The following is a 44,641-nucleotide window of genomic DNA, read 5'->3' as shown; positions in this document are numbered from 1 at the left end:
CGTAGTGACGAGTCGGGGTGTCATACTCAACGTGGGAGGTGTTGATGGTGATACCACGAGCTTTTTCTTCTGGCGCGTTATCGATCTGGTCGAAAGCACGTGCAGAACCGCCGTAGGTTTTAGCCAGAACGGTGGTGATCGCTGCAGTCAGGGTAGTTTTACCGTGGTCAACGTGGCCGATAGTACCAACGTTAACGTGCGGTTTTGTACGTTCAAATTTTTCTTTAGACACGGCTATATTCCTTACTATAGCGCTCTCCCCTTCTGGAGAGAGCACGGGACTTTGGTTTTAACCCTGCGGCTTATTTGCCACGGGCTTCGATTACGGCCTGAGCGACGTTGTTCGGTGCATCATCATACTTCAGGAATTCCATGGTGTATGATGCGCGACCTTTAGTCAGAGAACGCAGCTGAGTTGCGTAGCCGAACATTTCGGACAACGGTACTTCAGCGTGGATCTTAACGCCAGTCACTTCAGATTCCTGACCGCGCAGCATGCCGCGACGACGGCTCAAGTCACCGATAACGTCACCGGTGTTCTCTTCTGGAGTCTCAACTTCAACCTTCATGATAGGCTCAAGCAGAACTGGTTTCGCTTTCTTAAAGCCTTCTTTAAAGGCGATAGACGCGGCCAGTTTAAACGCCAGTTCAGAGGAGTCAACGTCGTGGTAAGAACCGAAGTGCAGACGAATACCCATGTCTACTACCGGGTAACCAGCCAACGGACCAGACTTCAGCTGCTCCTGGATGCCTTTATCAACGGCAGGGATGTATTCGCCAGGAATTACGCCGCCTTTGATGTCGTTGATGAACTCGTAACCTTTCGGGTTAGAGCCCGGCTCCAGTGGGTACATGTCGATCACAACGTGACCGTACTGACCGCGACCACCAGACTGCTTGGCGTGCTTACCTTCAACATCGGTAATCTTCGCGCGAATCGCTTCGCGGTAAGCTACCTGAGGTTTGCCCACGTTAGCTTCAACGTTGAATTCACGCTTCATGCGGTCAACGATGATGTCGAGGTGCAGTTCACCCATACCGGCGATGATGGTCTGGTTAGACTCTTCGTCAGTCCATACGCGGAATGACGGGTCTTCTTTAGCCAGACGGCCCAGAGCCAGACCCATTTTTTCTTGGTCAGCTTTGGTTTTTGGTTCAACGGCGATAGAGATTACCGGCTCAGGGAATTCCATACGCTCCAGGATGATTGGAGAGTCTGGATCACACAGGGTGTCCCCGGTGGTCACGTCTTTCAGACCGATCGCAGCGGCGATGTCGCCTGCGCGAACTTCTTTGATCTCTTCACGCTTGTTGGCGTGCATCTGAACGATACGGCCGAAACGCTCGCGCGCAGCCTTAACGGAGTTCAGCACGGTGTCGCCGGAGTTAACAACGCCGGAGTACACGCGGAAGAAGGTCAGGTTACCCACGAACGGGTCGGTAGCGATTTTGAACGCCAGCGCAGAGAACGGCTCGTCATCACTTGCGTGACGCTCAGCCGGAGTATCTTTGCCATCGTCCAGGATACCGTTGATCGCAGGAACGTCAGTTGGTGCCGGCAGGTATTCGATTACCGCATCCAGCATCGCCTGTACGCCTTTGTTCTTGAACGCAGAACCACAGGTAACCAGGATGATTTCGTTGTTCAGCACGCGCTGACGCAGAGCGGATTTGATTTCTTCCTCGGTCAGCTCTTCGCCGCCCAGGTATTTTTCCATCAGCTCTTCGGAAGCTTCCGCAGCGGACTCGATCAGGTTCTGGCGCCATTCTTCAGCCAGATCCATCATGTCAGCCGGCACGTCTTCGTATTCGAAGGTTACGCCTGCGTCTTCTTCGTTCCAGTTGATCGCCTTCATCTTCACCAGGTCGATAACGCCGGTGAATTTGTCTTCTGCGCCGATAGCCAGCTGCAGAGGAACAGGGTTGGCGCCCAGACGAGTTTTGATCTGGCCTACAACTTTCAGGAAGTTAGCGCCCATACGGTCCATTTTGTTAACGAACGCGATACGTGGCACTTTGTATTTGTTAGCCTGACGCCATACGGTTTCAGACTGTGGCTGAACACCACCAACAGCACAGTAAACCATTACCGCGCCATCCAGCACACGCATGGAACGTTCTACTTCGATGGTGAAGTCAACGTGCCCTGGGGTGTCGATGATGTTTACGCGATGCGGTTCGAACTGCTTGGCCATACCAGACCAGAAGGCAGTAGTCGCTGCAGAAGTGATGGTAATACCACGCTCCTGCTCCTGTTCCATCCAGTCCATGGTGGCAGCGCCGTCATGAACTTCACCGATTTTGTGGTTTACACCGGTGTAGAACAGAATACGTTCGGTAGTGGTGGTTTTACCGGCGTCGATGTGAGCACTGATACCGATGTTACGGTAGCGTGCAATGGGTGTTGTACGAGCCATTTGATTCCTCTATTCCTAGGGCGTTCAAGTTCAGTTAACCCAAGCGGGCCGATTTGACGCGCCCGCTTGGTTAGCATGACTACAGCCGGATGATTACCAGCGGTAGTGGGCGAACGCCTTGTTGGCTTCGGCCATACGGTGAACGTCTTCACGCTTCTTAACAGCAGAACCTTTGTTCTCTGCTGCGTCAGACAGCTCGTTCGCCAGGCGCAGAGCCATGGATTTATCACCGCGTTTACGTGCAGCATCAACGATCCAACGCATTGCCAGAGCATTACGACGAACCGGGCGGACTTCAACTGGTACCTGATAAGTAGAACCGCCAACGCGACGCGACTTAACTTCTACAGTCGGGCGAACGTTGTCGAGAGCGACTTCGAAAGCTTCCAGGTGATCTTTACCAGAACGCTGAGCCAGGGTCTCCAGCGCGGTATAGACGATTGCTTCTGCAGTAGATTTTTTACCGTCTACCATCAGGATATTTACAAATTTGGCCAGCAGCTCAGATCCGAACTTAGGATCTGGCAGGATTTTACGTTGGCCGATTACGCGACGACGTGGCATGGAAATACTCCGTTGTTAATTCAGGATTGTCCAAAACTCTACGAGTTTATTTTGACATTAAAGTTAAAACGTTTGGCCTTACTTAACGGAGAACCATTAAGCCTTTGGCTTCTTCACGCCGTACTTGGAACGAGCTTGCTTACGGTCTTTAACACCGGAGCAGTCAAGTGCACCACGGACGGTGTGGTAACGCACACCTGGCAAGTCTTTTACACGACCGCCACGGATCAGGATTACGGAGTGTTCCTGCAGGTTGTGGCCTTCGCCACCGATGTAGGAAGTCACTTCGAAACCGTTGGTCAAACGCACACGGCAAACTTTACGCAGTGCGGAGTTTGGTTTTTTCGGGGTAGTGGTATATACGCGGGTGCATACGCCACGTTTCTGCGGGCAGGCTTCCAGCGCTGGAACGTTGCTTTTAGCAGCCTTCACAGAGCGTGGTTTGCGAACCAGCTGGTTAATTGTTGCCATTAAAAAAGCTCCTGGTTTTTGCTTCGTACTAGCTTCGTAAACATGTGATAAATCCCCTCGTATGCACTACTGGCAAAGTACGAGGACGCAGAATTTTATGGCTGACCAGTATGGGTGTCAAGAAATATACAACATCACTCTCATCACCAGGCCATTTGGCTGCGGTGTTGTTCGGTTAATTCAACGAAGTGATTATAGCCGACGACAGTGATTTTGTGCGAAAAATGACCAACCAATCCCCGAGCTTCCAGGTCGTCCTGCAGCGCATAAAGGGATATGGGGGCGGCGAGCAGCAATTCAAGATGAGCGCTGCCGGCAAGGCCTGCCAGCACGCCGTCCTGCAGCAGCAACAGCGCGTCGCCCTGCGCCGTCAGGCGCAGCAGCGCAGGCAGGTCACATTGGTTTGGCGAATGGCTCAGGGTATACAGCATCAGAGGATCCTAAAACGTCATCACGGCGTCGTAGCCGTCCAGTTCGCGGCGCAGCTCGTCCGGCGCCAGCACCTCGGCGTCCAGCACCCAATCGGTCACCTGGCTCAGTCCGCGTTCCTGCAGTGAAGCCTGGCACAGATAGCACCGCTCCACGTCATACAGCGGCAGCACGCCAAAGGTGGCAATGTAATTGCGCGCCAAAATCTTTTCCGGCTGTTGGCCCGGCAACAGCTGCAATACGCCATCGCCGACAAAAAACACCCCCACATCTTCACTGAGCGCCGACGTGGCGAGCAGCGCATCCAGCCCTTCCCTGCCGCTGGCGCCGCCGTGCGGCCCATGGGTGAAAACAAAAGCGACTCGTTTCATCCTATCCTCAGAACTGCACCAGACGGTCGCAACTTAGCGACGCTTCGGCCAGGGAACCCAACCCGCTCAGGGTAAAACCGGGCTGCAGGTTGGCGCTTGCCAGCCCCTGCTGCGCCGCCTCCTGCTCGTCGGTGACGCCGCGGCGCAACGCGGCGGCCACGCAGACGTTGAGCGCCACGCCGTGTTGCTGAGCCAGCTGCGCCCAAGCGCGCACCAGGTCGAACTCATCGCTGGCGGGCGCGGTCAGCTGGTTGGCGTTCAACACCCCTTCACGGTAGAAAAAGACGCTGGAAAGCCGGTGTCCTTTCGCCAGCAGGGCCTGAGCGAACTGATAGGCGCTGCTGGCCTGCTGCGTGCCGTAAGCCGGACCGGTGACCAACAGACAATAATCGAGCATCAACGGTCGCTTCCCAACAGATCGCCGCTCTTGAACTGGCGGATGTACAAATACACGGTGTGTTTGGAGATATTCAGGCGATCCGCCACCTGATTGATCGCATCCTTGATGTCGAAGATGCCTTTCTCATAGAGGTTTAGCACTACCTGGCGGTTCTTGGCGTTATTGGATACCGAGCGATCGGCATTCACCTCTTCGATGGTGAACTCCAGCGTCTGCGCCACCAGATCGTCGACTGAAGACGCGAAATTCACCGACGACGGCACGTCCTGCGTGGCCGGCGGCATAAAGGTCTGCATGATCTGCGAGAACGGCACATCGAGGTTCATGTTGATGCACAGCAGGCCGATTACCCGCTGTTCGCGATTGCGAATGGCGATGGTCACCGACTTCATCAGCACGCCGCTCTTGGCGCGGGTGAAGTAGGCTTTCGACACGCTGCTGTCGTCGCCGGCCATGTCGTGCAGCATGCGCAGCGCCAGGTCGGTGATCGGCGAACCGATTTTACGCCCGGTATGTTCCCCGTTGGCGATGCGCACCGCCGAACTGTTCAGGTCTTCCAGCGCGTGCAATACGATCTCGCAGTGGCCGCCGATCAACATCGCCAGCCCATCGACCACCGCTTCATAGGATTTCAGGATTTCATGATCCGTTTGAGTAAACGGACGTTCATTCAGCAAATCAAGTTCGCTGGCTTCGCTGGATAAAAGCGAATTCGACATCGAAGATACCACCCTCATAGATCGCCTGTGCCAGGGGGCGCAGCTAAAACCGCTCGGACCGGATCGCTGCCGTCGTCGGCACGCCGCAGCGCGGCTGGCTGAGAGCAGCATAAACGGCACGATGACATCCGCGGGCGAGGCGGCCGGGAACAATTTTAGGTACACGCCCTAAGGGGCAGACGCATGACTGATAAGTCAGAATTATTAGTCTAGCAAAGCGGCCGGAGCAAAGTCCTTGCGTTTGCGCGTGGTATTGACGTTAAGCCCGATGCCCGGCAGGCGTCAAGCGTTCAATGGAGAGAGAAGCGGCGGCGGTCGAAATGAAAACCGCCGCGGAGGGCATCCGCGGCGGTGGCAAACAGAGCGACGAGATTATTTCGCTTTAGCGTCTGCTTTCGCGTCAGCCGATTTTTCGGCTTTAGCGTCGGCTTTCGGCGCCGCTTTCACGTCCAGCAGCTCAACGTCGAACACCAGCGTGGAGTTAGCCGGGATGCCCGGAACGCCGGTTTTGCCGTAGGCCAATGCCGGCGGGATCACCAGCTTGATTTTGCCGCCTTTCTTGATGTGCTTCAGGCCTTCGGTCCAGCCCGGGATCACGCCATCCAGACGGAACGACAGCGGCTCGCCGCGGGTGTAGGAGTTATCGAACTCAGTACCGTCGGTCAGGGTGCCTTTGTAGTTTACTACCACGGTGTCGCTGTCTTTCGGCGCTTCACCCGCGCCCGGTTTCTCTACCTGGTACAGCAGGCCGGATTCGGTTTTCTTCACGCCTTTTTCTTTCGCGAAGCTGTCGCGGTACTTGGCGCCTTTGGTTTCGTTGTCCTTGGCGTCCTGTTCCATCTTCGCCTGAGCGGAAGCCTTCACGCGCGCTTCGAAGCCCTGAAGGGTCTTCTCGATGTCGGCGTCGTTCAGCTTGCTCTTGTTGGCGAACGCGTCCTGAACGCCGGCGATCAGCTGATCTTTGTCCAGCTTGATGCCCAGCTTCTCTTGCTCTTTCAGAGAGTTGTCCATGTAACGGCCGAGAGAGGCGCCCAGTGCGTAAGCGGCTTGCTCGTCGTCGTTTTTGAACTTGCCGGTGCTCGGTGCTGCCGCCGCGTCCGCTGGTTTAGCGGCTTCTGCCGGTTTGGCGGCATCGGCTGCCATGACCTGGGTCGCATTCAGAGCAAAAGCCATGGTGGTTGCCAGAAGCGTGACTTTAAACAAAGATTTCATCCATTTCTCCAGTGTCTGAAGCAATGCCCCAAACAATCATTAGGTAAGATAACCGGGCTACTATAGCTGCCTGAAACAAAACAAAACAGTCGCACAGGTAACCAATCGAGTCAAAGTGTGACTCCCGCTTTGCCAAGAAGTTTCCCTCTGTGTGCTACTCGCATGATAAATCAGATTTTTCTTGCAGAATATTCGGCGAGGTTAGCAAAAAACGGCGTATCGGGCGTGCAACTTTTCAGCACTTTACACTGCCGATCGCAACGTTGCGCGCCACCTGGAGAAATAGCGCGAGCAAACCCGGCATCAGCTGTTACCATAGCGCCGAATCAGGATTTTATCGCGTCAGAGGTAGCCTCATGCACAACGCCGACATTCAACGCCTGCTACAGCGGCTTGAAGAACTGGAGAGCCGCCAGGCCTTCCAAGAGCTCACCATCGAAGAGCTCAACCAGACCGTCATCCAGCATCAAATGGAAATGCTGAAGATGCGCGAACACCTGCGCATGTTGACCGACAAGCTGCGCTCGACCCAAACCTCAATGATCGCCTCGCAATCGGAAGAAACCCCTCCGCCGCACTATTGAGGGCCCGCTGCGCGGTTATTTCAGGCGTGCCAGCCCGTCGACGGCACGCTCGAGATAGCGGCGCGGGCACCCCAGGTTGATGCGGATAAAACCGCTCCCCTGCGGGCCGAAACCGCTGCCCATCGACGGCGCCAGCTTCGCCACCGCCACCAGCGCCTGCTGTAAGTCAGCATCGTTCAAACCCAGTGCACGGCAATCCAGCCAGGCGAGATAAGTCCCTTCAGCCTGGGTCATCGTGCACCAGGGCGCGGCGGCCGCCAGCGCCTGCTCAAACCAGCGCCGATTCTCCGCCAGGTAGTCGAGCAGCTCATCAAGCCAGGCAGCGCCCCGTTGATAGGCCGCGGTCGCCGCCATCATCGACAGCGCGTTGAATACATCCAGCCCGTGGGCGTTCAGCCGATCGACAAACGCCTGCCGCAGCCGGGCATTGGGGATCAGGAAATTCGAAATGCGCAGCGAAGAGAGTCCGAAGGTTTTGCTGGCGGACGTCGCCGCAATCACCCGCTCGCGATATTCCTCGTCCAGATGCAACACCGATGTAAACGTCTCGCCGGGCAGCAGCAGATCGGCCCAAATTTCATCGGAGATCACCGTGACATCGTGGGCGTGGCAGATCGCCATGAGCCGCTCCAGTTCCTCGCGGCGCCAGCAACGGCCGGTCGGATTGTGCGGATTGCACAGCAACAACAGCGGCGGTTTGCGCTGCGCCAGGCAGGCGGCCAGCCGGTCGAAATCGATCCGGTATCCCTGCGGGGTTTCCAGCAGCGGATTTTCAATCACCTCTCTGCCGTTCATGGTGACTATCTTGGCGAACGAGCCATAGTACGGCCCCTGCACTACCACGCCGTCCCCCGGCTTGCTGAGCAGTTGGATCAGCATCGCCAACCCCGGCACCACCCCTTCAATCGACGTGAACCACTCGCGCCGCAGCGGCAGGTCGTGCCGCTTGGCAAACCAGTCGATCGCCGCCTGGTAGTAGGCGTCGTCGCGTTCGCTGTAGCCAAAGACGCCGTGGTCCACCCGCTGATGCAGCGCCTGTTGCACCTCCGGCGGACATGGAAAGTCGAAATCGGACACCCACATCGGCAACAATTCGCTGCCGTCCAGTTGCAGATAGCGGTCGATGAAGTCCCACTTCACGGAGCCGGTATTGTGGCGATCGATGATGGCGTTGAAATGACTCGTCATGTCAGGCTTCCTTACGCTGCAAGTCGTTCTGAGGTTGGAGTTTGGCGATACCGAAGCCGGTGAAGCCATAAATCAGGGCGAACACCACTGCGACATAACATTGGATCGCCCACGGCAGCAGATCGAGCGTGCTCACTCCCAGCGTGGTCGCCATGTAAATACCGGCGGCCGTCCACGGGATCAGCGGCTCGATGACGGTGCCCGCATCTTCGACGGTGCGCGACAGGTTTTTGTTGTCCAGCCCCATGCGTCGATAGGCCCCTTTGAACAGCTCCGCCGGGATCAGCAGCGCCAGCTTGCCGTCGCTGGTCGCGCCGGTCACCAGGATGGTGGTGGCAACGGTAGCGGCGATCAGCTGGCCGGTGGTGTGCACCACTTTCAGCAGCCGGCTGATGATCACCGTCAGCGCGCCGGTCAGCGTCAAGGCGCCGGCGAAGGAAAAGGCGCAGAACACCAGCAGGATCGTACTCATCATCGAGAACATGCCGCCGCGGTTCAGCAGGCGCGGCACATCGGCGACGATCCCTTCAACGTTATGGCCCTGGCTGGCGAACATCGACAGATTGAAACCGTCCATCAACGCATTCAGCCCCTGTTGCAGGCTAAAACCCTGCAGCGCGACGCCGATGGCGATCGCCAGCGCGCAGGCGGCCAGCATGACGGGGATCACCGGCCGTTTGGTCACCGCGCCCCACAGCACCAGCACCGGCGGCAGGATCAACAGCAGATTGAAATGGTACAACCCCTCAAGCGCGCTGACGATTTCGGTCACTTTTTCCGGCGTTGCCACGCTGCCCACCGCGCCGGTGTGGCCGGCGATCAGGTACACCACGGCGGCCAGGATGAAACTCGGCAGCGTCGTGTACATCAGATGCTGGATATGGCTGTAGAGATCGGTATCCGCGACGATAGCCGCGAAGTTCGTCGAATCGGACAACGGGGAAATTTTGTCGCCGAAGTAGGCGCCGGACACCACCGCCCCGGCCGCGGCGGCCAGCGGCACGTCCAGACCGGCGGCCACGCCCATCAGCGCCACGCCCACGGTGCCGGCCGCCCCCCACGAGGTACCGGTGCACACCGAGATCACGCTGGTGATGAAGAACGCGGCGATCAGAATGTATTGCGGGCTAATCAGCTTCAGCCCCCAATACACCATGTAAGGGATTGTGCCGCTGATCATCCAGGTGCCGATCAGCCCGCCCACGCAGATCAGGATCATGATCACCGGCATTGCCTTAGCCAGCTTGGCCACGATGGCCCCGATGATGTCATCCCAGCGGTAGCCTTGCCACCAGGCCAACGCGGCGGCGATGGCGGCGGAAGCCAGCAGCAGCGGTTCAATGCGCAGGCCAAACTGGCCATAGCCGATGATGAGCAGCAACAGCATGGCCACAATCGGCAGCGTCGCCAGCCCAAGGTTGAGCGTTTTCTTATTATCCATATACGGCTCCTGTTGAAGAGGGGGTACTGCAACAGCGTAATGGCTTCGGTAATCGGAGGATGTGAGCGCAGGCCACTGGCCATGTAATCGGTTTCATGAGATGGCGTTATGTGAGCCGCCTCTCATTCGCCGCGCTTGCTTTGCTCAGTCCTCTCACCATCGGCGACGGAGTCTCGCAGGATAAGTTCGGCCGAAAAGCGGTTGTTCTGCGGCGCGACGTCGCTGCCGCTGTGGATTTGTAGCGCCAGACGCGCGGCGCGGCGGGCCATTTTTTCGATGGGGTAATGCACGGTGGTCAACGCGGGGTGGAGATATTTCGCCAGGGCAATGTCGTCAAAACCGACGATTGACAGCGCTTCAGGCAACTGAACTTGCCGTTGGTGGCAGGTGCGCATCATGCCGGCGGCCATCACGTCGTTGAACGTCACTGCGGCGGTGAAGCGTTGGTCGCTGGCCAGAACGCGCTCGGCCGCCAGTTCGCCCCCTCTTTCATTGAAGGGCACGCTGATGATCCAGCTGCCGGGCACCTCAATGCCGCCGGCGGCCATGGCCTGGCGGTAACCCGCTAACCGCTGCGCGCGGTCGTCGATCGGCAGATCCGTCGTCACGCAGGCGATTCTCCGATGCCCCTGACGAATGAGCAGCTTGGTCGCCGTCTGCGCCGCATTGGCGTTGTCGAGCCAGATGCAACGGTTGGCGATGGCGGGCAGGTAACGGTTGATCAGCACCAGCGCGGGCGTGTGGGCGGCGTAGCGCAGCAGCTCCTCCTCCCCCATGCGCGTGACGTGCGCCACGATGGCTTCGCATCCCTGATTGATGAGAAAGTCGAGGCCGCTTTTTTCCAGTTCGGCCTGATGCCCGCCGCTGCACAACATCAAACGCACGCCGGCCTGTCGCGTGATGTCTTCCACGCCCCGCGCCAGGCGTGAAAAAAACGGATCGTCGAGGTTGCCGGTCAGCAACCCCAGCATATTGCCGCTTCTTTTCGCCAGCGCCAGCGCGGCGGCGTTGCGGTGGTAGTTAAACTCGCGCATCGCCTTCTCGACGCGTTCGCGGGTCACCGGTTCAACGTAGGCGGTATTATTGATCACCCGGCTGACGGTGGCCGTGGAAACGCCGGCGCGCCGCGCAACGTCTTTCATGGTGGCCATGGCATGTCCTGTTGTGCCGTTCGGCGCCCGGTGCGCCGCGCATAAAAAAGGGCAGCCGATGGCCGCCCTCTTGTCTCGTGATCGCGTTCTGCTTAGTGGCAGCCGCAACCGCCGTTACCGCAACCGCCTTTACCGTGGTCGTGACCATGGTCGTGATCGTGGCTGTGGCCGTGACCGCCGCAGCAGCCTTCACCGTGTTCGTGGTGATGGTCGTGCTCGCCGTGTACGTGACCGTGCGCCAGTTCTTCTGCGGTCGCTTCGCGGATCGCGACAACTTCCACGTTGAAGTTCAGGTTTTGGCCGGCCAGCATGTGGTTGCCGTCAACCACCACGTGGTCGCCGTCAACTTCGGTGATTTCAACCGGTACCGGGCCCTGATCGGTGTCAGCCAGGAAACGCATGCCGACCTGCAGTTCGTCAACGCCCATGAAGACGTCTTTCGGTACGCGCTGCACCAGGTTTTCGTCGTAGTTGCCGTACGCGTCGTTCGCGCCGACGTGAACGTCAAAACGATCGCCAACGTCGTGGCCTTCGAGCGCTTTTTCCAGACCTGCGATCAGAGAACCATGCCCGTGCAGATAGTCCAGCGGTGCGCTCACCGGAGACTCATCAACCAAAACACCGTCTTCTGTACGTACTTGGTAAGCCAGGCTGACCACCAAGTCTTTTGCTACTTTCATGATATCTCCTACCGTTGGCTACTAGGACGCGCACCGTTATCGGGATGCGCGCCTTTTCCGGACAGATTGTAACGGAAATCTGCCTCGCTGTACCCTCCGGGATAAAAAAACGCTACTTCGGCTGAAAAATGCCGATCACCTGCTCTTGCGGGCGAACGTGTTTTTCCACCTGTTGCTCGGTCTGGCGCTGGTGATGGCCGCACTTGACGCACTCCACCACTTCCACCTGATCCTCCCGCCACACCGCCAGCGTATCCATGGCGCTACAGCTTGGGCACACCGCCCCGGCGATAAATCTCTTACGTGTTGCAGACATCGTTATGCTCCCGCTTATTCGTATTCATCCCAGCCGTCAAACTGGCGACTTTCTTTTTGCATTTCGCGATGGAACAGCTCTTCCAGCTCGCGCCGCGCCTCTTTCACGCGGGAAATTTGCGCCACGTCGCCCTGATGCGGCGGCATCAGTTCACGCAGCATGCGCATATCCAGGCGGCGGAAATGCTGCTGGGCACGGAAGGCCTGATGCGGGTGCATGCCCAACTCCATCAACGCCTTGCGCCCCAGTTCCAGCGCGCTGGAGAAGGTTTCGCGGCTGAACTGTTTCACGCCCGCCTGCAGCAACTCATGCGCCTCCACGCGGCCGCGTGCCCGCGCCAGAATACTCAGATTCGGGAAGTGCTGCTGGCACAGCCGCACGATCTCCATGGTGTCTTCCGGCTCATTGCAGGTGATCACGATCGACTTGGCCTTTTCGGCGCCCGCCGCGCGCAACAGCTCCAACTCGGTGGCGTCGCCGTAATAAACCTGATATCCGTAACGCCGCAGCACCCCGACGGCGCTGACGTCGCGTTCCAGTACGGTAATGCGCATTTTGTTGGCCATCAACAGGCGGCCGATCACCTGGCCGAAACGCCCGAAGCCAACGATGATCACCTGAGGATCGTCGTCCTCTACGTACGGCGTCTCCTCGTCTTCGCCTTTGGCGTTATAGCGGCGCGCCAAAATGCGGTCGATGGCCTGCATGAGTAACGGTGTGGTCATCATCGACAGCGTCACTACCACCAACAGCAAAGAGAGTTGATCCGGCTGCAGCACCTTTTGCGCGCCCGCCGCAGAAAACAGCACGAAGGCAAACTCACCGCCCTGGCTGAGCACGCCGGCAAACTGCAGGCGCACCGAACTACGCAGGCCGAACAGGCGCGACACGCCGTAGAGCACGCCGGATTTCACCGCCACCAGCGCCAGTACGCCGATCAACACCTCGGCCAGATGGGTGTAGAGCACGCCGATATTCAACACCATGCCCACCGAGATAAAGAACAGTCCCAGCAGCAGCCCTTTAAACGGCTCGATGGAGATCTCCAGTTCGTGGCGGTATTCGCTCTCCGCCAGCAGCACGCCGGCAATGAAGGTGCCGAGCGCCATCGACAGGCCAAGCGTCTCCATAAACAGCGCCGAGCCGAGCACCAGCAACAGCGCCGCGGCAGTGAAGATCTCGCGCACGCCGGAAGCGGCGATATAGCGGAACAGCGGCCGCAGCAGGAAGCGGCCGCCGATCAGCATGCCGCCGAACGCCGCCACCTTGAGCGCGATCTTCGCCCAGTCGTCGCTGGTGCCGCCGGCGCCGGCCAGGATGGGGATCAACGCCAGCGCCGGGATCACCGCCATATCCTGGAACAGCAGCACCGAGAAACCCAGCTGCCCGCCTTCGTTGCGATTCATGCCCTTTTCGCGCATCAGCTGCAGCGCCATGGCGGTGGAAGACATCGCCAGGCCGATACCGCCTATCACCGCCGCCTGCCAGGCGAAGTGCGTCAGGTACAACAATGCGCCCAGCACCGCCGCGGTGATCAACACCTGGCCGGCGCCGGCGCCGAAGATCGAGCGCCGCAGCTCCCACAGCTTGCTGGGGTTCAGCTCCAGGCCGATGATGAACATCAGGAACACCACGCCCAACTCGGAGAAGTGCAGGATCTCGTCAACGTCGCGAATGAAGCCCAATCCCCACGGGCCGATGGCGATACCGGCGATCAGATAGCCCAGCACCGCGCCGATCCCCAGACGGCGGGCAATCGGCACCGTCACCACCGCGGCGAACAGGAACAGCAAAATGGCGGTCAGTAAGGTCGATCCTTCCATGATCATCGTCCTCCGTGCGGCAGCGGGTGGCTCAGCCAGTCCCCGTAGGCGTCCGCATGGCTGCGCAGCACCTCCGGCTTTTGCCGCCGCGCCCAATACACCACGAACGGCGTCAACCAATGCATATGGCACATCCCGGCGGTCAGCTCGAACGGCCGCAGGATATCTTCCATCGGATAGTGGTTATAACCGCCGGTACGGTAGGCGCCTTCCGGCTCGCCGGTGGTGATCACCGAGCGCCAGTATTTGCCCGCCAGCGCATTGCCGCCCACGCCGCTGGCGAAGCCGCGCGCCAGCACGCGATCCAGCCACTCCTTCAGCAGCGCCGGGCAGCTGTAGGTATAAAGAGGATGCTGAAACACGATGACCTGGTGCTCACGCAGCAGCTGTTGTTCGTGATGGATATCGATAAAAAAATCAGGATAGTGCGCGTAGAGATCGTGCACGGTGACATGTTCCAACTGCTGCGCCGGTCGAAGCAAAACCCGGTTCGCCACCGAGTCATGAGATTCCGGATGGGCATACAGCAGCAAGACCTTGGGCGGCTGCGACATCATTCCCCTCCAAAGCGTCGTCAGGGTAGCGGTTTTCCGTTACCATGCATCGCAAAGACAAAAACAGCGCGCGGTGCGCGTTCTGTTACCTTAATGATAATTTAACATACTCTGAACATACGGCGCTTTATGATTGTATTCTCCTCGCTACAAATCCGACGCGGCATTCGCGTCCTGCTGGACAACGCCACGGCGACGGTTAATCCCGGTCAGAAGGTCGGCCTGGTGGGCAAAAACGGCTGCGGCAAATCCACGCTGCTGTCGCTGCTGAAGGGCGAGATCGCGGCGGACGGCGGCAGTTTCACCTTCCCCGGCAACTGGGCGCTGGCCTGGGTCAACCAGGAGACGCCGGCGCTGGATGTGCCGGCGATCGAGTATGTTATCGACGGCGACCGCGAGTTTCGCCAGCTTGAAGCCGAGTTGCAGACGGCCAACGATCGCAACGACGGCCACGCCATCGCCACCCTGCACGGCAAGCTGGACGCCATCGACGCCTGGACCATCCGTTCCCGCGCCGCCAGCCTGCTGCACGGCCTCGGCTTCTCCAACGAACAACTGCAAAGCCCGGTACGCGACTTTTCCGGCGGCTGGCGCATGCGCCTCAACCTGGCGCAGGCGTTGGTGTGCCGTTCCGATCTGCTGCTGCTCGACGAACCGACCAACCACCTGGATCTCGATGCGGTGATCTGGCTGGAGCGCTGGCTGAAAAGCTATCCCGGCACGCTGGTGCTGATCTCGCACGACCGCGACTTCCTCGATCCGATCGTCGACAAGATCCTGCATATCGAACAGCAGACGATGAACGAGTACACCGGCAACTACTCGTCGTTCGAACGCCAGCGCGCCACCAAGCTGGCGCAGCAGCAGTCGCTGTATCAGCACCAGCAAGAGAAAGTGGCGCACCTGCAAAGCTATATCGACCGTTTCCGCGCGCAGGCCACCAAGGCCAAACAGGCGCAGAGCCGCATCAAGATGCTGGAGCGCATGGAGCTGATAGCCCCGGCGCACGTCGACAACCCGTTCACCTTCAGCTTCCGCCCGCCGGAAAGCCTGCCGAACCCGCTGCTGCGCATGGAAAAAGTCAGCGCCGGGTATGGCGATAAAGTGATCCTGAAGTCAATCAAGCTGAACCTGGTGCCCGGCTCGCGCATTGGCCTGCTCGGCCGCAACGGCGCCGGGAAATCGACGCTGATCAAACTGCTGGCCGGCACCCTGGAGCCGCTGAGCGGCGAGATCGGCCTGGCGAAAGGCATCAAGCTGGGTTACTTCGCCCAGCATCAGCTGGAATTTTTGCGCGCCGACGAATCGCCGCTGCAGCACCTGAGCCGCATCGCCCCAAGGGTGCTGGAGCAGCAGCTGCGCGACTATCTGGGCGGTTTCGGCTTCCAGGGCGACAAGGTCAGCGAAATGACCGAGCGTTTCTCCGGCGGCGAGAAGGCGCGGCTGGTGCTGGCGCTGATCGTCTGGCAGCGCCCGAACCTGCTGCTGCTCGATGAACCGACCAACCACCTGGATCTCGACATGCGTCAGGCGCTGACCGAGGCGCTGATCGATTTCGAAGGCGCGTTGGTGGTGGTATCGCACGACCGTCACCTGCTGCGCTCCACCACCGACGATCTGTACCTGGTGCACGATGGCCAGGTCGAGCCTTTCGAAGGCGATCTCGACGATTATCAGCAGTGGCTTGTCGACCTGCAGCGCCAGGAAAGCCAGCAGGACGCGCCGGAAAAAGAGAGCGGCGGCAACAGCGCGCAGGCGCGCAAGGATCAAAAACGCCGCGAGGCGGAGTTCCGTACGCAAACCCAACCGCTGCGCAAGCAGATCGCCAAGCTGGAACAGCAGATGGAAAAACTGGGCGCCGAACTGGCGGCGGTGGAGGAACAGCTGGCGGATCCCGCGCTGTACGACATCAGCCGCAAGGCCGAGTTGACCGACTGCCTGCAAAAGCAAAGCCAAGCCAAATCCGCGTTGGAAGAGACGGAAATGACCTGGCTGGATGCGCAGGAACAGCTGGAGCAGTTAACGCAGGCGTTCGAAGCCTAAGCCTCAGGCCTTGTAAAAAGGTTTATCCCCCAGAATGGTCGCGCGGTGCATGATGCGCCGCTGCGGCAGATAATCCGCGTTGGCGTAGTGCTGCGTCACGCGGTTATCCCAGATCGCCACGTCATTTTCCTGCCAGCGCCAGCGCACCTGAAACTCCGGCTTAGTGATGTGAGCGAACAGGAAATTCAGTAAAGCATCGCTCTCCTTCGGCGCCACATCCACGATCCGCGTGGTGAACCCTTCATTGACGAACAGCGCCTGTCGGCCGCTGACCGGGTGAGTGCGCACCACCGGATGCAGCAGCGGCGGGTTTTTCTGCACCGCCAGTTGCCAACGCTGGTGTTCTTCTTCGCTACCGCGATGCTTGTGCTCCGGGAACGACTTGGTGAAGTCATGCTCTGCGTGCAACCCCGCGAGCAGCGTTCTGAACGGCGCCGACAGCGCTTCGTAGGCCGCGATGCCGCTGGCCCACAGCGTATCGCCGCCGGTGGCAGGCAAGGTCTTGGCCGCCAGGATCGCGCCCAGCGGCGGGTTCTCGATAAAGGTCACGTCGGTGTGCCAGTTGTCGTTGTCCGGCGGATTGTCGTCGTGAGTATCGAGCACGATGATCTCTTCCACGTCGGTGGCGTGCGGATAGACCGGATGGATATGCAGATCGCCGAAGCGCCCGGCCAGATCGCGCTGCTGCAACGGCGTGATCGGCTGGTTGCGGAAGAACAGCACCTGATGCTTGAGCAGCGCATGATAAAGCTGTTCAAACTGGCCATCGCCCAACGGCCGGGCCAACTCGACATTTTCCACCAGCGCCCCGATGTAAGGCCCCAGCGGGGTGATATTCAGACGTTCGTTCATTGCTGTACTCCATGCCACGGGGTCAATCGGCGCTGCAGGGCGCGCAGCCCCAGCTCCAACCCAAATGCAATCACCGCAATCACGCCGATGCCGGCCAGCACCACGTCGGTCGCCAGAAACTCACCGGCGGATTGCACCATAAATCCCAGGCCGCGCGTGGCGGCGATCAGTTCGGCGGCCACCAGCGTCGACCAGCCGACGCCCAGCCCAATGCGAATGCCGGTCAGGATCTCCGGCAGCGCGCTCGGCAGTACCACGAAACGCAGCACCTGCCAACGCGTGGCGCCCAACGCGCGGGCGGCGCGCACTCGTACCTGTGCCACGCTGCGCACGCCGGCCACGGCGGAGAGCGTCACCGGCGCGAAGATCGCCAGATAAATCAGCAAGATTTTCGAGGTCTCGCCGATGCCGAACCAAATCACCATCAGCGGCAGATAGGCCAGCGGCGGGACCGGACGATAGATCTCAATCAGCGGATCGAGGATGCCGCGCACCGTGTCGTTCAGCCCCATGGCGATGCCCACCGGAATGCCGACGATCACCGCCGCCAGCAGCGCCACCAAAATGCGCCCCAGGCTGGCCGCCAGATGCTGCCACAGCGTGGCGTCCATAAAGCCTTGCGGGCTGGCGATGGTGATCAGCTGATGTAATACCTGCTGCGGCGCCGGTAGGAACAGCGGGCTGATCAGCTGCAGCGCCGTCACGCCCCACCAGACGATCAACACCGTCAACAGCGTGGCGCCGCTCAACCAAACGTTGCGCGGCACGCTGAAACGGCGCGCCGCTTTGCCCTGCGGCTGGGCTGCAGCCTTCAGAGTGGAATGCAGGCTCATAGCAAGGCCTCGCGCTGTTGGAAAACTTTGCCCAGCACGTATTCGCGCTGCGCGATAAATTCAGGATCGGACTTGATGGCGCGGCAGGCTTCGCCGTCGGCATAGCGCTGGCCGAAGTTCAGCGACAGCCGCTCCACCACCTGCCCCGGCCCCGGCGACAGCAGTAACAGTTCACTGGCGAGGAACACCGCCTCTTCGATATCGTGGGTGATCAGCAGCACCTGTTTGCCGGTATCTCGCCAGATGGTCAACAACAACTCCTGCATCTGCTCGCGCGTGAACGCGTCCAGCGCGCCGAACGGTTCATCCAGCAACAGCAGACGCGGATCGGCGGCCAGGGCGCGAGCGATGCCGACGCGTTGGCGCATGCCGCCGGAAAGCTGCCAGATGAAATGCCGCTCGTAACCGGCCAGACCGACGCGCTGCAACATCTGCTCCGCCACCTGGCGGCGCTGCGCCTTGCCGACGCCGGCCAGCTGCAGGCCGAACTCGACGTTGTCCACCACGTTACGCCACGGCAGTAAGCCCTCATGCTGGAACACCACGCCCCGTTCGGCGCTTGGGCCATGAACGGACGTTCCATCCAGCGTGATGCTGCCAGCTGAAGGCTCGATAAACCCGGCGATTAAATTCAGCAGCGTGGTTTTGCCGCAGCCCGACGGGCCGAGCACCACCACCAGTTGCCCGGCGGCGATCTGGAACGACACGTCACGCAGCGCGGGCCGCCCCTGATACTCTGCTGAAAGATGGCTGACGTTTAGCATCCTGCTTCCTTACGACTGCGGCGCAGCCTGCACCTGTTTCACAAAACGGTCGGTGACGTAAGCGCTGTAGTCGCTGTCGACCTGCGGGATCTTGCCCTGCTGCTTGAGGAATTCGGCGGTATCGCGGATTGCCTTGTCCACCGGCTGGCCGAGTTGGGCTACCTGATCGGCCACCGGCAGATAACGGTTCCCCTTCACCAGTTCCGGCACCTGCGCTTCCGGCACGCCGCTCAGGCGCGCCAGTGTGCTGAGATGGCTCGGATCTTTCAGCCACTGTTCCGGTGCCGCCAGGTAGGCCTTTTGCGCCTGCAGGGCGCTGGCGGCAAAGGCGGTTACTACGTCGGGATGTTTCTCTGCGAAGTCTTTGCGCACCACCCACACGTCCAGCGTCGGCGAGCCCCATTCGCCCACCTGCGCGGAGTCGGTCAGCACCTTGCCCTGTTTGGCCAGTTCGTTGACCACCGGCGCCCAGACGTAAGCGCCGTCGATGTCGCCGCGCTGCCAGGCGGCGGCGATGGCCGGCGGCTGCAGATTGAGGATCTTCACCTGCTCCGGCTTGATGCCCCAATGTTTGAGCGAAGCCAGCAGGCTGTAATGGGTGGTGGAGATAAACGGCACCGCGATGCGCTTGCCGATCAGATCCTGCGGGCTTTTGATGTCATTCTTCACCACCAGCGCTTCGGAGCTGCCGAGCTGCGAAGCGATGAGGAACACTTCGATGGGGAGTTTTTGGCTGGCGGCCACCGCCAGCGGGCTGGAGCCGATATTGCCGATCTGCACGTCGCCGGAGGCCAGCGCGCGCAGCACGCTGGAACCGCTGTCGAACTTACGCCAGTCGACGGTCGCGCCGGACTGTTTGGCGAAGCTGTTTTCCGCCTGCGCCACCTTGGCCGGCTCCGCCGACGTCTGGTACGCCACGGTCACGTCCACCGCGTAGGCGCTGGCCGCGCTGAGCGACAACGCCAGCAGCGCCGCGTTGCGTAAAGAAAAGAGTTTGCCCGCCATGTTCCGCTCCGTTGATAAAAATCTGTTCAGTTGCTGACAGTTTTATCTGAGCGGTGACGGGCGATAAAAGAATAAAAAAGTCTTCTTTATTACCTTAGGTAATATTAAAGCGGATCACAGCGCGATCGTCCCGTGCAAGAACACGTGAGCGTAGCCGCCTAGCAGCGTGCGGTCCCCTTGCAGTTCGCAGAACAGCTCGCCGCCGCGCGCCGAAATCTGCCGGGCGTGCAACCGATGGCGGCCGAGACGCGCCGTCCAGTAGGGCATCAGCGTGCAGTGCGCGGAGCCGGTCACCGGATCCTCGCCGCCGTCGAGCGTGAAATAGCGCGAAACGAAGTCCACGGTGTCACCCGGCGCGGTGACGATCACCGCGCGGCCGGCCAATGCGATCAGCGCCGGGATGTCCGGCCGCAGCGCGCGCACCTGCGCCTCGTTTTCAAGCACCACCAGCAGCGCTTTCGCCTGCCACACTTCCTGTGGCTGCACGCCCAGCAGCGCCGCGAGGCCCGCCGGTTCGGCGACTTTCTGCGGCGGCCTGGCGGGGAAATCAAGCACCAGCCGCTCCCCGTCCCGCTCATCGCGCTTGACGAACAGCTCGCCGCCGGCCGATCTGAAGCGAATATCCTTCAGCGCCGGGTTAACCGCGCTGAACATCACATGCGCCGCCGCCAGCGTGCCGTGGCCGCAAAGATCGACCTCGCGTTCCGGGGTAAACCAGCGGATGGCGGTCATATCGCCGTCATCCCAGACAAAGCTGGTTTCCGGCAGGCCGATCTCGTTAGCGATCGCCTGCAGCCGCTCCGTCGGCAGCGGCTGCGTCAGCAGGCAGACCCCGGCCGGGTTGCCGCGCAACCCCTCACCGGTAAAGGCGACCACGTGATAATAGTTTTCCGCCATCGTTCCGCTCCTTAATGCCAAATCAGTAATACACAGGCTGCAGTCAGCAGCCCCATGGAAACGTTGAAGATAATCCAGGCCTTTTTGCTGCGCAGCAGGCGGCCGAGCACCGTGCCGAACGCCAGCCAGATAATGCCGGCGACGATGTTCACCACCACAATGCCCAGCGCGATCGCCGCAATGGAACCGTTGTACTTATCGCCCGCCAGGCTGAAGCTCGCCACCGCCCCCAGCGCCATCAGCCAGGCTTTCGGGTTGAGGAACTGCAGCAGCCAGCCCTGATACAGCCGCACCGGCTGCGGCGGCGCCACGTCGGTTTCCAGCTTTTCATAGGCGGCGGTGGCCACTTTCCACGCCAGCCACAGCAGGTACAGGCTGCCGAGGATTTTCAGGATCAGGTGCAGCGACGGGTAGACCAGGATCAGGCTGCCGACGCCGAACGCCACCAGCAGCAAGATGCTTTGCATGCCGAGCATGATGCCGACCATCAGCCACAGCGATCGCATAAAGCCGAAGTTAGCGCCGGAGGTGGTCAGCAGCAGATTATTGGGGCCAGGCGTGATGGCGGCGACCCACAGGAAGCCCAGCATCGAAAGGAATAAACTCGGTTCCATGGCACGGGTGCTCCTCACCCAAGGCGCTTTTTTGCAGTATCATTGATAATTCTTGGTATTGAAGCTAACAGTGCGCTAGGGATCTCACAATAGCCGCCCACAACATTTTACTCAGCCTATGCCTAACACCTTTCGCCCTCTGACAGGGGCCAGTAACCCGCACCTGCAAACGCTGTTGCCGCGGCTGGTGCGCCGCCGCGTGTTATTGAAACCGCATTGGCAACGGCTGGAATTGCCCGACGGCGATTTCGTCGATCTCGCCTGGAGCGAGGATCCGGCGCAGGCGCGCGACAAACCGCGTGCAGTGCTGTTTCATGGCCTGGAAGGCAGCTTCTACAGCCCCTACGCACACGGCCTGCTCAACGCCTGGCGCGAGCGCGGCTGGCTCGGGGTGGTGATGCACTTTCGCGGCTGCAGCGGCGTACCCAACCGCAAGCAGCGCATCTACCACTCCGGTGAAACCGAAGACGCGCGCTTCTTTCTGCGCTGGCTGCGCGACAGCTACGGTGAGGTGCCAACCGCGGCGGTAGGCGTTTCGCTCGGCGGCAACATGCTGGCCTGTTATCTGGCGCAGCAAGGCGCCGACAGCCTGCTGCAGGCGGCGGTGGTGGTCTCGGCGCCGCTGATGCTGGAACCCTGCGCCTACCGCATGGAGCAAGGCTTCTCCCGCGTTTATCAGCGCTACCTGCTGGGGCAGCTGAAACAAAACGCCACCCGCAAGCTGTTGCACTACCCGGACACTCTGCCGCTCAAACTGTCACAGCTGAACGGGTTGCGACGCATTCGCGAATTCGACGACGCCATCACCTCGCGCATTCACGGCTTCAGCGACGCCACCGACTATTATCGCCGCTGCAGCGCCCTGCCGCTGTTGCCGTCTATCCAGACGCCGCTGCTGATCATCCATGCGAAGGACGACCCTTTCATGACCCCTGAGGTGATCCCCGACGTCGCCGGCCTGCCGCGCAATATCGAATATCAGCTGACTGAGTTCGGCGGCCACGTCGGCTTCGTCGGCGGCACGCTGAAAAAACCGCACATGTGGCTGGAGCATCGCATTCCGGCCTGGCTTTCCCCTTATCTGGACATTCCGACGTGATTATTCCCTGGCAAGAACTGGCAACCGACACCCTGAACAGCCTGATCGAATCCTTTGTGCTGCGCGAAGGCACCGATTACGGCGAACACGAACGCTCGCTGGAGCAGAAGGTGGAGGACGTGCGCCGCCAGCTGAAAAACGGCGAAGTGGTGCTGGTGTGGTCGGAACTGCATGAGAGCGTCAACATCATGCCGCGCGGCCAATTCCGCGCCGGGCAGGAAGAAATTTAGTGGCGCCCGGTTCTATGACTGACGGAAAAAATCAGGTAACAATGGGACATTGCAAACCAGCACGCGCCATTTTTTCCTGACATAGAGAGCGTCAACAAGAGCCACAATAATCCCCTGACGCCGGCGCATTCAACACGGAGTGACAACCATCATGTCTGCCAAACATCCCGTTATCGCGGTGACCGGTTCCAGCGGCGCCGGCACCACCACCACCAGCGTGGCGTTCCGTAAAATCTTCCAGCAGCTCAAGATCCGCGCCGCCGAGCTGGAGGGCGACAGCTTCCACCGCTATACCCGGCCGGAAATGGACGCGGCGATCCGCAAGGCGCGCGATCTGGGCAGACACATCAGCTATTTCGGCCCCGAGGCCAACGACTTCGGCCTGCTGCAGCAGAGCTTTATCGACTACGGCAAAAACGGCACCGGCCGTTCGCGCAAGTACCTGCACACCTACGACGAAGCGGTGCCCTACAATCAGGTGCCGGGCACCTTCACCCCGTGGGAGCCGCTGCCGGCGCCGACCGACGTGCTGTTCTACGAGGGGCTGCACGGCGGCGTGGTTACTGAGCACCATGACGTGGCCAAACACGTCGATCTGCTGGTCGGCGTGGTGCCGATCGTCAACCTGGAGTGGATCCAGAAGCTGATCCGCGATACCGGCGAACGCGGCCACTCCCGCGAAGCGGTGATGGATTCGGTAGTGCGCTCGATGGAAGACTACATCAACTACATTACGCCGCAGTTCTCGCGCACCCACATCAACTTCCAGCGCGTGCCGACGGTGGACACCTCCAACCCGTTCGCCGCCAAGGCCATTCCCTCACTGGATGAAAGCTTCGTGGTGATCCACTTCCGCGGGCTGGACCAGATCGACTTCCCCTACTTGCTGGCGATGCTGCAGGGATCGTTTATCTCGCACATCAATACGTTAGTGGTGCCGGGCGGCAAAATGGGGCTGGCGATGGAGCTGATCATGGCGCCGCTGGTGCAACGGTTGCTGGAAGGCAAGAAGATCGAATAAATGCGTTGAGCGCGGCGCCGGCCGCGCTCCGCCTCGATTACGCCGGTTGGCGGATCTCGAAGCTGTGGGTTACCGTGGCGGCCTTGTTGAGCATCAGCGCCACCGAGCAGTATTTCTCCGCCGACAGGTTCACCGCACGTTCGACGATCTTGTCGGTCAGATCCTGGCCGGTCACGATGAAGTGCAGGTTGATATGGGTGAACAACCGCGGGGCTTCTTCGCGGCGCTCGGAGGTCAGCTTCACCTCGCAGTCGCGCACGTCGTTGCGCCCCTTTTGCAGGATGGATACCACGTCGATCGCGCTGCAGCCGCCCACCGACATCAGCACCATCTCCATCGGGCTGGGCGCTTTATCACCGGCGTTGCCGTCCATCAGCACCTGGTGGCCGGAGGCCGATTCACCCAAAAACGTTAACCCTTCCACCCATTTAACTCTTGCCTGCATTCTGGTCACTCCGGTTGATTTCTTAAAATCAGAGTACGCTTTCGCATAGAAACAGGCAACGTAACCTGATGCTAATCATGCTGAAGCGAGACAACACGAGACACCCGCCTTACTCTGTGCTACAAACAGAGCCGCAATAAATCTTTCCGGGACACTGCATTTCAGGGAAACGCCCAGAGAAAGGCTCCTTTACCGGTATGTTAACAGAATGTAGCTTGCAGCGCTTACGGCAAGTTAATATGCTAGAGCGACAGCGTATTTTTATGACACGCCTCAAAACTTGCCGGTAGCCCTCGCTCATAACTGCGGCTACAGGCGGGTTTTACAGGGAACTCTGACCCCTGTGACACAAGGCAGCGATAACAACAGAGGATAACAGCGAATGGTTCTCGGCAAACCGCAAACAGACCCTACTCTCGAATGGTTCCTGTCTCATTGCCATATCCACAAATATCCATCGAAGAGTACGCTGATTCACCAAGGTGAAAAGGCCGAAACGCTTTACTACATCGTGAAAGGCTCCGTCGCGGTGCTGATCAAGGATGAAGAAGGTAAAGAGATGATCCTGTCCTACCTCAACCAGGGGGATTTCATCGGCGAGCTCGGATTGTTCGAAGAAGGCCAGGAGCGCAGCGCCTGGGTTCGCGCGAAAACCGCCTGTGAAGTGGCCGAAATTTCCTACAAGAAATTCCGCCAGCTGATCCAGGTGAACCCGGACATCCTGATGCGTCTGTCCGCCCAAATGGCGAGCCGCCTGCAGGTCACCTCCGAAAAAGTGGGCAACCTCGCCTTCCTGGACGTGACCGGCCGCATCGCGCAAACCCTGCTGAATCTGGCGAAGCAACCTGACGCCATGACTCACCCGGACGGCATGCAGATCAAGATCACCCGTCAGGAGATCGGCCAGATCGTCGGCTGCTCGCGTGAAACCGTTGGCCGTATTCTGAAAATGCTGGAAGATCAAAACCTGATTTCCGCCCACGGCAAAACCATTGTCGTCTACGGCACCCGTTAATCCCCGAAGAAACGGCGCAGTCTGCGCCGTTTTTTTATCTGCTCTCTGCCATGTGGCGCCGCCTGATCTACCACCCGGAAATCAACTACGCACTGCGACAAACGCTGGTGTTGTGTCTGCCGGTGCTGTTCGGCTTGTTAATAGGCCAGCTGCAGCTCGGCCTGATGTTCTCTCTGGTGCCCGCCTGCTGCAATATCGCCGGTCTGGACACGCCGCATAAGCGCTTCTTTAAACGGCTGATCGTCGGCGGCTCGCTGTTCGCCTTCAGCAGCGTGCTGCTGCAACAGGCACTGCTGTGGCACGTGCCGCTGCCGGCGCTGATGCTGGGCCTGGCGCTGCTGCTCGGCGTCACCGGCGAAATCAGCCCGCTGCACGCCCGGCTGTTGCCGGCGGCGCTGGTGGCCGCCATTTTCGCCCTCAGCACGGCCGGCACGGTACCCCTCTGGCAGGCGCCGCTGCTGTACGCGATCGGCACCGTCTGGTACGGCTTATTCACCTGGTTCTGGTTCAAGCGGTGGAAAGAACAGCCAATGCGCGAGACGCTCAGCCAGCTCTATCTGGAGCTGGCTGACTATTTCGAAGCCAAATACTCGTTGCTGACCCAGCACACCGATCCGCAAACCGCGCTGCCGCCGCTGCTGGTGCGCCAACAAAAGGTGATGGATCTGATCAGCCTTTTATACCAACAGCTCAATTTCCTGCCGCACGCCAACAACCTCGAACAAAAGCGCCTGCAGCGCGCCTTTCAGGTGGCGATGGATCTGCAGGAGCACATCACCGTCAGCCTGCATCTGCCGGAGGAGGTGCAAAAACTGGTGGAGCAGAGCCAGGCCGAAGCGATCATTCGCCGCAACGCTCAGGTGATCGCCGGCCGGCTGCGCGTGGTGGCGCACGATATTCTCTACCATCAACATTCGAAGCGCTTCTCCATGAGCCACGAACTGGCGGCGCTGGAAAAAATGGCGGCGCAGCATCCCGATAACCCGGTCGGCCAGTTTTGTTATTACCACTTCAGCCGCATCGCTCGCCTGCTGCGCACCCAGCATCCGCTGTACCGCCGCGACCTGATGCCCGGCCAGCACCGCCTGCCGTTTTGGCCGGCGCTGGCCAGCTACCTGTCGTTCAAATCCACCGCCCTGCGCAACGCCGCGCGGCTGGGGGTGACGCTGGCGGTCGGCAGCAGCCTGGGTGCGGTTTTCAACCTGCCGAAGCCTTACTGGATCCTGCTCACCATCATGCTGGTGAGCCAAAACGGGTATAACGCCACCCGGGTGCGTATTCAGCACCGTGCGCTGGGCACGATTGCCGGGCTATTGCTGGCGGCCGGGCTGTTGCAGCTGCAGCTGCCGGAAGGAGAAACGCTGAGCATCATGCTGGTGATCACGCTGCTGGCCTACCTGGTTTCGCGCAAGAACTACGGGCTGTCGGTGATTGGCTTTACGGTCACGGCGGTTTACACCCTGCAGCTGCTGGCGCTGAACGGCTCGCATTTTCTGGTGCCGCGTCTGATCGACACGCTGATAGGCTGCGTGCTGGCGTTCGGCGGCACCATTTGGCTGTGGCCGCAGTGGCAAAGCGGGCTGCTGCGCAAGAATGCCCATCAGGCGCTGGAGAACGATCAAGCCGCGCTGCGGCTGATGCTGAAGCAGCCGGAACCGGATGCCACCGCGTTGGCCTATACCCGCATGCAGGTCAACCAGGCGCACAATGCGCTGTTCACCTCGCTCAATCAGGCGATGCAGGAGCCGGGGTTCGCGTCGAATTATCTGGCGGACATGCGGCTGTGGGTCACGCACAGCCAGTTCATCGTCGAACACCTGAACGCCATGACCATTCTGGCGCGCGAGCACTACATGCTGACGCCGAAACTGGCGGAAGCCTATCTGCAAACCTGTGAAATTGCGCTGCAAAGCTGCCAGCAGCGGTTGGAATACGACGGCCCGAGCAGTGACAACAGCGGCATCATGCAGCCGCCGGATCTGCATCCGGACATGCCCGTCACCGAGATGGAACGTCATTTGCGGCGCATTTTGTCGCACCTGAGCGTGATGCATACCATTTCGTCGCTGGCCTGGCGCCAGCGCCCGCACCACGGCATCTGGCTCAAGCGCAAACTGCGCGATCAATAAGGGCGCGGCATGCCGCGCCCCGTTATTCGCCGCACGGGCTTCAGGCGTTGATCACATCCTGCACCGCCAGCTCGAACAGCGCCATGCCGGCCTCGATGTCCTGCAGCTCCACCACCAGCGACGGCGCGAAACGGATCACGTTCGGCCCGGCATTGAGGATCATCAGCCCACGCGCGGCGGCGGCGGTGAGGAAATCGCGCGCTCTGCCGTGATAATGCGGCGTCAGTTCGGCGCCGATCAGTAACCCCATGCCGCGAATGGCGGTGAAAATACCGTATTTATCGCCGATATTCTGCAAAGCCTGCACATACAGCGCGTGGCGCTGTTCGATGCCGCTCAGCACTTCCGGCGTATTGATCACATCCAACGCCGCCTCCGCCACCGCGCAAGCCAGCGGGTTGCCGCCGTAGGTGGTGCCGTGGGTGCCCACCTGCATCACCGACGCAATCTCTTCGGTGGTCAGCATGGCGCTCACCGGGAAACCGCCGCCCAGCGCCTTGGCGGTGGTGAGAATGTCCGGCGTCACGCCATAATGCATATAGGCGAACAGCCTGCCGCTGCGCCCCATGCCGCTTTGCACTTCGTCGAACACCAGCAGCGCCTGATGTTGGTCGCACAGCTCGCGCACGCCTTTGAGGAAGCCGGCGTCGACCGGCGTAATGCCGCCCTCGCCCTGAATCGGCTCCATCACCACCGCGCAGGTGTGGTCGTCCATCACCGCTTTCACCGCCGCCAGATCGTTGAACGGCACGTGCACGATGTCGGCCGGCTTTGGCCCGAACCCGTCGGAGTATTTGGCCTGCCCGCCCACCGACACGGTGAACAGCGTGCGGCCGTGAAACGCGTTATAGAAGGCGATGATTTTGGTTTTATAGGGGCTGTGGCGGGTGATGGCGTAATGACGCGCCAGTTTGAACGCCGCTTCGTTGGCCTCTGCGCCGGAGTTGGCGAAGAACACCCGATCGGCGAAGGTGGCGTCGATCAGTTTGCTCGCCAGGCGCAGCGCCGGTTCATTGGTAAAGACGTTGCTGGTATGCCACAGAGTCTCACCCTGACGTTTGAGCGCCTCGACCAGCGCCGGATGGCAGTGCCCCAGCGCCGTTACCGCGATGCCGCCGGAAAAATCGATGTACTCTTTTCCCTGCTGATCCCAGACCCGACTGCCTTTGCCGCGCACCGGCACAAACTGGGCGGGTGCATAAACAGGCAGGATAACCTGGTCAAAGGTGCTGCGGCTCACTGCGGATTTTCCAGTCATTTTTTCGGCTCCACCCTGAAGGTTTTTCAGCGCTATCGTAATGTTAGATTGAAAACATAATCACGAAATATGCATAAAAAACCAATCAAGCGCAAACGCAAAACGCCCGACGAGCGAAAAAAACGCATCGGGATTAACGGTTGAGGAAGTTATCCAGCAGCTGATGGCCCTGCTCGCTGAGCACGCTTTCCGGATGGAACTGCACGCCTTCCAGCGCCAAAGTGCGATGGCGGATGCCCATGATCTCGTCGCGCACGCCGTCGCGTTCGCTCCAGGCGGTCACTTCAAAACAGTCCGGCAGCGTATCGGCTTTCAGCACCAGCGAGTGATAGCGGGTCACGGTCAGCGGATCGTTCAGGCCGCGAAACACGCCGACGCCGAGGTGGCGGATGGCCGACGTTTTGCCGTGCATCACCGCGCGGGCGCGCACCACCTCGGCGCCGAACGCCTGCCCCAGCGCCTGGTGCCCCAGGCACACGCCGAGGATCGGCAGCTTGCCGGCGAAATGACGAATGGCGGCCAGCGAGATACCCGCTTCGTTCGGGGTGCAGGGGCCGGGGGAAATCACCAGATGCTGCGGCGCCAGCCGCTCGATATCGGCCAGCTGCAGCTCATCGTTGCGCTTCACCACCACCTCGGCGCCCAACTCGCAGAAGTACTGGTAAAGGTTATAGGTAAAGGAGTCGTAGTTATCGATCAGCAGCAGCATGTCAGGTCCGGCAGAGAAAAACGCCGCCATAGTTTACTGATTTAACCCGCCGCTGCCGACGATAATTTCCGCTTACTTTTTACGGCCGCCGGTGATCGAGCCCAGCACGCCGCGCAGGATCTGGCGGCCGAGATCGCGCGCCATGCTCTTGGCGGCGGTCTGGACGATGCCGTCGCGTTTGCCGCCGCGCGGGCCGGTGGAACCGAACAACAGCTCGTTCAAACCATCCATCAGGCCGCCGCCCGCCTGCTGTTGTTGCTGTTGCGTCTGCGGTTGTTGCCCCTGCTGCGGGGTGCCGATGGTGGCGAAACCGCCCGACGACAGCTTCTCGTAGGCGGACTCGCGGTCAATCATGTCTTCATAGCGGCCATACAGCGGCGACTTGTTGATCGCGCTGTTCAGCCCTTCCGCGCCAAGCATGCCCATTTTGGATTCCGGCGCGATGACCATCGCCCGCTCCACCACGTTCGGCCGGCCCTTCTCGTCGAGGAACGACACCAGCGCTTCGCCCACGCCCAGCTCGGTGATCGCCGTTTCGGCATCGAAGGCCGGGTTGGCGCGCAGGGTTTGCGCCGCCGTCTTCACCGCCTTCTGATCGCGCGGGGTAAAGGCGCGCAGCGCATGCTGCACGCGGTTGCCCAACTGGCCCAGCACGCTGTCCGGGATGTCCAGCGGGTTCTGGGTGACGAAGTAAATGCCGACGCCTTTGGAGCGGATCAGACGCACCACCTGTTCAATCTTGGTCAGCAGCGCCGCCGGTGCATCGTTGAACAGCAGGTGCGCTTCATCGAAGAAGAACACCAGCTTCGGCTGTTCAGGGTCGCCCACTTCCGGCAGGTGCTCAAACAGCTCGGCCAGCAGCCACAGCAGGAACACCGAATACAGCTTCGGCTGATTGATCAGCTTGTCCGCCGCCAGCAGATTGATCACGCCGTGGCCGTTGGCGTCGGTTTTCATCAGATCGTTGATGTCCAGCATCGGCTCGCCGAAGAACTGATTGGCCCCCTGCTCTTCCAGCGTCAACAACCCGCGCTGAATGGCGCCGATAGAGGCGGCAGAGATATTGCCGTACTGGGTTTGGAATTGTTTGGCGTTGTCGCCGACGAACTGCACCATGGCGCGCAGGTCTTTCATGTCCAGCAGCAGCAGCGCATTGTCATCGGCGATTTTGAACACCAGCTGCAGCACGCCGCTTTGCACCTCGTTCAAATCCAACAGGCGCCCCAGCAGCAACGGCCCGAGATCGGAAATGGTGGCGCGGATCGGGTGGCCTTTTTCACCGTAAATATCCCACGGGATAATGGTGCAGGCCTGCGGTTGCCAGTCGGTAACGCCGATCGCCGCCAGGCGCGCCTGCAGTTTTTCGGAAGGCACGCCCTCGGCGCCGATGCCGGACAGATCGCCCTTCACGTCCGAGAGGAACACCGGCACGCCGATGCGTGAGAACTGTTCGGCCATTTTCTGCAGCGTCACCGTCTTGCCGGTGCCGGTTGCCCCGGTGATCAAGCCGTGGCGGTTGGCCAACGCCGGCAAAATCACCAGATCCTGTTCCGGTTTTCCGTCTTTCATCGCTTTGGCGATAATCCGTGGTTCACTCATTTTCTGTTCCTTTGACGCTGACCGCGGCGCGAAACGCGCCTGTTGATGCAATAAAGCTATAAGCGCCGCGTAACCCCGTCAAGGACAAACAAAAAGGGCACCGTCGGGGCCTGATGAATTCAGATTGCGCTTAGCGTCAGAGCGTCTTTGCTTGAACAATAAAGCACCAGTGTTATAGTGAGCATTACGCTGTATATACGAGGTAAATACCATGTCTGAATCTACCGTGGTAATCCGCGTGGATGACGAGTTAAAAACCGCTTTCGCCAGCGCGGCAAAGGCCGCCGATCGCACGGCTTCGCAACTGCTGCGCGATTTCATGCGCGAGTTTGTCAGCCGCCAGGCGCAGCAGGAAGAGTACGACCAGTGGTTAAAGGAAAAGGTCGAGGTGAGCCGCAAGGCGTTGCGTGAAGGCAAGTTCGCCGACGATGAAGAGGTGGCTGCTTATTTCGCCGAACGCAGAGCTAAATCAACGCAATAAAACACAAAAGGACTTTTGTGAAACTGACATGGACGGTACCCGCCCTCGCCGATCGTCTGGCGATTTATGAATGGTTGGAACTTAAAAATTCGGCCGCCGCCGCAGAAAATGATGCAAAAATCGCTGACGCGGCGGCACGCCTCGTGCATCATCCCACCAGCGGGAAAACGGGTCGGATAGCCGGCACGCGCGAGCTGGTCATCTCCCCGTCCTATCTGTTGGTCTATGAATTGGCGGCTCAACGCGTCATCATATTGGCCATCGTGCATACTCGCCGCCGGTGGCCGCCGGCATAGTCACCCCCGCAGCCCCAGTTGCTCCTTCAGCGCCTTCAAATAGCGCCGGCTGACCGGCACCGGATCGCCTGCCGACATGATCATCTCTGCCGCACCGCCCTCTTCGAAGCGGATCTCGCGCACCTGCTCCAGGTTGACCAGATACTGCCGATGGCAGCGCACCAGCGGCGTACGGCTTTCCAGCGTGCGCAGCGTCAATTCGGTGAAACACTCCATGCCGTCGCTGCGCACCACGAATACCCCGCTCAGCTTGGAACGGATCGCCAGCACTTCATCGAACCGCAGCAGATAGATGCGGCTGTGGCCGGTGCAGGGAATGTATTTCAGGTAGCCGGCGCTCTCATCCAGCGCCGTCACGTCCTGCGGCGCACTGCGCTGCCGCAGGCGTTGCAGCGTCTTGCTCAACCGCGTCGGCTCCGCCGGCTTCAGCAGATAGTCGAAGGCGTGCTCCTCAAATGCCTGCACCGCGTATTCGTCGTAGGCGGTCAGAAACACGATGTGCGGCATACGGTTGGGATCCAGCATGCCGACCATTTCCAGCCCGCTGATGCGTGGCATCTGGATATCGAGAAACACCACGTCCGGCTGCAGCCGATGGATCTGGCTGATGGCTTCGATGGCGTTGGCGCACTCGCCGATAATCGAGATCCCCGCTTCAGCTTCCAGCAGGTGGCGCAGGTTGTCGCGCGCGGAAGGTTCATCGTCAACAATCAGTGCGTTTAACATCAGGCTGCCCTCTCCATAGGGACATTAAGCGTAATGCGGGTGTAGGCGTCCGGCCGGCAATCCACCTGCACGCCATAGCCTTCGCCGTAGCGCACGCGAATGCGTTTATCCACCAGGTTCATCCCCAGCCCGCTGCAGTTCGGTTTCGGCTGGAACAGCCCGGCGTTGTCCGTCACCTGCAGCAGCAGATGCTCGCCTTCGCAGCAGGCGCCGATTTCGATGCGGCCTACGCCCAACAGATGCGAGGTGCCGTGCTTGATGGCATTCTCGACGATCGGCTGCAGCGAAAACGCCGGCAGCCGCGCCGCCAGCAGCGCCTCGGGCAGCGATACCGCAATCTCCAGCCGATCGGCGAAGCGCGCTTTCTCTATCTGCAGGTAGGCGTTCACATGTTCAATTTCGTCCGCCAGGCTGACTTCGTCATCCGAGCGCTTGAGGTTTTTACGAAAGAAGGTCGAGAGGGACTGCACCAGATCGCAGGCGCGCTCGCCATCGCGGCGGATCACCGCCACCAGGGTATTCAAGGCATTGAACAAGAAATGCGGATTGACCTGCGCATGCAGCAGCTTGATCTCCGACTGCGCCAGCAGCTGCTTGTGGCGCTCGTACTGTCCGGCCATGATCTGCGCCGACAGCAGGCTGGCGATGCCTTCGCCCAGCGTACGGTTGATGGTGCTGAACAGCTGGCTTTTCGGTTCATACAGCTTGATGGTGCCGATGACCCGCTGGTTTTCGCCGCGCAGCGGGATCACCAGCGTCGATCCCAGCTTGCAGGCCGGATTGATCGAGCAGCAGTAAGAGAGCTGATTGCCGTCGGCATAGACCACCTCGTTGTTGTCGATGGCGCGGTGCGAATGCACCGAGGCGATCGGCGTGCCCGGCAGGTGGTGATCGTCACCGATGCCGATAAACGCCAACAGCTTGTCGCGATCGGTGATCGCCACCGCGCCGATGCCCAGCTCCTGATAAATCACCCGGGCGACCTTCATGCTGTTTTCCTGATCGAAGCCCTGCCGCAGGATGCCCTCGGTGCGCTCGGCGATTTTCAGCGCCTTGGAAGAGAAAGCGCTGGTGTATTTCTCGAACATGGCGCGCCTGTCCAGCAGGATTTGCATAAACATCGCCGCGCCGACGGTATTGGCGATCATCATCGGCAGCGCGATGTGTTCCACCAGCTGCAACGCCTCGTTATAAGGGCGCGCCACCGCCAGAATGATCGCCATCTGCAGCACTTCCGCCACCAGCGCCACGCCGCCGACGAACAGCGGATTGAACAGCAGCTCGATGCGCCCCCGGCGCATGGCGATGCTGTGTACGATGCCGCCGACCAGCCCTTCGGACACCGTGGAGATCGCGCAGGCCACGTCGGTCATGCCGCCGAGCGTATACCGGTGCAGGCCGCCGGTCAGCCCGACCAGAAAGCCCACCGACGGCCCGCCCAGCAGCCCGCCCAGAACCGCGCCTATCGCTCGGGTGTTGGCGATCGAATCCTGAATATGCAGCCCGAAATAGGTGCCCATGATGCAGAACACCGAGAAGATCACGTAGCACAGCAGCTTGTGCGGCAAGCGAATGGTCACCTGCATCAGCGGAATGAACAGCGGGGTTTTGCTCAGCAGATAGGCGATAACGAGATAGACGCACATCTGCTGCAACAGCAACAGCACCTGGTTAAATTCATACATGGCAGCAACTCATCCAGAGACAACAAAGGGCGAACGCCGGATTTCCGGTCTGGTTATTGTCTGCCGATTAGAGCATGGGGCGCGGGAGAAAACAGTGATGAAGGCAAGGCTTCGGGAGGAAGGACGGCCGACCCCGGCGGGATCGGCCAAAAAATTTACGGCAGCACCTTGGCCGACAGAATCACCACCGGCTTGGTCGGCACATTCTGGTAAGGGCCGACGTTGCCGGTCGGCACCTGAGCGATCTTGTCCACCACATCCATGCCTTTCACCACTTTGCCGAACACCGCGTAGCCGAAGTCGCGCTGGCCGTGATCCAGGAAGGCGTTATCCGCCACGTTCAGGAAGAACTGGCTGGTGGCGCTGTCCTTGTCGGCGGTGCGCGCCATCGAGATGGTGCCGCGCAGGTTGCGCAGGCCGTTGTCGGCTTCGTTCTTGATCGGCGCCTTGGTGGATTTTTGCTGCATGTCAGCGGTGAAACCGCCGCCCTGGATCATGAAGCCCGGGATCACACGGTGGAAAATGGTGTTGTTGTAGTACCCGCTGTTCACGTAATCGACGAAGTTCTGGGTGGAAACCGGTGCCTTCTGGCTGTCGAGCGCCAATTCGATATTCCCCGCCGAGGTCGTCAGCATGACATGGGTCTCACCGGCGGCGAGTGCGGGTGCCACTGCGGACAGGGAACACAGCGCGACGAAGGTCACTAAAGTACGTTTGAACATTAACGGGTCCTTTCTCTGAGAGACAAACAACGGAAAAGCGCTTTGATTCTAAAGAGCTGTATCGGCAAGTGCCAGCCATTTACCTATATTTACCCAATTACGGGACATATCCTAGGCGGCCCTGAATTTTGCTGCGGAAAGTATGGGCGCAGAAGGCTTTTTTGCCAACCGCATCACGCATTTTTTGCCCCGTGCCGCCCTGGGGCGGTTTTTGCGATCTGCCTCCCAGTTTGCACACGCATTGTCGTTACTCTATATAAATGAGAGCGCTCTCATTATAAAAAGAACGGATATTGAAGCATCCCACGGCGGCATCGCCGCGCAACCCCTGGAGAAATGACGTGAGTGAATTGATGACTGAAGTCAGCCCCGAGTTTGAAAGCACCATCATGGAACTGCTGGTGTTCTCCGGCAGCGCGCGCAGCAATGCGTTGATGGCGTTGCGACAAGCGCGCGCCGGCGACTTCGCCGCCGCGGCCAAACACATGGCCGAATCCAAAGAGTGGGTGAAGAAAGCGCACCTGATCCAGACCGAGCTGATCGGCCTGGACGAAGGCTGCGGCAAGCTGGCGATCAATCTGATCACCGTGCATGCGCAGGATCATCTGATGAACGCCATGGTGATCCAGGATCTGGCCGACGACATGATCGAGCTCTATCGCCGTCAGTCGCTGACGGAGGGCCGCCCATGAGCACGCTCAAAATCGCCGTGATCGGCGGCGGCAGCAGCTACACTCCCGAGCTGGTCGATGGGCTGATCCAGCGCATCGAGGAGCTGCCGGTCACCGAACTGGCGCTGGTGGACGTCGAGCCAGGCCGGCAAAAAGTGGAAACCATCGCCGCCCTGACGCGCCGCATGCTGGCGCGCCATGGGCTGGAACAGGTGAAGGTCAGCGTGCACTTCACGCTGGACGAAGCGATTCGCGGCGCCGCTTTCGTGCTGACCCAGTTCCGCGTCGGGCAACTGCCGGCGCGCGCCGCCGACGAACGGCTGGGCCTCAAATACCAGCTGCTCGGCCAGGAGACCACCGGCGTCGGCGGCTTCGCCAAGGCGCTGCGCACCATTCCGGTGATGCTGGATATCGCCCGCCGGGTGGAAAAGCTGGCGCCGGACGCCTGGATAATCAACTTCACCAACCCGGCCGGTATCGTCACCGAGGCGGTGTCTCGCTTTACCAAAGCGAAGATCATCGGCCTGTGCAACGTGCCGATCAGCATGCATCACATGATCGCCAACATGCTGCAGGCGCCTTACGCCGACGTGCAGCTGCAGTTCGCCGGCCTGAACCACATGGTCTGGGTGCATCAGGTCACGCAGCAGGGGCGCGACGTCACCGCCAAGGTGATCGACATGCTGTGCGACGGCGCGGCGCTGACCATGAACAACATCAAGGAAGAGCCCTGGCAGCCGGACTTCCTGCGCGCGCTCGGCGCGATCCCATGCCCGTACCACCGCTATTTTTACCAGACCCGTGAGATGCTGGCGGAAGAGATGGCCGCCGCCGGCGAGCGCGGCACCCGCGCCGAACAGGTGATGCAGGTGGAGAAAGAGCTGTTCGAGCTGTATGCCGATCCGCAGTTGAACAGTAAGCCGGAACAGCTCAGCTTCCGCGGCGGTTCTTTCTATTCCGAGGTTGCGCTGGAGCTGATTCGTGCTATCCATAATAATCTCGGCACGCAATTAGTGGTCAACACCGCAAACCGCGGCGCAATCCATGGCCTGCCGGACGATGCTGTGATAGAAATCAACTGTATCGTCGATGCTCAGGGCGCGCATCCGCTAACGTTCGGCCCGCTGTCGGAACCGATGCAGGCGCTGACGCAGCAGGTGAAAGCCTACGAACGCCTGACCATCGAGGCCGCGGTGCACGGCGATCGCCGCAGCGGCTTGCTGGCGCTGATCGCCAACCCGCTGGTGGGCAACGCCAATCTGGCGCAGCCGTTGCTGGACGAGGTGTTGACGATAAACGCGCCGTATTTGCCGCAGTTCAGGTAAGCGCCTGCGCGCGGTATGACAGGGGTTCGGCGCGCCGAACCCATTTTTTTAGCCGTAATCAGGAGTTGGACGATGGTGACACTGGAAGATGTCGCGGCGCTGGCGGGCGTATCGCGCGCCACCGTATCGCGGGTAGTGAACGGCGACAGCAACGTCAAGGCGCCGACCCGCGAGAAGGTTGAACGCGCCGTCGCCCAGCTCGGTTACACCCCCAATCCGGCGGCCCGCGCGCTCGCCTCCAGCCACAGCAATACCCTCGGGCTGGTGACCACGTCGTATCGCGGCGGCTTCTTCGGCGCGCTGATGGACTTCGTGCAAACCGAGGCCGAATCCCACGGCAAGCAGCTGCTGGTGACCCAGGGCCGCAACAGCGCCGAAAACGAATGGCAGGCGGTGCAGCGGCTGTTCAGCCTGCGCTGCGACGGCGTGATCCTGCACGTGCGTTTTCTCAGCGACGATCGGCTGCGCCAGCTGGCGGCGGAGCAACGTCATTTCGTGTTGCTCGATCGTCTGGTGCCGGGGCTGGAAGACCGCTGCGTCACCTTCGATCATCCGCTCGCCAGCCGCATGGCGACCCAGCAACTGCTCGATACCGGGCACCGGCGCATCGCCTGCATCAGCGGGCCGCGCGAGCGCCCGTCGAGCCGCCTGCGGTTGCAAGGGTTTGAAGAGGCGATGCAGGCGGCGAATATCGAGCCGGTGGCCTGTCTGGAGGGCGTTTACGATCTGGAAAGCGGTTACCGCTGCGCCGATCGCCTGCTGCAGCAAGCCGCACGGCCCAGCGCCATCTACTGCTGCAACGAAGAGATGGCGATCGGCGCGCTGCTGGCGATCAACGAGCACCGCCTGCGGGTGCCGCAGGATATCTCCTTGATCTGTTACGACAGCGGCGAACGCGCGCCTTTTGTACGCCCGGCGTTGAGCAGCGTACATTTTCCCATCAGCGAGATGGCCCAATACGCGGCGCGCAGGCTGATCGACCCCACCACCCCGGCGCACCAATTTGAGCCGACGATCGTCAACCGTGATTCCATTGTGACGGTACGCAAATAGATCACAATAATGCGTACCCTCCCTTCATAGGTTGCATCAAAAAATCGACAACCATCACAAAAAATCCCGTTGTCTGTGCTAGGATCCGCCCCCTGGTGGCCTGATCGGGACTTTTTTCTGCGTTTGCCAGGAAAAGCCAGCGGCCTTATGCCAGCGTTAAAACCTCTAACAGACATATTCAGGCCTATACAATGAATGACAGTAACCGCATACGGCTTACCTGGATCAGCTTCTTTTCGTACGCGCTGACCGGTGCTTTAGTGATCGTCACAGGGATGGTGATGGGAAACATTGCAGAGTACTTTAATCTGCCGGTTTCCAGCATGAGTAACACCTTTACTTTCCTCAACGCCGGTATTTTGATTTCGATCTTCCTCAATGCCTGGCTGATGGAAATCATCCCGCTGAAGCGTCAGCTGATCTTCGGCTTTGTCCTGATGGTGCTGGCGGTCGCAGGGCTGATGCTCGGCAAGAGCCTGACCATGTTCTCGCTGTGCATGTTTATCCTTGGCGTGGTTAGCGGTATCACCATGTCGATCGGCACCTTCCTGATCACCCACATGTATGCCGGCCGCCAGCGCGGTTCGCGCCTGTTGTTCACCGATTCCTTCTTCAGCATGGCCGGGATGATCTTCCCGATCGTCGCCGCGATGCTGCTGGCTCGCCATATCGGCTGGTACTGGGTTTACGCCTGCATCGGTCTGCTGTACGTGGCGATCTTCGTGCTGACCCTGTGCTCCGAATTCCCGGTGCTGGGCAAGAAAGGCGCCGATGCCGGTCAACCGGTCGAGAAAGAAAAATGGGGCATCGGCGTGCTGTTCCTGTCGATCGCCGCGCTGTGCTACATCCTCGGCCAGCTGGGCTTCATTCAGTGGGTGCCTGAGTACGCCACCAAGTCGTTCAACATGGACATCGGCCAGGCCGGTAAGCTGGTGAGCGACTTCTGGACCTCTTACATGGTCGGCATGTGGGTGTTCAGCTTCATCCTGCGCTTCTTCGATCTGCAGCGCATCGTTACCGTACTGGCCGCGCTGGCTACCGGCGCGATGTACCTGTTCGTCAGCACCGACAATCCGGAACACCTAGGCTACTACATCATGGCTCTGGGCTTCGTTTCCAGCGCCATCTATACCACGTTGATCACCCTCGGCTCGCTGCAGACCAAGGTCTCCTCGCCGAAGCTGGTCAACTTTATCCTGACCTGCGGCACCATCGGCACCATGCTGACCTTCGTGGTCACCGGCCCGATCGTGGCGAAAGGCGGCGCGCACGCGGCGCTGACCACCGCCAACGGCCTGTACCTGGCGGTATTCGTGATGTGTCTGCTGCTGGGCTTCGTGACCAAGCACCGCAGCCACGGTCACGTGACGCACTGATTTCTTCGCATCAAATACATCAAGGGCGCCCGCAAGGCGCCCTTTTTTTGCGCCTTAGCGCCGAAAATCTACCGTCTCATCCTGCTGCAAATGCAGCGTGGTTTCCGCCGGCCGCGTTTCGGCGATCACCGCCCCCTGGCGAATCGAATAACGCACCGGCGTCTGGCGGCGCACCGCGTCGAAACCGCTTTCCGCCGGCAGGATCACCAGGTTGGCGCTGTTGCCGGCCGCCAGGCCATAGTCGCTGAGGTTAAGGGTGCGCGCACTGTGGCTGGTGATCAGCTTCAGCCCGTCGTCGATTTGGCCATAGCCCATCAGCTGGCACACGTGCAGCCCCATATGCAGCACCTGCAGCATGTTGGCGGTGCCGAGCGGATACCAGGGATCGAACACGTCGTCGTGGCCGAAGCAGACGTTGATCTCCGCCTCCAGCATCTCCTTCACCCGGGTCACGCCGCGCCGTTTCGGATAGCTGTCGAAACGCCCCTGTAGGTGAATGTTCACCAGCGGATTGGCGACAAAGTTGATGCCGGACATTTTCAGCAGGCGGAACAGCCGCGAGGCGTAAGCGCCGTTGTAAGAGTGCATCGCCGTGGTGTGGCTGGCGGTGACTTTCGCCCCCATATCCAGCTTCAGCGCCAGCGCCGCCACGGTTTCGACGAAGCGCGATTGCTCGTCGTCTATCTCGTCGCAGTGCACGTCCACCAGCCGATCGTATTTTTGCGCCAGTGCGAACGCCTTATGCAGCGACTCCACGCCGTATTCGCGGGTGAATTCGAAATGCGGAATGGCGCCCACCACGTCGACCCCCAGCCGCAGCGCCTCTTCAAGCAGCGCTTCGCCGTTGGGATAAGAGAGGATCCCCTCCTGCGGGAAGGCGACGATCTGCAGCGTTACCCAGGGCGCCACCTCCCGTTTCACCTCCAGCATAGCGCGCAGCGCGGTCAGCGTGGGATCGGAAACGTCGACGTGGGTGCGCACATACTGCACGCCGTTGGCGATCTGCCACTTGAGCGTTTGCCAGGCGCGCTGTTTGACGTCTTCATGGGTCAACAGCGCCTTGCGTTCGGCCCAGCGCTCAATGCCCTCGAACAGCGTGCCGGACTGGTTCCAGGCCGGCTGACCGGCGGTTTGCGTGGTATCCAGGTGAATATGCGGTTCGACGAACGCCGGCAGCGCCAGCCCGCCCTGCGCATCCAACACGTCGCTGCGCCACTCCAGCCCTTCCGGTTGCGGAACCAGATGCGCGATGCGCCCCTGCTCGATCGCCAGTTGCCACAACCCTTCATGCCCGCTTAAACGCAGGTTATCGATAAACTTCAATGGACGTTTCGCCACCCTTCACCTCTGCCGTTGCGCTGGTTTTCTTCATCATACTGGCAGCGGATCGCGCTGACAAAGTCACCGTTTCATGCCTACCCCCTGCGTTTACTCCCTGCGGGGTAATTTGCATGCAAACTGACTCGCTTCAGCTAAAGGTGAATAAAATCCGCAACTTATCAAAAAACGTGAAAAATCATCCATATACCACGTTAGAGGTATATAAGAGTGTGATTGATTTGCATCAATAAATTGCCCCTCGGGAGAGATAAGGTAAGCCTAGGAAACCCGAATTTTGAGGCAATAATGAGCAGAGTCAAACTTGCCGTCGTCGGCAATGGCATGGTCGGCCACCGGTTCATCGAAGATCTGTTGGATAAAGCAGACAAAGACCAATTCGACATCACCGTATTTTGCGAAGAGCCGCGCATCGCTTACGATCGCGTGCACCTTTCCTCCTACTTCTCGCACCACACCGCCGAAGAGCTGTCGCTGGTGCGCGAAGGCTTTTACGAAAAACACGGCGTGAAGGTGCTGATCGGCGAGCGCGCTATCACCATCAATCGCGACGAGAAGGTCATCCACTCCAACACCGGCCGCACCGTCTATTACGACAAGCTGATCATGGCCACCGGCTCTTACCCGTGGATCCCGCCGATTAAAGGCTCGGATAGCCAGGACTGCTTCGTTTACCGCACCATCGAAGACCTGAACGCCATCGAAGCCTGCGCGCGCCGCAGCAAGCGCGGCGCGGTAGTCGGCGGCGGGCTGCTGGGGCTGGAAGCCGCCGGCGCGCTGAAAAGCCTGGGGGTGGAAACGCACGTGATCGAGTTCGCTCCGGTGCTGATGGCCGAACAGCTCGACCCGATGGGCGGTGACCAGCTGCGCCGCAAGATCGAGCGCATGGGCGTCAAGGTGCACACCGGCAAAAACACCCAGGAGATCGTCAACGGCGGCGGCACGGCGCGCAAAACCCTGCATTTCGCCGACGGCAGCCTGCTGGAGGTGGATTTCATCGTGTTCTCCACCGGCATCCGCGCCCAGGACAAGCTGGCGCGCCAATGCGGGCTGGAGATTGGCCGCCGCGGCGGCATCGCCATCAACGACAGCTGCCAGACGTCTGATCCGGACGTGTACGCCATCGGGGAGTGCGCCGCCTGGCGCGATCGCACCTTCGGCCTGGTGGCGCCGGGTTACAAAATGGCGCAGGTGGCCGCCGATCACCTGCTGGGCCGCGAAAACGGCTTCCAGGGCGCCGACATGAGCGCCAAGTTGAAACTGCTGGGCGTAGACGTCGGCGGCATCGGCGATGCCCACGGCCGCACCGAGGGCGCCCGCAGCTACGTCTATCTGGATGAAAGCAAAGAAGTCTACAAACGCCTCATCGTCAGCGCCGACAACAAAACCCTGCTCGGCGCGGTGCTGGTGGGCGACACCAGCGACTACGGCAACCTGCTGCAGCTGGCGCTGAACGGCATCGCGCTGCCGGAAAACCCGGACGGCCTGATCCTGCCGGCCCATGCGGGCAGCAAACCGGCCATCGGCGTGGATTCGCTGCCGGAAAGCGCGCAGATCTGCTCCTGCTTCGACGTCAGCAAAGGCGACATCATCCAGGCGGTCAACAAAGGCTGCCACACCGTGGCGGCGCTGAAGGCCGAAACCAAGGCCGGCACCGGCTGCGGCGGCTGCATCCCGCTGCTCACCCAGGTACTGAACGCCGAGCTGAGCAAGCAAGGCATCGAGGTCAACCACCACCTGTGCGAACACTTCGCCTATTCGCGCCAGGAGCTGTTCCACCTGATCCGCGTCGAAGGCATCAAGTCGTTCGAGGCGCTGCTGACCAAATACGGCAAAGGCTACGGCTGCGAAGTCTGTAAACCAACCGTCGGCTCGTTGCTGGCTTCTTGCTGGAACGAGTACATCCTCAAGCCGCAGCATACGCCGCTGCAGGATACCAACGACAACTTCCTCGGCAATATCCAGAAAGACGGCACCTACTCGGTGATCCCGCGCTCCGCCGGCGGCGAAATCACCCCGGACGGTCTGCTGGCCATCGGCCAAATCGCCAAGGAGTACAACCTCTACACCAAAATGACCGGTTCGCAGCGCATCGGCATGTTCGGCGCGCAGAAAGACGACCTGCCGGCCATCTGGCGCAAGCTGCTCGCCGCCGGCTTTGAAACCGGCCACGCATACGCCAAGGCGCTGCGCATGGCGAAAACCTGCGTCGGCAGCACCTGGTGCCGCTATGGCGTCGGCGACAGCGTCGGCTTCGGCGTCACGCTGGAGCACCGTTACAAAGGCATCCGCACCCCGCACAAAATGAAGTTCGGCGTCTCGGGCTGCACCCGTGAATGCGCTGAAGCACAGGGTAAGGACGTCGGCATCATCGCCACCGAGAACGGCTGGAACCTGTATGTCTGCGGCAACGGCGGCATGAAACCGCGCCACGCCGATCTGCTGGCCGCCGATCTCGATCGCGAGACCCTGGTGCGTTACCTAGACCGCTTCATGATGTTCTATATCCGCACCGCCGATAAGCTGCAGCGCACCTCGGTGTGGCTGGAGAGCCTGGAAGGCGGCATCGATTACCTGCGCAAAGTGATCGTCGACGACAAGCTCGGCATCAACGCGCAGTTGGAAGCCGAGATCGCCCGCCTGCGCGACGCGGTGGTCTGCGAATGGAAAGAGACCGTCGAGCACCCGGAAACGCAGCTGCGCTTCGCCCACTTCATCAACAGCCCGCTGCGCGATCCGAACGTGCAGGTGGTGGCCGAACGCGACCAGCACCGCCCGGCGCGCCCGGACGAGCGCATTCCCGTCACCCTGATCGATACCGAGGAGAGTCACGCATGAGCCAGTGGATTACCGTTTGTCCCGTCGCCGACATTCTGCCCGGCACCGGCGTGTGCGCCCTGATCGGCGATCGGCAGGTGGCGGTGTTCCGCCCCTATGCCGACGAACAGGTGTTCGCCATCAGCAATATCGATCCGTTCGCCCAGGCCAGCGTGCTGTCGCGCGGCCTCATCGCCGAGCATCAGGGCGAATTGTGGGTCGCCAGCCCGCTGAAGAAACAGCGTTTCCGCCTGTACGACGGTCACTGTCTGGAAGATGACAGTCGTTCCGTCGCCAGCTTCACCAGCCGGGTGGTCGACGGCATCGTGCAAGTCGCGGCATAACCTTTCGGGAGGCAACATGTTTACCGATACGATCAACAAATGCGCCGCCAACGCGGCGCGCATCGTCCGCCTGGCGAAGGAGAGCCCGCTCGGCTTTTGGATCAGTTCGGCGATGGCGGGCGCCTACGTCGGCCTCGGCATCATCCTGATCTTCACCCTCGGCAACCTGGTCGACCCAAGCATACGGCCGCTGGTGATGGGCGCCACCTTCGGCATCGCGCTGACGCTGGTGATCATCGCCGGTTCCGAGCTGTTCACCGGCCATACGATGTTCCTGACGCTCGGCGTCAAAGCCGGCACCATCCGCCAGAGCCAGATGTGGGCGGTGCTGCCGCAAACCTGGCTCGGCAACCTGCTCGGCTCGGTGCTGGTGGCGCTGATGTATTACTACGGCGGCGGCAGCCTGCTGCCGGTGGATACCAGCCTGGTGCACAGCGCCGCGCTGGCGAAAACCACCGCGCCGGCCGAAGTGCTGTTCTTCAAGGGCGTGCTGTGCAACTGGCTGGTTTGTCTGGCTATTTGGATGGCGATCCGCGTTGAAGGCGCCGCCAGGTTCATCGCCATTTGGTGGTGTCTGCTGGCCTTTATCGCCTCGGGTTACGAACACTCCGTCGCCAACATGACGCTGTTCGCCCTCTCCTGGTTCGGCAACCACAGCGAGGCCTACACCCTCGCCGGCATCGGCCACAACCTGCTGTGGGTGACGCTGGGCAACATCCTGTCCGGCTCGGTGCTGATGGGCCTGGGGTATTGGTACGCCACGCCGCGCGCCGAACGCCCGCAGGCGGCGAAAGCCGCCGCACGTCAGACCGCCTGAGTTTTCGGGGGCGCCTTTCGCCCCCACCCTGATGACCCCGAGGAGTGCCGATGGATTACCTGCCGATTTTCTGCCAACTGCAACACAAAGCCTGCCTGCTGGTCGGCGGCGGCGAAATCGCCGAACGCAAAGCGCGCCTGCTGCTGGACGCCGGCGC

General features: G+C 60.5%; 47 protein-coding genes (1 of these 47 only partly in view). 17 read left to right on the top strand and 30 right to left on the bottom strand.

The window, feature by feature from the left end:
• From GT753_RS22245 to fkpA, 9 genes are all read right to left on the bottom strand, one after another.
• On the bottom strand, positions 1–232 hold a 232-nt coding region (locus GT753_RS22245), incomplete at its 3' end, for a GTP-binding protein (RefSeq protein ID WP_032439543.1).
• A 70-nt stretch (positions 233–302) separates the two neighbouring features.
• On the bottom strand, positions 303–2,417 hold the full coding sequence (gene fusA / locus GT753_RS22240; RefSeq protein ID WP_004930429.1) for an elongation factor G: 2,115 nt from the start codon (positions 2,415–2,417) through the stop codon (positions 303–305).
• 93 nt (positions 2,418–2,510) lie between these two features.
• Positions 2,511–2,981: a 30S ribosomal protein S7 gene (gene rpsG, locus GT753_RS22235; RefSeq protein WP_004956203.1), complete on the bottom strand. Its 471-nt coding sequence runs from the start codon at positions 2,979–2,981 to the stop codon at positions 2,511–2,513.
• 96 nt (positions 2,982–3,077) lie between these two features.
• Positions 3,078–3,452, bottom strand: a complete 375-nt coding sequence (gene rpsL, locus GT753_RS22230; RefSeq protein ID WP_004930426.1) for a 30S ribosomal protein S12 — start codon at positions 3,450–3,452, stop codon at positions 3,078–3,080.
• Between the two features lie 143 nt (positions 3,453–3,595).
• Positions 3,596–3,883 (bottom strand): sulfurtransferase complex subunit TusB, encoded by a 288-nt coding sequence (gene tusB, locus GT753_RS22225; RefSeq protein WP_004930424.1) that lies wholly within the window; start codon positions 3,881–3,883, stop codon positions 3,596–3,598.
• 9 nt (positions 3,884–3,892) lie between these two features.
• Positions 3,893–4,252, bottom strand: coding sequence for a sulfurtransferase complex subunit TusC (gene tusC, locus GT753_RS22220; RefSeq protein ID WP_044029960.1), 360 nt, complete (start codon positions 4,250–4,252; stop codon positions 3,893–3,895).
• A 7-nt stretch (positions 4,253–4,259) separates the two neighbouring features.
• Positions 4,260–4,649, bottom strand: a complete 390-nt coding sequence (gene tusD, locus GT753_RS22215; protein WP_075684680.1) for a sulfurtransferase complex subunit TusD — start codon at positions 4,647–4,649, stop codon at positions 4,260–4,262.
• A complete protein-coding gene (locus GT753_RS22210) occupies positions 4,649–5,371 on the bottom strand; it encodes a transcriptional regulator (protein ID WP_004930418.1) in 723 nt (240 codons plus the stop codon). The genes tusD and GT753_RS22210 overlap by 1 nt, the downstream gene beginning before the upstream one ends.
• A gap of 372 nt (positions 5,372–5,743) precedes the next feature.
• Positions 5,744–6,583, bottom strand: coding sequence for an FKBP-type peptidyl-prolyl cis-trans isomerase (gene fkpA, locus GT753_RS22205; protein WP_015379270.1), 840 nt, complete (start codon positions 6,581–6,583; stop codon positions 5,744–5,746).
• A gap of 356 nt (positions 6,584–6,939) precedes the next feature.
• On the opposite strand from fkpA, the gene GT753_RS22200 reads away from it, so the two are divergent.
• Positions 6,940–7,167 (top strand): SlyX family protein, encoded by a 228-nt coding sequence (locus GT753_RS22200; protein WP_004930414.1) that lies wholly within the window; start codon positions 6,940–6,942, stop codon positions 7,165–7,167.
• A gap of 15 nt (positions 7,168–7,182) precedes the next feature.
• Here the strand turns inward: GT753_RS22200 and GT753_RS22195 are convergent, their stop codons facing one another.
• The 7 genes from GT753_RS22195 to kefG form a co-directional block, all read right to left on the bottom strand.
• A complete protein-coding gene (locus GT753_RS22195; protein WP_160125958.1) occupies positions 7,183–8,355 on the bottom strand; it encodes a MalY/PatB family protein in 1,173 nt (390 codons plus the stop codon).
• Between the two features lies 1 nt (position 8,356).
• Complete coding sequence (nhaC, locus tag GT753_RS22190; protein WP_015379272.1) at positions 8,357–9,796, bottom strand: Na+/H+ antiporter NhaC; 1,440 nt, start codon at positions 9,794–9,796, stop codon at positions 8,357–8,359.
• Between the two features lie 122 nt (positions 9,797–9,918).
• Positions 9,919–10,947, bottom strand: coding sequence for a LacI family DNA-binding transcriptional regulator (locus tag GT753_RS22185; protein WP_015379273.1), 1,029 nt, complete (start codon positions 10,945–10,947; stop codon positions 9,919–9,921).
• A 92-nt stretch (positions 10,948–11,039) separates the two neighbouring features.
• A complete protein-coding gene (slyD, locus tag GT753_RS22180) occupies positions 11,040–11,627 on the bottom strand; it encodes a peptidylprolyl isomerase (RefSeq protein WP_004930407.1) in 588 nt (195 codons plus the stop codon).
• A 112-nt stretch (positions 11,628–11,739) separates the two neighbouring features.
• Positions 11,740–11,943, bottom strand: a complete 204-nt coding sequence (locus tag GT753_RS22175; RefSeq protein WP_015379274.1) for a YheV family putative zinc ribbon protein — start codon at positions 11,941–11,943, stop codon at positions 11,740–11,742.
• Between the two features lie 14 nt (positions 11,944–11,957).
• A complete protein-coding gene (kefB, locus tag GT753_RS22170) occupies positions 11,958–13,766 on the bottom strand; it encodes a glutathione-regulated potassium-efflux system protein KefB (protein WP_015379275.1) in 1,809 nt (602 codons plus the stop codon).
• Positions 13,767–13,768: 2 nt separating this feature from the next.
• Positions 13,769–14,320, bottom strand: coding sequence for a glutathione-regulated potassium-efflux system ancillary protein KefG (kefG, locus tag GT753_RS22165; RefSeq protein WP_004930395.1), 552 nt, complete (start codon positions 14,318–14,320; stop codon positions 13,769–13,771).
• Between the two features lie 129 nt (positions 14,321–14,449).
• On the opposite strand from kefG, the gene GT753_RS22160 reads away from it, so the two are divergent.
• Positions 14,450–16,363, top strand: coding sequence for an ABC transporter ATP-binding protein (locus GT753_RS22160; protein WP_075684678.1), 1,914 nt, complete (start codon positions 14,450–14,452; stop codon positions 16,361–16,363).
• Between the two features lie 3 nt (positions 16,364–16,366).
• Here the strand turns inward: GT753_RS22160 and tauD are convergent, their stop codons facing one another.
• The 6 genes from tauD to GT753_RS22130 form a co-directional block, all read right to left on the bottom strand.
• A complete protein-coding gene (gene tauD / locus GT753_RS22155) occupies positions 16,367–17,215 on the bottom strand; it encodes a taurine dioxygenase (RefSeq protein ID WP_075684677.1) in 849 nt (282 codons plus the stop codon).
• Positions 17,212–18,048, bottom strand: a complete 837-nt coding sequence (gene tauC, locus GT753_RS22150) for a taurine ABC transporter permease TauC (protein ID WP_033631937.1) — start codon at positions 18,046–18,048, stop codon at positions 17,212–17,214. The genes tauD and tauC overlap by 4 nt, the downstream gene beginning before the upstream one ends.
• Positions 18,045–18,812: a taurine ABC transporter ATP-binding subunit gene (gene tauB, locus GT753_RS22145; RefSeq protein WP_048326303.1), complete on the bottom strand. Its 768-nt coding sequence runs from the start codon at positions 18,810–18,812 to the stop codon at positions 18,045–18,047. The genes tauC and tauB overlap by 4 nt, the downstream gene beginning before the upstream one ends.
• Before the next feature lie 9 nt (positions 18,813–18,821).
• A complete protein-coding gene (gene tauA, locus GT753_RS22140; protein ID WP_004930383.1) occupies positions 18,822–19,817 on the bottom strand; it encodes a taurine ABC transporter substrate-binding protein in 996 nt (331 codons plus the stop codon).
• A gap of 114 nt (positions 19,818–19,931) precedes the next feature.
• Entirely contained in the window at positions 19,932–20,714 is a 783-nt protein-coding gene (locus GT753_RS22135; protein WP_004930381.1) for a PhzF family phenazine biosynthesis protein, read from the bottom strand.
• Between the two features lie 11 nt (positions 20,715–20,725).
• Positions 20,726–21,328, bottom strand: a complete 603-nt coding sequence (locus GT753_RS22130) for a LysE family translocator (RefSeq protein WP_004930379.1) — start codon at positions 21,326–21,328, stop codon at positions 20,726–20,728.
• 118 nt (positions 21,329–21,446) lie between these two features.
• Here GT753_RS22130 and GT753_RS22125 point away from each other — a divergent pair, with 118 nt between their 5' ends.
• The 3 genes from GT753_RS22125 (at position 21,447) to GT753_RS22115 (ending at position 23,678) form a co-directional block, all read left to right on the top strand.
• Positions 21,447–22,427, top strand: a complete 981-nt coding sequence (locus GT753_RS22125) for a hydrolase (RefSeq protein ID WP_015379282.1) — start codon at positions 21,447–21,449, stop codon at positions 22,425–22,427.
• On the top strand, positions 22,424–22,657 hold the full coding sequence (locus tag GT753_RS22120) for a YheU family protein (RefSeq protein WP_004930376.1): 234 nt from the start codon (positions 22,424–22,426) through the stop codon (positions 22,655–22,657). Before GT753_RS22125 ends, GT753_RS22120 begins: the two co-directional genes overlap by 4 nt.
• Positions 22,658–22,808: 151 nt before the next feature.
• A complete protein-coding gene (locus GT753_RS22115; protein WP_075684676.1) occupies positions 22,809–23,678 on the top strand; it encodes a phosphoribulokinase in 870 nt (289 codons plus the stop codon).
• Between the two features lie 37 nt (positions 23,679–23,715).
• Here GT753_RS22115 and GT753_RS22110 read toward each other — a convergent pair whose 3' ends face one another.
• On the bottom strand, positions 23,716–24,123 hold the full coding sequence (locus GT753_RS22110) for an OsmC family protein (protein ID WP_004930372.1): 408 nt from the start codon (positions 24,121–24,123) through the stop codon (positions 23,716–23,718).
• Positions 24,124–24,505: 382 nt separating this feature from the next.
• Between GT753_RS22110 and crp the strand changes: the two genes are divergently transcribed.
• Together crp and GT753_RS22100 are read left to right on the top strand one after the other, a co-directional pair.
• Positions 24,506–25,138: a cAMP-activated global transcriptional regulator CRP gene (crp, locus tag GT753_RS22105; protein WP_004090925.1), complete on the top strand. Its 633-nt coding sequence runs from the start codon at positions 24,506–24,508 to the stop codon at positions 25,136–25,138.
• A gap of 50 nt (positions 25,139–25,188) precedes the next feature.
• Positions 25,189–27,267 (top strand): YccS/YhfK family putative transporter, encoded by a 2,079-nt coding sequence (locus tag GT753_RS22100; RefSeq protein ID WP_160125957.1) that lies wholly within the window; start codon positions 25,189–25,191, stop codon positions 27,265–27,267.
• Positions 27,268–27,307: 40 nt separating this feature from the next.
• On the opposite strand, the gene GT753_RS22095 is transcribed toward GT753_RS22100, so the two are convergent.
• The 3 genes from GT753_RS22095 to GT753_RS22085 form a co-directional block, all read right to left on the bottom strand.
• On the bottom strand, positions 27,308–28,525 hold the full coding sequence (locus GT753_RS22095) for an aspartate aminotransferase family protein (RefSeq protein WP_160125956.1): 1,218 nt from the start codon (positions 28,523–28,525) through the stop codon (positions 27,308–27,310).
• 133 nt (positions 28,526–28,658) lie between these two features.
• A complete protein-coding gene (locus GT753_RS22090) occupies positions 28,659–29,234 on the bottom strand; it encodes an aminodeoxychorismate synthase component II (protein WP_076741292.1) in 576 nt (191 codons plus the stop codon).
• 72 nt (positions 29,235–29,306) lie between these two features.
• Positions 29,307–30,833: a helicase HerA-like domain-containing protein gene (locus GT753_RS22085; RefSeq protein ID WP_004930359.1), complete on the bottom strand. Its 1,527-nt coding sequence runs from the start codon at positions 30,831–30,833 to the stop codon at positions 29,307–29,309.
• Positions 30,834–31,044: 211 nt separating this feature from the next.
• On the opposite strand from GT753_RS22085, the gene GT753_RS22080 reads away from it, so the two are divergent.
• A complete protein-coding gene (locus tag GT753_RS22080) occupies positions 31,045–31,314 on the top strand; it encodes a hypothetical protein (RefSeq protein WP_004930356.1) in 270 nt (89 codons plus the stop codon).
• Positions 31,315–31,331: 17 nt separating this feature from the next.
• A complete protein-coding gene (locus GT753_RS22075) occupies positions 31,332–31,610 on the top strand; it encodes a type II toxin-antitoxin system RelE/ParE family toxin (RefSeq protein ID WP_021504776.1) in 279 nt (92 codons plus the stop codon).
• Here GT753_RS22075 and btsR read toward each other — a convergent pair whose 3' ends face one another.
• The 3 genes from btsR to ppiA form a co-directional block, all read right to left on the bottom strand.
• Entirely contained in the window at positions 31,611–32,336 is a 726-nt protein-coding gene (gene btsR, locus GT753_RS22070) for a two-component system response regulator BtsR (RefSeq protein ID WP_004930351.1), read from the bottom strand. It abuts the gene before it with no gap.
• A complete protein-coding gene (locus GT753_RS22065; RefSeq protein ID WP_004930349.1) occupies positions 32,336–34,021 on the bottom strand; it encodes a sensor histidine kinase in 1,686 nt (561 codons plus the stop codon). The genes btsR and GT753_RS22065 overlap by 1 nt, the downstream gene beginning before the upstream one ends.
• A gap of 155 nt (positions 34,022–34,176) precedes the next feature.
• The gene (gene ppiA, locus GT753_RS22060) at positions 34,177–34,743 is read right to left on the bottom strand and encodes a peptidylprolyl isomerase A (protein WP_004930347.1); all 567 of its coding nucleotides are present in this window, start codon (positions 34,741–34,743) and stop codon (positions 34,177–34,179) included.
• A 353-nt stretch (positions 34,744–35,096) separates the two neighbouring features.
• Between ppiA and GT753_RS22055 the strand changes: the two genes are divergently transcribed.
• The 4 genes from GT753_RS22055 to tsgA all read left to right on the top strand — a co-directional run bounded on the left by GT753_RS22055 (position 35,097) and on the right by tsgA (position 39,168).
• Positions 35,097–35,435: a PTS lactose/cellobiose transporter subunit IIA gene (locus GT753_RS22055; protein ID WP_004930342.1), complete on the top strand. Its 339-nt coding sequence runs from the start codon at positions 35,097–35,099 to the stop codon at positions 35,433–35,435.
• Positions 35,432–36,739 (top strand): 6-phospho-beta-glucosidase, encoded by a 1,308-nt coding sequence (locus GT753_RS22050; protein ID WP_075684673.1) that lies wholly within the window; start codon positions 35,432–35,434, stop codon positions 36,737–36,739. Before GT753_RS22055 ends, GT753_RS22050 begins: the two co-directional genes overlap by 4 nt.
• 72 nt (positions 36,740–36,811) lie before the next feature.
• Entirely contained in the window at positions 36,812–37,792 is a 981-nt protein-coding gene (locus GT753_RS22045; RefSeq protein WP_156866445.1) for a LacI family DNA-binding transcriptional regulator, read from the top strand.
• Between the two features lie 191 nt (positions 37,793–37,983).
• On the top strand, positions 37,984–39,168 hold the full coding sequence (gene tsgA, locus GT753_RS22040) for an MFS transporter TsgA (protein WP_004930336.1): 1,185 nt from the start codon (positions 37,984–37,986) through the stop codon (positions 39,166–39,168).
• 54 nt (positions 39,169–39,222) lie between these two features.
• Here the strand turns inward: tsgA and GT753_RS22035 are convergent, their stop codons facing one another.
• Positions 39,223–40,491: a cytosine deaminase gene (locus GT753_RS22035; protein WP_305851943.1), complete on the bottom strand. Its 1,269-nt coding sequence runs from the start codon at positions 40,489–40,491 to the stop codon at positions 39,223–39,225.
• A 303-nt stretch (positions 40,492–40,794) separates the two neighbouring features.
• On the opposite strand from GT753_RS22035, the gene nirB reads away from it, so the two are divergent.
• The 4 genes in view from nirB to cysG are tightly spaced (at most 50 nt apart) and all read left to right on the top strand, a layout consistent with a single transcriptional unit that may run on beyond the window.
• Positions 40,795–43,344, top strand: a complete 2,550-nt coding sequence (gene nirB / locus GT753_RS22030; RefSeq protein ID WP_075684671.1) for a nitrite reductase large subunit NirB — start codon at positions 40,795–40,797, stop codon at positions 43,342–43,344.
• Entirely contained in the window at positions 43,341–43,667 is a 327-nt protein-coding gene (gene nirD, locus GT753_RS22025) for a nitrite reductase small subunit NirD (protein ID WP_015379293.1), read from the top strand. Before nirB ends, nirD begins: the two co-directional genes overlap by 4 nt.
• A 16-nt stretch (positions 43,668–43,683) precedes the next feature.
• Positions 43,684–44,484 (top strand): nitrite transporter NirC, encoded by an 801-nt coding sequence (gene nirC, locus GT753_RS22020; RefSeq protein WP_021504771.1) that lies wholly within the window; start codon positions 43,684–43,686, stop codon positions 44,482–44,484.
• Between the two features lie 50 nt (positions 44,485–44,534).
• A protein-coding gene (gene cysG / locus GT753_RS22015) for a siroheme synthase CysG (protein ID WP_160125954.1) crosses the window boundary here: on the top strand, positions 44,535–44,641 show its 5' end (the start). The gene runs 1,297 nt beyond the window's last position; the window shows 107 of its 1,404 coding nt (coding positions 1–107); its start codon is at positions 44,535–44,537; the stop codon falls past the right edge of the window.

Origin of the sequence: Serratia sp. Z4 (assembly GCF_009900725.1) — a bacterium.
Lineage (GTDB): Bacteria > Pseudomonadota > Gammaproteobacteria > Enterobacterales > Enterobacteriaceae > Serratia > Serratia nematodiphila.
Note: the sequence above shows the minus strand (reverse complement) of the source record. Positions and strands in the feature narration are given on the sequence as shown.

Bases quoted from the DNA above. Each gene is read 5' to 3' on its own strand.
- GT753_RS22045 (WP_156866445.1), top strand. From the start codon at position 36,812: ATGGTGACACTGGAAGATGTCGCGGCGCTGGCGGGCGTATCGCGCGCC.
- tsgA (WP_004930336.1), top strand. From the start codon at position 37,984: ATGAATGACAGTAACCGCATACGGCTTACCTGGATCAGCTTCTTTTCG.
- GT753_RS22195 (WP_160125958.1), bottom strand. From the start codon at position 8,355: ATGACGAGTCATTTCAACGCCATCATCGATCGCCACAATACCGGCTCC.
- GT753_RS22200 (WP_004930414.1), top strand. From the start codon at position 6,940: ATGCACAACGCCGACATTCAACGCCTGCTACAGCGGCTTGAAGAACTG.
- tauD (WP_075684677.1), bottom strand. From the start codon at position 17,215: ATGAACGAACGTCTGAATATCACCCCGCTGGGGCCTTACATCGGGGCG.
- kefB (WP_015379275.1), bottom strand. From the start codon at position 13,766: ATGGAAGGATCGACCTTACTGACCGCCATTTTGCTGTTCCTGTTCGCC.
- GT753_RS22110 (WP_004930372.1), bottom strand. From the start codon at position 24,123: ATGCAGGCAAGAGTTAAATGGGTGGAAGGGTTAACGTTTTTGGGTGAA.
- GT753_RS22090 (WP_076741292.1), bottom strand. From the start codon at position 29,234: ATGCTGCTGCTGATCGATAACTACGACTCCTTTACCTATAACCTTTAC.
- tauC (WP_033631937.1), bottom strand. From the start codon at position 18,048: ATGAGCCTGCATTCCACTCTGAAGGCTGCAGCCCAGCCGCAGGGCAAA.
- kefG (WP_004930395.1), bottom strand. From the start codon at position 14,320: ATGTCGCAGCCGCCCAAGGTCTTGCTGCTGTATGCCCATCCGGAATCT.
- btsR (WP_004930351.1), bottom strand. From the start codon at position 32,336: ATGTTAAACGCACTGATTGTTGACGATGAACCTTCCGCGCGCGACAAC.
- tauA (WP_004930383.1), bottom strand. From the start codon at position 19,817: ATGGCGGGCAAACTCTTTTCTTTACGCAACGCGGCGCTGCTGGCGTTG.
- tauB (WP_048326303.1), bottom strand. From the start codon at position 18,812: ATGCTAAACGTCAGCCATCTTTCAGCAGAGTATCAGGGGCGGCCCGCG.
- crp (WP_004090925.1), top strand. From the start codon at position 24,506: ATGGTTCTCGGCAAACCGCAAACAGACCCTACTCTCGAATGGTTCCTG.
- GT753_RS22175 (WP_015379274.1), bottom strand. From the start codon at position 11,943: ATGTCTGCAACACGTAAGAGATTTATCGCCGGGGCGGTGTGCCCAAGC.
- nirB (WP_075684671.1), top strand. From the start codon at position 40,795: ATGAGCAGAGTCAAACTTGCCGTCGTCGGCAATGGCATGGTCGGCCAC.
- nhaC (WP_015379272.1), bottom strand. From the start codon at position 9,796: ATGGATAATAAGAAAACGCTCAACCTTGGGCTGGCGACGCTGCCGATT.
- nirC (WP_021504771.1), top strand. From the start codon at position 43,684: ATGTTTACCGATACGATCAACAAATGCGCCGCCAACGCGGCGCGCATC.
- GT753_RS22135 (WP_004930381.1), bottom strand. From the start codon at position 20,714: ATGGCGGAAAACTATTATCACGTGGTCGCCTTTACCGGTGAGGGGTTG.
- tusC (WP_044029960.1), bottom strand. From the start codon at position 4,252: ATGAAACGAGTCGCTTTTGTTTTCACCCATGGGCCGCACGGCGGCGCC.
- tusB (WP_004930424.1), bottom strand. From the start codon at position 3,883: ATGCTGTATACCCTGAGCCATTCGCCAAACCAATGTGACCTGCCTGCG.
- GT753_RS22185 (WP_015379273.1), bottom strand. From the start codon at position 10,947: ATGGCCACCATGAAAGACGTTGCGCGGCGCGCCGGCGTTTCCACGGCC.
- GT753_RS22160 (WP_075684678.1), top strand. From the start codon at position 14,450: ATGATTGTATTCTCCTCGCTACAAATCCGACGCGGCATTCGCGTCCTG.
- ppiA (WP_004930347.1), bottom strand. From the start codon at position 34,743: ATGTTCAAACGTACTTTAGTGACCTTCGTCGCGCTGTGTTCCCTGTCC.
- slyD (WP_004930407.1), bottom strand. From the start codon at position 11,627: ATGAAAGTAGCAAAAGACTTGGTGGTCAGCCTGGCTTACCAAGTACGT.
- GT753_RS22115 (WP_075684676.1), top strand. From the start codon at position 22,809: ATGTCTGCCAAACATCCCGTTATCGCGGTGACCGGTTCCAGCGGCGCC.
- rpsG (WP_004956203.1), bottom strand. From the start codon at position 2,981: ATGCCACGTCGTCGCGTAATCGGCCAACGTAAAATCCTGCCAGATCCT.
- GT753_RS22055 (WP_004930342.1), top strand. From the start codon at position 35,097: ATGACTGAAGTCAGCCCCGAGTTTGAAAGCACCATCATGGAACTGCTG.
- GT753_RS22080 (WP_004930356.1), top strand. From the start codon at position 31,045: ATGTCTGAATCTACCGTGGTAATCCGCGTGGATGACGAGTTAAAAACC.
- GT753_RS22085 (WP_004930359.1), bottom strand. From the start codon at position 30,833: ATGAGTGAACCACGGATTATCGCCAAAGCGATGAAAGACGGAAAACCG.
- fkpA (WP_015379270.1), bottom strand. From the start codon at position 6,583: ATGAAATCTTTGTTTAAAGTCACGCTTCTGGCAACCACCATGGCTTTT.
- fusA (WP_004930429.1), bottom strand. From the start codon at position 2,417: ATGGCTCGTACAACACCCATTGCACGCTACCGTAACATCGGTATCAGT.
- GT753_RS22100 (WP_160125957.1), top strand. From the start codon at position 25,189: ATGTGGCGCCGCCTGATCTACCACCCGGAAATCAACTACGCACTGCGA.
- GT753_RS22050 (WP_075684673.1), top strand. From the start codon at position 35,432: ATGAGCACGCTCAAAATCGCCGTGATCGGCGGCGGCAGCAGCTACACT.
- rpsL (WP_004930426.1), bottom strand. From the start codon at position 3,452: ATGGCAACAATTAACCAGCTGGTTCGCAAACCACGCTCTGTGAAGGCT.
- GT753_RS22095 (WP_160125956.1), bottom strand. From the start codon at position 28,525: ATGACTGGAAAATCCGCAGTGAGCCGCAGCACCTTTGACCAGGTTATC.
- GT753_RS22065 (WP_004930349.1), bottom strand. From the start codon at position 34,021: ATGTATGAATTTAACCAGGTGCTGTTGCTGTTGCAGCAGATGTGCGTC.
- GT753_RS22125 (WP_015379282.1), top strand. From the start codon at position 21,447: ATGCCTAACACCTTTCGCCCTCTGACAGGGGCCAGTAACCCGCACCTG.
- GT753_RS22130 (WP_004930379.1), bottom strand. From the start codon at position 21,328: ATGGAACCGAGTTTATTCCTTTCGATGCTGGGCTTCCTGTGGGTCGCC.
- tusD (WP_075684680.1), bottom strand. From the start codon at position 4,649: ATGCTCGATTATTGTCTGTTGGTCACCGGTCCGGCTTACGGCACGCAG.
- GT753_RS22210 (WP_004930418.1), bottom strand. From the start codon at position 5,371: ATGTCGAATTCGCTTTTATCCAGCGAAGCCAGCGAACTTGATTTGCTG.
- nirD (WP_015379293.1), top strand. From the start codon at position 43,341: ATGAGCCAGTGGATTACCGTTTGTCCCGTCGCCGACATTCTGCCCGGC.